Annotated in this window: 46 protein-coding genes, 1 pseudogene and 1 riboswitch (1 of these 48 cut by a window edge); of the genes and pseudogenes, 18 read left to right on the top strand and 29 right to left on the bottom strand. The window is 73.0% G+C overall.

Annotated features, from left to right (window positions below; genetic code table 11):
- Positions 1–90: 90 nt before the first annotated feature.
- The 3 genes from ACIP60_RS34205 to ACIP60_RS34195 all read right to left on the bottom strand — a co-directional run bounded on the left by ACIP60_RS34205 (position 91) and on the right by ACIP60_RS34195 (position 1,919).
- Positions 91–954: a hypothetical protein gene (locus ACIP60_RS34205; protein ID WP_400692293.1), complete on the bottom strand. Its 864-nt coding sequence runs from the start codon at positions 952–954 to the stop codon at positions 91–93.
- Between the two features lie 294 nt (positions 955–1,248).
- A complete protein-coding gene (locus ACIP60_RS34200; protein ID WP_400692290.1) occupies positions 1,249–1,641 on the bottom strand; it encodes a type II toxin-antitoxin system VapC family toxin in 393 nt (130 codons plus the stop codon).
- A complete protein-coding gene (locus tag ACIP60_RS34195) occupies positions 1,638–1,919 on the bottom strand; it encodes a hypothetical protein (RefSeq protein WP_400692287.1) in 282 nt (93 codons plus the stop codon). Before ACIP60_RS34195 ends, ACIP60_RS34200 begins: the two co-directional genes overlap by 4 nt.
- Before the next feature lie 65 nt (positions 1,920–1,984).
- On the opposite strand from ACIP60_RS34195, the pseudogene ACIP60_RS34190 reads away from it, so the two are divergent.
- Positions 1,985–2,221 (top strand): annotated as a pseudogene (locus ACIP60_RS34190) (LLM class flavin-dependent oxidoreductase); the annotation flags it as partial.
- A 68-nt stretch (positions 2,222–2,289) separates the two neighbouring features.
- Here the strand turns inward: ACIP60_RS34190 and ACIP60_RS34185 are convergent.
- Both ACIP60_RS34185 and ACIP60_RS34180 read right to left on the bottom strand, forming a co-directional pair.
- Positions 2,290–2,751, bottom strand: coding sequence for a DUF5615 family PIN-like protein (locus ACIP60_RS34185; protein WP_400692284.1), 462 nt, complete (start codon positions 2,749–2,751; stop codon positions 2,290–2,292).
- Entirely contained in the window at positions 2,748–3,404 is a 657-nt protein-coding gene (locus ACIP60_RS34180; RefSeq protein ID WP_400692281.1) for a DUF433 domain-containing protein, read from the bottom strand. Before ACIP60_RS34180 ends, ACIP60_RS34185 begins: the two co-directional genes overlap by 4 nt.
- Positions 3,405–3,542: 138 nt before the next feature.
- Between ACIP60_RS34180 and ACIP60_RS34175 the strand changes: the two genes are divergently transcribed.
- A complete protein-coding gene (locus ACIP60_RS34175) occupies positions 3,543–4,430 on the top strand; it encodes an LLM class flavin-dependent oxidoreductase (protein WP_400692279.1) in 888 nt (295 codons plus the stop codon).
- A gap of 103 nt (positions 4,431–4,533) precedes the next feature.
- Here ACIP60_RS34175 and ACIP60_RS34170 read toward each other — a convergent pair whose 3' ends face one another.
- A complete protein-coding gene (locus ACIP60_RS34170) occupies positions 4,534–5,559 on the bottom strand; it encodes a hypothetical protein (protein ID WP_400692277.1) in 1,026 nt (341 codons plus the stop codon).
- 839 nt (positions 5,560–6,398) lie between these two features.
- Between ACIP60_RS34170 and ACIP60_RS34165 the strand changes: the two genes are divergently transcribed.
- Together ACIP60_RS34165 and ACIP60_RS34160 are read left to right on the top strand one after the other, a co-directional pair.
- Positions 6,399–7,316 (top strand): hypothetical protein, encoded by a 918-nt coding sequence (locus ACIP60_RS34165; protein WP_400692274.1) that lies wholly within the window; start codon positions 6,399–6,401, stop codon positions 7,314–7,316.
- 118 nt (positions 7,317–7,434) lie between these two features.
- The gene (locus ACIP60_RS34160) at positions 7,435–8,247 is read left to right on the top strand and encodes an HAD-IIB family hydrolase (RefSeq protein WP_400692271.1); all 813 of its coding nucleotides are present in this window, start codon (positions 7,435–7,437) and stop codon (positions 8,245–8,247) included.
- A gap of 30 nt (positions 8,248–8,277) precedes the next feature.
- Here the strand turns inward: ACIP60_RS34160 and ACIP60_RS34155 are convergent, their stop codons facing one another.
- From ACIP60_RS34155 to hisC, 12 genes are all read right to left on the bottom strand, one after another.
- Positions 8,278–9,222, bottom strand: a complete 945-nt coding sequence (locus tag ACIP60_RS34155) for a DUF72 domain-containing protein (RefSeq protein ID WP_400692268.1) — start codon at positions 9,220–9,222, stop codon at positions 8,278–8,280.
- Between the two features lie 85 nt (positions 9,223–9,307).
- The gene (locus tag ACIP60_RS34150; protein ID WP_400692265.1) at positions 9,308–11,098 is read right to left on the bottom strand and encodes a GAF domain-containing sensor histidine kinase; all 1,791 of its coding nucleotides are present in this window, start codon (positions 11,096–11,098) and stop codon (positions 9,308–9,310) included.
- 104 nt (positions 11,099–11,202) lie between these two features.
- The gene (gene cydD, locus ACIP60_RS34145) at positions 11,203–14,745 is read right to left on the bottom strand and encodes a thiol reductant ABC exporter subunit CydD (RefSeq protein ID WP_400692301.1); all 3,543 of its coding nucleotides are present in this window, start codon (positions 14,743–14,745) and stop codon (positions 11,203–11,205) included.
- A 35-nt stretch (positions 14,746–14,780) separates the two neighbouring features.
- A complete protein-coding gene (gene cydB, locus ACIP60_RS34140) occupies positions 14,781–15,788 on the bottom strand; it encodes a cytochrome d ubiquinol oxidase subunit II (RefSeq protein WP_400692262.1) in 1,008 nt (335 codons plus the stop codon).
- A gap of 11 nt (positions 15,789–15,799) precedes the next feature.
- The gene (locus tag ACIP60_RS34135) at positions 15,800–17,341 is read right to left on the bottom strand and encodes a cytochrome ubiquinol oxidase subunit I (RefSeq protein WP_400692259.1); all 1,542 of its coding nucleotides are present in this window, start codon (positions 17,339–17,341) and stop codon (positions 15,800–15,802) included.
- Positions 17,342–17,681: 340 nt separating this feature from the next.
- Positions 17,682–19,145: a sensor histidine kinase gene (locus tag ACIP60_RS34130; protein WP_400692256.1), complete on the bottom strand. Its 1,464-nt coding sequence runs from the start codon at positions 19,143–19,145 to the stop codon at positions 17,682–17,684.
- A 1-nt stretch (position 19,146) separates the two neighbouring features.
- Complete coding sequence (locus ACIP60_RS34125) at positions 19,147–19,908, bottom strand: response regulator transcription factor (RefSeq protein ID WP_282202038.1); 762 nt, start codon at positions 19,906–19,908, stop codon at positions 19,147–19,149.
- A gap of 147 nt (positions 19,909–20,055) precedes the next feature.
- Positions 20,056–20,700 carry a hypothetical protein gene (locus ACIP60_RS34120; RefSeq protein WP_400692254.1) on the bottom strand — a complete coding sequence of 215 codons (645 nt, stop codon included), beginning with the start codon at positions 20,698–20,700 and terminating at the stop codon, positions 20,056–20,058.
- Positions 20,701–20,714: 14 nt separating this feature from the next.
- The gene (locus tag ACIP60_RS34115) at positions 20,715–21,917 is read right to left on the bottom strand and encodes an ABC transporter permease (protein ID WP_400692251.1); all 1,203 of its coding nucleotides are present in this window, start codon (positions 21,915–21,917) and stop codon (positions 20,715–20,717) included.
- Entirely contained in the window at positions 21,914–22,693 is a 780-nt protein-coding gene (locus ACIP60_RS34110; protein ID WP_400692248.1) for an ABC transporter ATP-binding protein, read from the bottom strand. Before ACIP60_RS34110 ends, ACIP60_RS34115 begins: the two co-directional genes overlap by 4 nt.
- The gene (locus ACIP60_RS34105) at positions 22,693–24,084 is read right to left on the bottom strand and encodes an efflux RND transporter periplasmic adaptor subunit (protein WP_400692246.1); all 1,392 of its coding nucleotides are present in this window, start codon (positions 24,082–24,084) and stop codon (positions 22,693–22,695) included. The genes ACIP60_RS34110 and ACIP60_RS34105 overlap by 1 nt, the downstream gene beginning before the upstream one ends.
- Before the next feature lie 505 nt (positions 24,085–24,589).
- On the bottom strand, positions 24,590–25,666 hold the full coding sequence (hisC, locus tag ACIP60_RS34100; RefSeq protein WP_100837162.1) for a histidinol-phosphate transaminase: 1,077 nt from the start codon (positions 25,664–25,666) through the stop codon (positions 24,590–24,592).
- Between the two features lie 287 nt (positions 25,667–25,953).
- On the opposite strand from hisC, the gene ACIP60_RS34095 reads away from it, so the two are divergent.
- The 3 genes from ACIP60_RS34095 to ACIP60_RS34085 all read left to right on the top strand — a co-directional run bounded on the left by ACIP60_RS34095 (position 25,954) and on the right by ACIP60_RS34085 (position 29,465).
- Positions 25,954–27,111, top strand: coding sequence for a LacI family DNA-binding transcriptional regulator (locus ACIP60_RS34095; protein WP_100837163.1), 1,158 nt, complete (start codon positions 25,954–25,956; stop codon positions 27,109–27,111).
- Positions 27,112–27,267: 156 nt separating this feature from the next.
- Entirely contained in the window at positions 27,268–28,416 is a 1,149-nt protein-coding gene (locus ACIP60_RS34090) for a metallophosphoesterase (RefSeq protein ID WP_400692241.1), read from the top strand.
- 185 nt (positions 28,417–28,601) lie between these two features.
- A complete protein-coding gene (locus ACIP60_RS34085) occupies positions 28,602–29,465 on the top strand; it encodes a hypothetical protein (RefSeq protein ID WP_400692239.1) in 864 nt (287 codons plus the stop codon).
- Positions 29,466–29,484: 19 nt separating this feature from the next.
- Here the strand turns inward: ACIP60_RS34085 and ACIP60_RS34080 are convergent, their stop codons facing one another.
- Entirely contained in the window at positions 29,485–29,889 is a 405-nt protein-coding gene (locus ACIP60_RS34080; RefSeq protein WP_282202031.1) for an ATP-binding protein, read from the bottom strand.
- A 279-nt stretch (positions 29,890–30,168) separates the two neighbouring features.
- On the opposite strand from ACIP60_RS34080, the gene ACIP60_RS34075 reads away from it, so the two are divergent.
- The 3 genes from ACIP60_RS34075 to ACIP60_RS34065 all read left to right on the top strand — a co-directional run bounded on the left by ACIP60_RS34075 (position 30,169) and on the right by ACIP60_RS34065 (position 32,008).
- Positions 30,169–31,032, top strand: a complete 864-nt coding sequence (locus ACIP60_RS34075) for a helix-turn-helix domain-containing protein (protein ID WP_400692236.1) — start codon at positions 30,169–30,171, stop codon at positions 31,030–31,032.
- Positions 31,029–31,226 (top strand): DUF397 domain-containing protein, encoded by a 198-nt coding sequence (locus tag ACIP60_RS34070; RefSeq protein ID WP_400692233.1) that lies wholly within the window; start codon positions 31,029–31,031, stop codon positions 31,224–31,226. The genes ACIP60_RS34075 and ACIP60_RS34070 overlap by 4 nt, the downstream gene beginning before the upstream one ends.
- A 494-nt stretch (positions 31,227–31,720) precedes the next feature.
- Positions 31,721–32,008 (top strand): hypothetical protein, encoded by a 288-nt coding sequence (locus tag ACIP60_RS34065; protein ID WP_400692231.1) that lies wholly within the window; start codon positions 31,721–31,723, stop codon positions 32,006–32,008.
- A gap of 46 nt (positions 32,009–32,054) precedes the next feature.
- Here ACIP60_RS34065 and ACIP60_RS34060 read toward each other — a convergent pair whose 3' ends face one another.
- A complete protein-coding gene (locus ACIP60_RS34060) occupies positions 32,055–33,461 on the bottom strand; it encodes an MFS transporter (protein ID WP_400692228.1) in 1,407 nt (468 codons plus the stop codon).
- Between the two features lie 121 nt (positions 33,462–33,582).
- On the opposite strand from ACIP60_RS34060, the gene ACIP60_RS34055 reads away from it, so the two are divergent.
- A complete protein-coding gene (locus tag ACIP60_RS34055; protein WP_400692225.1) occupies positions 33,583–34,578 on the top strand; it encodes an Lrp/AsnC family transcriptional regulator in 996 nt (331 codons plus the stop codon).
- A gap of 22 nt (positions 34,579–34,600) precedes the next feature.
- On the opposite strand, the gene ACIP60_RS34050 is transcribed toward ACIP60_RS34055, so the two are convergent.
- The 3 genes from ACIP60_RS34050 to ACIP60_RS34040 all read right to left on the bottom strand — a co-directional run bounded on the left by ACIP60_RS34050 (position 34,601) and on the right by ACIP60_RS34040 (position 37,374).
- Complete coding sequence (locus ACIP60_RS34050) at positions 34,601–35,815, bottom strand: M20 family metallopeptidase (RefSeq protein WP_400692223.1); 1,215 nt, start codon at positions 35,813–35,815, stop codon at positions 34,601–34,603.
- Positions 35,816–35,900: 85 nt separating this feature from the next.
- Positions 35,901–36,602 (bottom strand): TetR/AcrR family transcriptional regulator, encoded by a 702-nt coding sequence (locus ACIP60_RS34045; RefSeq protein ID WP_400692221.1) that lies wholly within the window; start codon positions 36,600–36,602, stop codon positions 35,901–35,903.
- 277 nt (positions 36,603–36,879) lie between these two features.
- Entirely contained in the window at positions 36,880–37,374 is a 495-nt protein-coding gene (locus ACIP60_RS34040; protein WP_400692218.1) for a hypothetical protein, read from the bottom strand.
- A 384-nt stretch (positions 37,375–37,758) separates the two neighbouring features.
- Here ACIP60_RS34040 and ACIP60_RS34035 point away from each other — a divergent pair, with 384 nt between their 5' ends.
- On the top strand, positions 37,759–38,586 hold the full coding sequence (locus tag ACIP60_RS34035; RefSeq protein ID WP_400692215.1) for a hypothetical protein: 828 nt from the start codon (positions 37,759–37,761) through the stop codon (positions 38,584–38,586).
- On the opposite strand, the gene ACIP60_RS34030 is transcribed toward ACIP60_RS34035, so the two are convergent.
- The 4 genes from ACIP60_RS34030 to ACIP60_RS34015 all read right to left on the bottom strand — a co-directional run bounded on the left by ACIP60_RS34030 (position 38,574) and on the right by ACIP60_RS34015 (position 41,420).
- Entirely contained in the window at positions 38,574–39,371 is a 798-nt protein-coding gene (locus ACIP60_RS34030; protein WP_400692213.1) for an aldo/keto reductase, read from the bottom strand. The two genes, ACIP60_RS34035 and ACIP60_RS34030, sit on opposite strands and share 13 nt — an antisense overlap.
- Positions 39,305–40,498 carry a JmjC domain-containing protein gene (locus ACIP60_RS34025; protein WP_400692210.1) on the bottom strand — a complete coding sequence of 398 codons (1,194 nt, stop codon included), beginning with the start codon at positions 40,496–40,498 and terminating at the stop codon, positions 39,305–39,307. The genes ACIP60_RS34030 and ACIP60_RS34025 overlap by 67 nt, the downstream gene beginning before the upstream one ends.
- A gap of 81 nt (positions 40,499–40,579) precedes the next feature.
- Positions 40,580–40,747 carry a hypothetical protein gene (locus tag ACIP60_RS34020; RefSeq protein ID WP_400692207.1) on the bottom strand — a complete coding sequence of 56 codons (168 nt, stop codon included), beginning with the start codon at positions 40,745–40,747 and terminating at the stop codon, positions 40,580–40,582.
- A gap of 184 nt (positions 40,748–40,931) precedes the next feature.
- Complete coding sequence (locus ACIP60_RS34015) at positions 40,932–41,420, bottom strand: ATP-binding protein (protein ID WP_400692299.1); 489 nt, start codon at positions 41,418–41,420, stop codon at positions 40,932–40,934.
- Between the two features lie 179 nt (positions 41,421–41,599).
- Between ACIP60_RS34015 and ACIP60_RS34010 the strand changes: the two genes are divergently transcribed.
- A complete protein-coding gene (locus ACIP60_RS34010; protein WP_400692204.1) occupies positions 41,600–42,910 on the top strand; it encodes a hypothetical protein in 1,311 nt (436 codons plus the stop codon).
- Here the strand turns inward: ACIP60_RS34010 and ACIP60_RS34005 are convergent, their stop codons facing one another.
- On the bottom strand, positions 42,911–43,444 hold the full coding sequence (locus ACIP60_RS34005) for an NUDIX hydrolase (RefSeq protein WP_400692201.1): 534 nt from the start codon (positions 43,442–43,444) through the stop codon (positions 42,911–42,913). It abuts the gene before it with no gap.
- Between the two features lie 222 nt (positions 43,445–43,666).
- On the opposite strand from ACIP60_RS34005, the gene ACIP60_RS34000 reads away from it, so the two are divergent.
- On the top strand, positions 43,667–44,305 hold the full coding sequence (locus ACIP60_RS34000) for a hypothetical protein (protein WP_400692199.1): 639 nt from the start codon (positions 43,667–43,669) through the stop codon (positions 44,303–44,305).
- A 131-nt stretch (positions 44,306–44,436) separates the two neighbouring features.
- Here ACIP60_RS34000 and thiC read toward each other — a convergent pair whose 3' ends face one another.
- Positions 44,437–46,233 (bottom strand): phosphomethylpyrimidine synthase ThiC, encoded by a 1,797-nt coding sequence (thiC, locus tag ACIP60_RS33995; RefSeq protein ID WP_400692196.1) that lies wholly within the window; start codon positions 46,231–46,233, stop codon positions 44,437–44,439.
- A riboswitch (TPP riboswitch) is annotated at positions 46,229–46,362 on the bottom strand. It overlaps the preceding gene by 5 nt.
- Before the next feature lie 111 nt (positions 46,363–46,473).
- Between thiC and ACIP60_RS33990 the strand changes: the two genes are divergently transcribed.
- From ACIP60_RS33990 to ACIP60_RS33975, 4 genes are all read left to right on the top strand, one after another.
- Positions 46,474–46,674 carry a hypothetical protein gene (locus ACIP60_RS33990; protein ID WP_400692193.1) on the top strand — a complete coding sequence of 67 codons (201 nt, stop codon included), beginning with the start codon at positions 46,474–46,476 and terminating at the stop codon, positions 46,672–46,674.
- A gap of 185 nt (positions 46,675–46,859) precedes the next feature.
- Positions 46,860–48,362 (top strand): SPFH domain-containing protein, encoded by a 1,503-nt coding sequence (locus ACIP60_RS33985; protein ID WP_400692190.1) that lies wholly within the window; start codon positions 46,860–46,862, stop codon positions 48,360–48,362.
- A 194-nt stretch (positions 48,363–48,556) separates the two neighbouring features.
- Positions 48,557–49,564, top strand: coding sequence for a 3-oxoacyl-ACP synthase III family protein (locus ACIP60_RS33980; RefSeq protein ID WP_400692188.1), 1,008 nt, complete (start codon positions 48,557–48,559; stop codon positions 49,562–49,564).
- Positions 49,561–49,990, top strand: the 5' portion of a protein-coding gene (locus ACIP60_RS33975; protein ID WP_400692185.1) for a glycosyltransferase family A protein. It continues 311 nt past the right edge of the window; the window shows 430 of its 741 coding nt (coding positions 1–430); it begins with the start codon at positions 49,561–49,563; the stop codon falls past the right edge of the window. The genes ACIP60_RS33980 and ACIP60_RS33975 overlap by 4 nt, the downstream gene beginning before the upstream one ends.

Genomic DNA, 49,990 nt, shown 5'->3' with positions numbered 1-49,990 from the left:
CGACCCAGCATCGCTGGCCTCCACCATCACAGCAAGGGCATTACCTACCGCCGGAGATCGGGACGAAGGTGATCATTTGTCAGACACGTCCTAGGTGCGTCGCGAGGCAAGGGTAAGGGCGGCCGAGCCCGATTCGACGTGGCAGAGGGCGGCTTGGCGATGCAGAGTCGCGCCTGGGATACCTGCAACGGGAGCGGTCAACGCGGCCGCGACGTCCTCGGGATAGGGGAAGCCACCCCGGCGAAGCTCCCACCGATCTCCGCTTCCGAACAGTCCTCGCTCGTAGGCTTCGCGCTCCTCAAGCCGTCCTGGGCGGCGCAGCGGGTCCGAGAACCATGTTCCGACCGCCCATGCGCCGTTCGGGTCCTTGGTACTGATGCGACACACGAGCCCCGCCAACAGCACTGCCGCGTCGTGACTGACAGAGGGCACGCGGCGTGGTTGATCGCGCTCGACATCGCCCACAGGGGTGTCGAGGGTGAGGAACTCCCGGGGGCGGTTCAACCCGGCCGGCCCGGTGATCTTGCCGTGTCTGTTGCCCGTCACAACCAACTCCGCGCCGGTGGGCACGTGCAGCAGCGTGTAGGTGTCGCAGCTGTGGGTCTCCTTCAGCCTCAGCCCGGGCAGGTAGGTGACGCCAGAGGGCGTTGGAAGGAGGGAGCACACCACGTTGCAGGAAGCATCGGCGATCAGGACCAGCCGCTTGAAGCGTGGGGAGACCGTCAGCGTGTAGGCGGTAAGCGTGTGCAAGCCCCGCCGAATCGGTGAAGTGAGATCAATGCTCCTGTTGAACAGGCCCAGCGCCAGCAGCGTTCGGAGTTTCAACTGTTCGGGGGAACAGTCGTCAAGCCCCGACGACCGCTCGTCTCGTGCGCCGGCTTCGGCTGCTTCCCGGGTCTCGCCCGTGTAGCGAATCCGGACGCGCGCCGCCTTCGTGCGGTTGGTTCCAGGCATGCTGACACCTCGTCGCCGCCCGGTCGGCGCTTCGGTCGCAGACCTCGTGAGACCGCACCAATGGATGGGCGGAGTGGGTGCTCCACACCCGCGCTCAGCCGTCTCGGGCACCGGGCCCGCATGGCATCGCTGTGCATCCGAGTCTCCGCGCATCGGATGCACAAGAGCATGGACCACGCCATCGGCAAGCCAAGTCCGCTCCCCAAGAACGATGTTCGCGCCATGAGGTGATGGCACATCAGGATCGAACGCCGACATCGCACGGTGGAAGCCGAACGACCGGGTGCGAAGACGTCAGATCGGCTCGACCGCGATGCGGCGGTGGCACAGGCGGCGTAGATCATCGACATCGCTGGTCACCACGGTCACGTCGCCGTGTTCCGCGTGCGCGGTGGCTGCGAGCATCGCGTCGATGGCGTACTTGTGGCCGTGCAGCCCCTCAGCTGTCAGCAGCTTGCTCGCCGCCCGCGCGGTCTCCTCCGTGACGGGCCGCACCTTGGCGAGGGAGACCGCATGGTCGAACGCCGACTGCGGCACCTTGGGATCGCGCGCCTCCACCAGAGTGGCTGCGCTCGTCACCACCAGAAGATCCAGTGTGCGGGCGACGTCCAACCACACAGTCATGTCGCGGTGCCGCCGGGACAGCTTGGAGAGAGCCTCGCTGTCGAGAACGAGCGTGCCGCTCACGCGGCGTCCGCCGGGGCGGGGTCTGCGCGATGAGCGGCATGGTGCGCACGGATGCGCTCGGCCCTGGCCGTCACCTCCGCCGGGTCCACCGGTCCGTGATCGGCTTCGGCGGCCTCGATGTACTCGTCGATGGCTTCGCGCTGGAGTTGCCGTTGCACGGCCTCCTCGATGTAGGAGGAGATGCCCTGCTTGCCGGCGCGGGCACGAATGGCTTCCAAGGTCTCGGCGCGCAGGGAGACGCTGGTGACTCGTGTCTTGCCGGAGCGCGGTGCAGTCATGGGAAAACTGTAGTACATGGTGTGTGAGGATGTCGGCGGTCACCCTTGCACGTAGGGTCGCCGGTATGCGACTGACCACGGCGATCCTCCCCATCCACCGGTGGAGCGAGGGGCAGCAGGTGTGGCGGCGGGCCGAGGAACCGGGCTTCCACGCGGCGTACACGTACGACCACCTGAGCTGGCGGAGCTTCCGGGAGGAGCCGTGGTTCGGGTCGGTACCGACGCTGACGGCGGCGGCCACGGTGACCGAGCGGATCCGGCTGGGGACGCTGGCGACCTCGGTCAAGCCCCGTTCACCTATCGCATGCTGACCTGCGAAGACCTGCAGTTGCGCCCGTCCGACGCGTAGCTCGTTCTCACGGCTCCCGCCTCATGCACTCCCGGCGGTAGGCCAGTGCTTCGGAGGAGTCGCGGCGGGATTCACGATTCGCAGCCGGCTCTGATGCGACGGGTCGATCGAAGTGAGGGACAGCAGGAGTTGGCCTGTTGCGCATTCGAGCTCGGTTAAGGCGTGTGGCAGACCGGCGCAGACAGTGGCGACAGCCGCGCCCAGGCCGACGAGGCCCCCGTGCTTGTGATTGTGGCGGTACTCAATCCTGTGCAGGCCCGATTCGGCGATCGCCACAACCTCCAGCGGGCGAGCCATCTGCTTGGTGTCGTTAGTGAGCACGACCTGGAAGCCTGCTGAGGCTGCCCGCGCGTAGAGCTCAACGTCTTTGGTGCCTGCCCAGCCGACGATCTCTGCCACGTGTTGAAGTTCGTGCTGTTTCAGCAGCAACTGGGCCATTCGCGCCAAAGGCAGGGGGACGTTCTCGTCGAGCAGGATTTTCAAGAGGCAGCCTGCCGGAATCCTTCATCCGAGTAACTGTCCACGTAGGCGGTGAAGTCAGCAGCGTCGCGGGCAGCTTCCGCCGTGACACCGGGATAGAAGTCCCTGACCGACTCCGGCGGGACGCCGTCCTTGAGTAGGGCAGCGACTTCAGCAGCAGGGACACGCGTCCCCTCGATCACAGGTTCGCCGCCACGTACCAGCGGGTCCACGGACAGATGCTCTCTGGGTTGCAGGAGACTCGGGATCTGGCGGCCGTTGCGGTAGAACGGGGCGAGTACGTCGACCATCTCGTGGATGACCAGGTTGCCGCGCTTCTGCACCAGGTCCACAGCGTGATCCGGCGCAGCCAGGTAGATGGTGTCGGTGCTGGCCACCAATCGGTAGCTCGAAAGGTGTTCGTGCTCGTTGAGATCGTCGCGCAGGGTGTCCAGCGCGCGCCGGATCTTCTGGAGCGAAGTGTCCTGACGCAGATGGACGCATGCGCGAAGGGCCACGACATCCCGGAAGGAGTAGAGGATCGGCCGAGAGGCTGAGAGCTCCGGGACCAATACGGCTCCGCGTGCAGCTGTGGCCCTGCGCCAGTGCGACAACTGGCGCAGAGTGGCACCGGACAGCGCGGCGGCAAGCTTGGGCTCGTACGACAACTGCGGCACCTCCCTGGCCTCGTTCGGCAGTCGACCGAACCGTACTTCATGGTCCCGTAGTGCCGGCCTGACTGCCACGATTTCACCCGACTCAGCGACTTTCTGCAGATCGGATCGCCGACGCGACGAACGCGTAGGGTCGGGGCCATGCGACTGAGTACGGTGATCCTCCCCATCCACCGGTGGAGCGAGGGGCAGCAGGTGTGGCGGCGGGCCGAGGAACTGGGCTTCCACGCGGCGTACACGTACGACCACCTGAGCTGGCGGAGCTTCCGGGAGGAGCCGTGGTTCGGGTCGGTGCCGACGCTGACGGCGGCGGCCACGGCGACGGAGCGGATCCGGCTGGGGACGCTGGTGACCTCGCCGAACTTCCGGCATCCGGTGACGTTGGCGAAGGAGCTGATCACGCTGGACGACGTGTCCGGTGGGCGGTTGACGTTGGGGATCGGGGCGGGCGGGGTCGGGTTCGACGCGACGGCGTTGGGGCAGGAGGCGTGGTCGGCGCGGGAGCGGGCGGACCGGTTCGGGGAGTTCGTGGGGCTGTTGGACGAGTTGCTGCGCGATGACGCGGTGACCCGGGAGGGGGTGTACTACTCGGCGGTGGAGGCGCGGAACATCCCGGGGTGCGTGCAGGTGCCGCGGGTGCCGTTCTACGTGGCGGCGACCGGGCCGCGCGGGCTGCGGCTGGCGGCCGAGTACGGGCAGGGCTGGGTGACGTACGGGGACCCGAAGGGGCCGGCGGAGGTGCCGGTGGAGCAGGCGCCCGGAGTGATCGCGCGGCAGGTGGAGAAGCTGGCGGCGGCGTGCGAGGCGGCCGGGCGGGACGTCGGGGAGCTGGAGAAGGTGCTGCTCCAGGGTTCGACGGCGGAGAAGCCGCTGGAGTCGGTGGACGCGTTCGTCGACTGGGCCGGGACGTACCGGGAGGTGGGGATCACCGAGCTGGTGGTGCACTGGCCGGTGCCGGACTCGATCTTCGCGGGCGACCTCGCGGTCTTCGAGCGGATCGCCACCGAGGGCCTGGCGCAGCTGGGTTGAGCGGCGGGCGCGTCGGGAGTCGACGTGCCCGGTGGGGAGGGCGGTTGACGGCACCGACCCGGTGCCGGAGGGCATCGGGGCGGTGAGCGGGGGTGGGGGCGGCTCAGCGGCCGGCGGTGGTGCGGCGGCGGACGGCGGCCACGGTGCCGAGGCCGAGCAGCACCAGCGCGGTGCCACCGAGGAGCATCGGGGTGGAGGACGAACCGCCGCCGGTGGACGCCAGGTTGGCGGCGGCGGGCACGCCGGTGGCGCCCGTGGTCGGGCTCGGGGCCGGGGTGGTCGCGGCGGGGCTGATCGCGGCGGCCGGGACGACGGCCGGCGGGGTGGAGCCCTTGGCGGGGGCGGAGGCGGGGGCGGAGGTGCTCGGCGCGGCGGTCGGGGCCGTGGTGCCGGCCGGCGGGTTCGGGTCGGTGGGGGCGGCGTGCCGGATCGGCAGCACCAGGTGGGCGTCGGCCCCGGGGGCGAGCGCGGCGTTCAGCACGCCGCCGTAGACGTCGACCTGGGTCTGGTCGGGGTTGGAGTGGCCGGTGACGGCGAGCCGGAAGGTGAAGGTGGCGCTGCCGCCGGCCGGGACGGTGCTCTTCAGCGAGGCGTAGTCGTCGGAGCGCAGCACCGGGTCGCAGCCGGGGCGCAGCGACAGGGTCCGCCATCCGTCGGAGGTCTTCACCTGGAGGGCGAGGTCCTCCTTGGTCAGGATGCTGCCGGGCCGGTCCGCCGCCTCCGCCTCGTCGAAGAAGGCGACGAACGGGGCGATGCCCTCCGCCGGAACCGTCCCCGAGTTGGCGATCCGGACCTGGAACTCGACCGGGTCGCCGCCTGCCTCCAGCGACTTCTGCTGCGCGGTGATCTCCACCCGCAGCTTGTCGACCGGGACCTGTGCCGGGGCGTCCGACGGGGCGTCCGACGGAGCCGCGGCGGCCACGGTCGCGGCCGGGGCGGCGGCGGCCACGGTCGCGGCCGGGGCGGCGGCGGCCACCGTCGCCGCGGCGTCCTCCGGCACGTCGCCGCAGGCCCAGGCGGCGGAGGCGCCCCCGAGGACGGGGACGGTGGCGCCGAGGACGACGACGGCGGCGAAGGAGGCGAGACGGGTGCGGCGGGTGCGGCGGGTGCGGCGGGTGCGGACGGACATCGGAGGTTCCCCCAGGGACGGACGGTGGTGAGCGGCGGGCGCGGCGCCCGCTCCCGTTCCCCCCTGAGGCTCCGGGCGAGCGTCGCAGGAGAAGTCTGTCGAGCGGATGTCCGGCGCGGATCGTTGATCCGTCACCGAACGGCAACAGCCGGTCGTGTGCCCACCGTCCGGTGCCGACGGGCGCTCTGACGTACCGTCCGCCGCCTCGCGGCACCGGGTGTTCGATACGGGGTGGGGGTATGCTGAGCGGGATGGATCGGACGGAACGGACCACGGACCGGGCCGGGTGGACGGCCGCCCGGTGGGCGGTGCTGTGCGCCCTGCTGCTGGGGCTGTTCCTGATGCACGGCAGCCCCGCGAGCGCCGCCGGCTGCCACCCCGGGCGGACGGAACGGTCCGGGCCGGGGCAGGACGCGTCCGTGCCGTCCGGAGGGGTCGCCGCGGTGCCGGTGCACCCGGCCAGCGTGCGGCACCGGCCCGCCGCCCGGCCGCCGCACGCGCGGCCCGGGAGCGACCGTCCGGCCGTCGGCATGCCGGTGCGGGACGGGGGCCCGGGTGCCGTCTGCGTCTCCACCCAGGCGCGGGACCGTCCTCCGGTCCCCGCTCCGGGGGCGGCCCTGCCGTGGTGCCCGGCGCGGCCGGTGGTCGCCGTGGCGTGCCGGGAGGGCGCGGAGCGGGGCGGGCGGGCGCCGCCGGACGGCGGGCGGGGGTTGCTCATTCGGGTCTGCGTCGCCCGCAGGTGAGGGCGCCACCCGGACCGGTCCGCGCAGGCGGCCGGCCGGGCGCCGCGTCCTGTCCGCGACCGCGCATCCGCGCGCGCACCCTGGAGCGAACCCCCGATGACCCGTACCACCACCACCCGCCGCACCCTGTCGGCCGCCGCCGCGGCCGCCGTCCTCGTGCTGGGCCCGACCGCCTGCGGCGGCGACGGCACGCCCGGCACCGACCGCGCCGCCTCCCCCTCGGCCGGCCACGGCGACCACGCCGGGCACGACATGGCCGGGACGAGCCACGGCCCGGACGGCGGGGACGGCACGCCCGGCAGCAGCACCGCCGACAACGGACCGGTCGCCGAACAGGGCGGCTACCGGCTGGACGGCGCGCTGTCCGGCGACGCGTACCGGTTCACCGTGACCGGGCCGGACGGCGGGGTGCTGACCGCGTACCGGCCGGAGCAGACCGAGGAGATGCACTTCTACGCGATCCGCGCCGACCTGTCCGGCTTCCGGCACCTGCACCCGGTGATGTCCCCGGACGGCACCTGGACCGCCCCGGTGGCCGCGCTGGAGCCCGGCGACTGGCGGGTGTACGCCTCGTTCGTCCCCGACGCGGGCAGCGGGGCGGGCACCGGCCTGGTGCTCAGCCGCAGCGCGACGGTGCCCGGGCGGAGCACGCCGGTGCCGCTGCCGGCCGCCGCCGCGAGCACCGGCGTGGACGGCTACACGGTGACCGTGTCGGGCGTGCCGAGGGCCGGGGCGGCCGGGGAGCTGACCGTCACCGTCGGCAAGGACGGGCAGCCGGTCACCGACCTCCAGCCGTACCTGGGGACGTACGCGCACCTGACCGCCTTCCACGCCGGTGACCTGGCGTTCGCCCACCTGCACCCGGAGGCGGAGGCCGCCGGGGGCACGGGCGGCGGGCCGGCCCTGGCGTTCCACGCCGAACTGCCGGAGCCCGGCGACTGGCGGCTGTTCCTGCAGTTCCGCACCGGCGGCACGCTGCACACCGCGGCGCTCACCCTGGACGTCGCGGCCTGACCGACCCAACCGGACCCGCCCGACCCGGCCGGACCCGCCCGACCCGGCGGGTCCGGCCCCGGGCGGGTCGCGTTCCCGGGCGGGTCCGGTTGCCGGGCGAGTGCGCGAAGATGGACGGATGACCGCCTTCCCGCGCCCCCGCCTGATCGCCACCGACCTCGACGGCACCCTGCTGTGCTCCGGCGGCACGGTGACCACCCGGACGGCCGCCGCGCTGGCCGCCGCCGAGGCCGCCGGGGTGCAGGTGGTGTTCGTCACCGGGCGGCCGCCGCGCTGGATGCAGCACCTGGGCGCGCACATCGGCGGCCACGGCGTGGCGATCTGTTCCAACGGCGGCGCGGTGGTCGACGTCCGGCGCGGGGAACTGTTGGAGACCTACCCGTTCGACCCGGCCCGGACGCTGTCCGTGACGGACCTGATCCGGGACGAACTGCCCGGCACCGCCTTCGCGTTCGAGTTCCCGGGCGGTTTCGCCCGGGAGCCCGGGTACAACGTGGTGATGTGGGAGTCCGACAAGGAGCACCCGGTCGGCACCGCCGCGGAGCTGCTCGCCGCCGGGCAGGTCGACGGTCTGTTCAAGGTGCTCGGCAAGCACCCCGACCTGGCCCCGGACGAGTTCCTGGACCGGGCCCGGGCCGCGGTCGGTCCGCTCGCCGAGGTCACCCGTTCCAGCCCGATCCCGCTGGTCGAGATCAGCGCCCCGGGCGTCACCAAGGCCAGCAGCCTGGCCCGCTGGTGCGCCCAGCAGGGCATCGAGGCCGCCGAGGTGGTCGCCTTCGGCGACATGCCCAACGACCTGGAGATGCTCGCCTGGGCCGGCCAGTCGTACGCCGTCGCCAACGCCCACCCGCTGGTGCTGGCCGCGGTCGCCCGGCACACCGTCAGCAACGAGCACGACGGCGTCGCGGCGGTCATCGAGACACTGATCTGACCCGTTCCGGAGCGGTCGCGCCGACAGCGGTCACCCGTCCAGGTCCAGTCCCAGGTCCAGGGTCAGCTCCTCCGCCCGGCCCTCCGCCCGGCCCTCCGCACGGTCCGGGTCCGGTCCCGGATCCAGGCCCAGCAGGCCCGCCATCGTCCCGGCGGCCCGGACGGCGGCGTCGGCGCAGCAGTTGTTGAACAGGACGTGCACCTCCCGGGTCCGCTCGGCCATCGCGTGCACGCGCTCCACCCAGGGGGCCAACTCGTCGGGCGTGTAGTCGTGGCGGAAGCGGTCCTCCTTCGAGCCGGTGCCCCAGGCCCGGCTGCGGCCGTGGAGGCGGACCACCGCGAGGTCCGGGGAGGTGACCGGGGCGACCGGCGGGACGGAGGTGGGCAGGCCCTGCGCGGTGTCGACGGCCACGGCGGGCGTGCCCAGCTCGGTCAGCAGGTCGGAGGTGGCGGCGGCCAGCTCCGGCCGCCACCAGTCGGGGTGGCGGAACTCCACCGCCACCGGCCACCCCGCGGTGCGCTCCCGGCAGGCCCGCAGCAGCGCCCGGGACTGCGCGTCCGGGGCCAGCCACGGCGGGAACTGGAAGAGCAGGGTGCCGAGGCGGTCGGCCCGGCGCAGCGGTTCGAGGGCGCCGGCGAACCGGGCCCACACCTCGTCCAGCAGCTCCGGGTCGTCCTTCCGGGCCAGGGCCGGCCGCAGGTCGGCGGGCATCGCGGCCGACCGGGTGGGGTGGCCGGTGAGCAGCGAGAACGCCTTCACGTCGAAGCGGAAGCCGGCGGGCGTGCGCTCGACCCACAGCTCGCTGTTGCGGGTGCTGGGCAGCGCGTAGTACGTGGCGTCCACCTCGACCAGCGGGAACCGGGACGCGTAGTGGCGCAGCCTGCCCTCCGCGTCGCGCCGGCCCTTCGGGTACCAGCCGCTGGCCAGCAGCTCCTTGTCTGTCCAGGAACAGGCGCCGACCCGGATCTCTCCCATGGACCGCGCCTTCCCCGTCCGGGCCTGGCCTAACAACCCGGTCCGGACGGGTCGGCCCGCACCGGCCCGCACCGGCCCGGACGGGTCAGAGGCGGGCCGTCCAGCGGACCCGGGTGCCCTTGCCGTGCGGGCCGGGCTCGTGCCAGGCGTCGCCGCCGAGGGCCTCGGCGCGGCGGGTGAGGTTGCGCAGGCCGGAGCGGCGGCCGCCGTCGGGGATGCCGACGCCGTCGTCGGTGACGGTGAGCAGGACGCCGGGCGGGCCGGTGCGGGCGGGGGCGGCGGAGAGCGGGCGGCCGTCCTCGCCGAGGTGGACGGTGGCGTCCAGTTCGACGGCGACCCGGGAGGCGCGGGCGTGCCGGGCCGTGTTGGAGAGCATCTCGCGCAGGGCGGCCAGGAGTTGGCGGGAGGTCTTCTCGCCGACCAGGCTCTCCACCGGGCCGGTGAAGGTGATGGTGGGCTTGAAGCCGAGCGCCGCCGCGGCCTGGCTGCCCTCGCGCAGCACCCGGGTGCGCAGGGTGTCCGGCCGGTCGTCGGTGTCGCCGTGCTGGAGGGCGTAGATGGTGGTGCGGACCTCCTGGATGGTGGCGTCCAGCTCGTCCACGGCCTGCCCGATCCGCTCCCGCACCTCGGGGACGGCGGCCCGGCGGGCGGCCGACTCCAGCATCATGCCGGTGGCGAAGAGCCGCTGGATGACCAGGTCGTGCAGGTCGCGGGCGATCCGGTCGCGGTCCTGGAAGACCGCCAGCCGCTGCTGGTTGCGCTGGTACTCGGCCAGCCGCAGGGCCAGCGCCGCCTGCGAGGCGAAGGTCTGGGAGAGCTGCCGCTCGGTGTCGGTGAACGGCGGGGTGCCGGCCGCGCGCCACACGCACAGCGCGCCCAGCACCCGGCCCGCGGACACCATCGGCACCGCCATCGACGGACCGAACTCCCTTGCCAGCCGGTCGAACTGGGTGTCGGAGGCGGTCTGCGGCGAGGCCGCCAGGTCGTCCAGGTAGACCGCCTCGCCGGCCAGCAGCAGGGGCGCGAAGCCGTGCTCGGGCAGCAGTTCGCCGGTCAGGTGGTCGGCCCGTTCGCCGGAGGCGTGCGCCACCCGCATCCGGTCCTCGCCGGCCGGCAGCAGGATCATCCCGAGCGCGCCCTCGGCGAGTTCGCGGACCTGCTCGGCGGCCACCGTCAGCGCGATCTGCGCCTCGTCGGTGGACAGCAGCGAGGTGGTCACCGCCGCCGCGCCGGTGATCCAGCGCTCCCGGCGGCGGCCCTGCTCGTACAGCCGGGAGTTCTCGATCGCCACGCCCGCCGCCGCGCCGAGCGCCAGCACCACCTGCTCGTCCTCGGGGGTGAACGAGCCGCCGCCCTTCTTCCCGGTCAGGTACAGGTTGCCGAACACCTCGCCGCGGACCCGGATCGGCACCCCCAGGAAGGACACCATCGGCGGGTGGTGGTCGGGGAAGCCGACCGAGCGCGGGTCGGTGGACAGGTCGGTCAGCCGCAGCGGACGCGGGTCGTCGATCAGCGCGCCGAGGATGCCCCGGCCGGTCGGCAGATGGCCGATCTCGGCCGCCGTCCCCTCGTCGACGCCGATGTGGATGAAGTCGGACAGGCCGCTGCCGTGCGGGTTCACCACCCCCATCGCCGCGTACTCCGCGTCCACCAGCTCGGCCGCGCCGGCCGCGATCCGCTGGAGCGTGGCGTGCGGGTCGAGGCCCGCGCCGACCGACACCACCGCCTCCAGCAGCCGCTGCATCCGGTCGGTCACCGCGGCGGCCGACTGGAGCCGCTCCGAGACCTCGGTGACCAGGGTGTCCAGCCCGAGCGAGGAGATCTCGGGGATGCGCGGCCGGCCGCCCGTGGCGGTCGGCTCCTCCGGCGTCTGCATGGGACCAGTGTGCCCGTCTGTCATGGTTCGCCCCTTTTTTCAGCCCGGCGACACCCGGCGCGGGCCGCCACCGACCGCCACCGCCGCGGACCCGCCGCCCGGTCTCAGGCCGCCACCCGCGCCCCCGGCCGCTCCCCCGCCCGCTCCCGCTCCACCATCGCGGCCAGCCGCCCGTCCGGCCGGTCCGCCAGCTCCGACCAGCGGCCGCGCTCGACCACCCGGCCGGCGTCCAGCACCAGCACCTCGTCCACGCTGCCGTCGTCCAGGCCGGCCAGCCGGTGGGTGATCAGCAGGGTGGTGCGGCCCGCGGTGGCCGCCAGCAGGTCGGCCGTCAGCGCGTCCGCGGTGGCCACGTCCAGGTGTTCGGCGGGCTCGTCCAGCACCAGCACCGGGAAGTCCGCGAGCAGCGCCCGGGCCAGGGCCAGGCGCTGGCGCTGGCCGCCGGACAGCCGCGCGCCGTGCTCGCCGACCATGGTGTCCAGGCCCTCCGGCAGGCCGTCCACCCACGCCAGCAGCCGGGCCTGCGCCAGGGCCGCCCGCAGCGCGGCCTCGTCGGCGTCCGGCCGGGCCAGGCGCAGGTTCTCCCGGACCGAGCTGTCGAAGACGTGCGCGTCCTGCGCGCACAGCCCGACCACCCGGCGGACGTCCTCGCCCGCCAGCTCCCGGGTGTCGGTGCGGCCCGCCAGCAGCACCGCCCCGGCCGACGGCTCGACGAACCGCAGCAGCGCCTGCGCCAGCGTGGTCTTGCCCGACCCGGACGCCCCGACCACCGCGATCCGGCGCCCGGCGGCCAGCTCCAGGTCGACGCCGTGCAGCGCGTCGCGCTCCGCGCCGGGCCAGCGCACCGCCAGACCGCTGACCACGACGGGCAGCGGGACGTCCGGCAGCGGCCGCGGCGCGTCCGGCTCGCGGACCGGGAGGGGCGCGGCCAGCACCTCCGCCAGCCGCTCCCGGGAGGCCCGGGCCCGCTCCCGGAACCGGACCGCCGTCGGCATCCCCGCCACCGCCTCGAACGCGGCCAGCGGCGTCAGCACCACCACCGCCAGGCACACCCCCGGCAGCGCCCCCGACGCCACCGCGCGCACCCCGACCGCCGACGCCGCCACCACCGTCAGCCCCGACACCAGCGCCACCAGGCCCGCCGAGAGGCCGCTCGCGGCGGCCGAGCGGGCCGCCAGCCGGGTCAGCGCCCGGTCCGCGTCCCGGGCCGCGCCCAGGCGGCGCGGCAGCGCGCCCGCGACGGTCAGCTCGGCGGTGCCGGTCAGGGTGTCCAGCACGGCGGTCGCCAGCTCGCCGCGGGCGGGCGCGTGCCGGCGCTCGGTCCGGCCGGAGATCCGGCGCTCCAGCGCCGGGACGGCCGCGCCCGCCAGCAGCAGCCCGAGCGCCAGCACCAGGCCCGCCGCCGGCAGGAACGCGGCCAGGGCCGCCGAGGCGCCGAGCGAGACCACGGCGGCGACGGCGGCCGGCAGCCGCCAGCGCAGGTGGAAGTCCTGCACCGCGTCCACGTCCGCGACCAGCCGGGAGAGCAGGTCGCCGCGCCGGAACTGCGGCAGCCCGGCCGGGGCCAGCCGCTCCAGCCGGCGGTAGACGGCCGTCCGCACCCCGCCGAGCGCCTTCAGCACCGCGTCGTGCGCGACCAGCCGCTCGGCGTACCGGAACACGCTCCGCCCGATCCCGAACGCCCGCACCGAGGTCACCGCGACCATCAGGTACAGCACCGGCGGCAGCTGCGAGGCCCGCGAGATCAGCCAGCCGGACGTCCCCATCAGCGCGACGGCGCAGCCCAGCGCGAGCGCGCCCAGCAGGACGGCGAGCCGGAGCCGGGGGACGCGGTCGGCGGCGGTCAGGGACGCGGGGAGCCGCCCGGGGCGGGAGGCGACGGCGGTCGGACCGGGCTCGGGCGCGGCCTGCGCCCCGTGGTCCGCGCCCTGCCGGGCGGCCGCCCCTTCGAGCGGCAGGTCACTCCGGTGCCGGGTCCGAAGGGCTTCGCCTCCCGCTCCGGGCGGCTCCGCGCGCCCCTGGTCCCGCGCCGGCGGAACGGCGTCCGGGCCCGGGAGGTGGACGTGGTGGTCGGCGAGGGCGATCAGGGCGGGGCGGTGGGTGACGAGCAGGACGGTGCGGTCGAGGGCGCGGAGGGTGTCGAGGAGGGCCGCCTCGGTGACCGGGTCGAGGTGGGCGGTGGGTTCGTCGAGGATCAGGACGGGCCGGTCGGCGAGCAGGGCGCGGGCCAGGGCGAGGCGCTGGCGCTGGCCGGCGGAGAGGCCGTGGCCGTTCTCGGCGAGCCGGGTGCCGGGGGCGGCGAAGTCGACGTGCGCGGCGGCGAGGGCGGCGGCGAGCCGGTCGTCGGTGGCGTCGGGGCGGGCGAGGCGGACGTTCTCGGCGACCGTCCCGGCGAACAGCTGCGGGTGCTGCGGCACCCAGGCGACCTGGGCGTGCCAGCTCGCGGGGTCGGTCTCGGCGAGGTCCTGGCCGCCGACCAGGACCCGTCCGGCGTCGGGGCGGACGAAGCCGAGCAGGGCGTGCACCAGGGTGGTCTTGCCGGCGCCGCTCGGGCCGGTGAGGACGGTGGTGCGCCCGGCCGGGACGGTCAGCGAGAGGTCGGTGAGGGTGTCGCCGCCGCGGCCGGGGTGGCGCACCGTCAGGTGCTCGACCCGCAGGTCGGCGGCGGCCGGGGCGGGGTGGGTGCCGTCGGCCGGCCGCGGGGTCTCCAGCACCTCGAAGATCCTCCCGGCGGCGGCCAGGCCCTCCGCGCTGGAGTGGTAGAGGGCGCCGACCTGGCGGATCGGCAGGTAGACCTCGGGGGCGAGGACCAGCACCAGCAGGCCGGTCTCCAGGTCGAGGGTGCCGTCGACCAGCCGGAAGCCGATCGAGACGGCGACCAGGGCGACCGAGAGGGTGGAGAGCAGTTCCAGCGCGAAGGAGGAGACGAAGGCCAGCCGCAGGGTGCGCAGGGTGGCCCGCCGGTAGTCCTCGGTGATCCGGCCGATCGCCCGGGCCTGGGCGCGGGCCCGGCCGAAGACCTTCAGGGTGGGCAGTCCGGCGACCACGTCGAGGAAGTGGTGGGAGAGCCGGGCGAGTCCGGCGAACTGACGGTCGGTGCGGGCCTGGGTGGCGTGGCCGATCAGGATCATGAAGAGCGGGATCAGCGGCAGCGTGACGCAGACGATCGCCGCGGACTCCCAGTCGGCGCCGAGGATGCGGGCCAGCACGACCAGCGGGACGACCACGGCGAGCGCCAACTGCGGGAGGTAGCGGGCGAAGTAGTCGTCGAGGGCGTCGACGCCGCGGGTGGCGAGGGTGGCCAGGTCGCCGGTGCGGCGGCCGGCGAGGTAGCCGGGGCCGAGCGCGGTGGCGTGGTCGAGCAGCTGGCGGCGCAGGGTGGACTTGACGGCGGCCACCGAGCGGTGGGCGGTCAGTTCGGTGAGCCAGGCGACCAGCGCCCGGCCGAGCGAGACCGCCGCCAGGCCGAGCAGCGGTCCCCACAGCGGGGCGCGGCCGTGCTGGAAGGACCCGACCACCAGGGTGGCGATCAGCCCGGCCTGGGCCACCAGCAGGGCCGCGCCCGCCCCGCCGAGCAGGACGGACCCGGCGAGGAAGGCGCGGGTGGTGCGGGCGTGCGCCAGCAGCCGGGGGTCGATCGGGCGCATCCGCTGCTGGCGGTCCATCGGTTCGGCTCCTGCGGTCAGTGGTGCGCGGCGGCGGGGATGTGCTGGACGCCGATCCGGCGGCGGAACACCCAGTACGTCCAGCCCTGGTAGAGCAGCACGAGCGGGGTGAAGACCACGGCGACGACCGTCATCACCTTGAGCGTGTAGGGCGAGGAGGCGGCGTTGGTGACGGTCAGCGACCAGGCGCCGTCCAGGGTGGAGGGCATCACGTCGGGGAACAGCGCCAGGAAGAGCATCCCGACGGCGGCCACGACGGTCAGGCCGCTGAGCGTGAACGCCCAGCCCTCGCGGGCCAGCCGGTTGGCGCCGAGCGCGCCGAGCAGGGCGAGCACGGCGACCACCAGCGCGGCCAGGCTCCAGCCGTTGCCGGAGTGCTGCTGCGTCCAGACCAGGAAGACCGCGGCGAGCACGGCGGTGACCAGGCCGAGGCCGGTGGCCTGGGCGCGGGCCCGGACCCGGATGTCGCCGCTGGTCTTGAGCGAGGCGAACACCGCGCCGTGGAAGGTGAACAGCACCAGGGTGGTGAGGCCGCCGAGCAGGGCGTACGGGTTGAGCAGGTCCCAGAGCGTGCCGACGTAGTTCTTGTCCCGGTCGATGTCGACGCCGTGCACGATGTTGGCGAAGGCGACGCCCCACAGGAAGGCGGGCAGCAGCGAGGTCCAGAAGACGGCCAGTTCCCAGTTGCGCTGCCAGCGGGCGCCGTCGCGCTTGGCCCGGTACTCGAAGGCGACGCCGCGGACGATCAGGCAGACCAGGATCAGCAGCAGCGGGATGAAGAAGCCGCTGAACAGGGTGGCGTACCAGTCGGGGAAGGCCGCGAAGGTGGCGCCGCCCGCGGTCAGCAGCCACACCTCGTTGCCGTCCCAGACCGGGCCGATGGTGTTGATCAGGACCCGGCGCTCGGTGGTGTCCCGGGCCAGCAGCCTGGTCAGGACGCCGATCCCGAAGTCGAAGCCCTCGAGGAAGAAGTAGCCGATCCACAGGACGGCGATCAGGATGAACCAGAGGTCGTGCAGGTGCATGTGATCCGTCCTCAGTACGCGAAGGCGAGGGGCTGGTCGGCGTCCTCGTCGTCGGAGGGGCCGCGCAGCGTCGGGTCCTTGGCGGGCGGCTGCTCGGCCGTGTTCGGCCCGGCGGCGGCGTACTTGGCGAGCAGCCTGACCTCGATGACGGCGAGCACCGCGTACAGCGCGGTGAGGGTGGTCAGGCCGACCAGCTGGGTGCCGACGGTGACGTTGGGGGAGACCGCGTCGCGGGTGCGCATCAGGCCGAACACCACCCAGGGCTGGCGCCCCATCTCGGTGAAGATCCAGCCGAAGCTGTTGGCGAGCAGCGGGAAGCCCATGGTGAGGATGCCGATCCGCCAGCTCCACCGGGTGAAGAAGACGCTCATCTCGCGGTTCCTGGTGAGCATCAGCTTGGGCGGCTCGTCCTCGCCGGTGCGGTGCTCGGGGGCGAGCCAGAACGTCCGGCGAGTGGTCCACAGGCCGATCAGCGCGGCGGCGAAGGACGTCATGCCGAAGCCGATCATCAGCCGGAAGCCCCAGTAGGTGACGAAGATGTTGGGGATGTAGTCGTCCGGCTGCCCGCCGTACCGGGCGGCCTCGGCGGCGGCGGTGTCGTTGATGCCGGGCACCGAGGAGGAGAAGTCGTTGTGGGCGAGGAAGGACAGTATCCCGGGGATCTCCAGCTCGACCGAGTTGTGCCCCTTCGAGACGTCGCCGACCGCGAACACCGAGAACGGGGCGGGCGCCCGGGTGTCCCACAGGGCTTCGGCGGCGGCCATCTTCATCGGCTGCTGCTCGAACATCACCTTGCCGAGGGTGTCGCCGCTGATCGCGGTGCCCAGGCCGGCGACCACGGCGATGGCCAGGCCGACCCGCAGCGAGGTGCGCATCGCGGCGGTCTTGCGGCCGTCGGGCTGCTTGCCGCGCTTGGCCCGCCACAGGTGGTAGCTGGCGATGCCGACCACGAAGGCGGCGCCGGTGAGGAAGGCGGCGGTGAGGGTGTGGAAGACCTGTACCACGGTGGTGTTCTGGGTCAGCACCCGGACGATGTCGGTGAGCTGGGCCTTGCCGGTGGCCGGGTCGATCCGGTAGCCGACCGGGTGCTGCATCCAGGAGTTGGCGGCCAGGATGAAGTAGGCGGACAGCGCGGTGCCGATCGCCACCAGCCAGATGCAGGCCAGGTGGATCTTCTTCGGGAGCCGGTCCCAGCCGAAGATCCACAGGCCGATGAAGGTGGACTCGAAGAAGAAGGCGATCAGCGCCTCCATCGCCAGCGGGGCGCCGAACACGTCGCCGACGAAGCGGGAGTAGTCGGACCAGTTCATGCCGAACTGGAACTCCTGGACGATGCCGGTGACCACGCCCATGGCGATGTTGATCAGGAAGAGCTTGCCCCAGAACTTGGTGGCGTGGAAGTACTTCTCCTTGCCGGTGCGGACCCAGGCGGTCTGCAGACCGGCCACGATCGAGGCCAGGCTGATAGTGAGCGGCACGAAGAGGAAGTGGTAGACGGTGGTGATGCCGAACTGCCATCGCGAGATGGTCTCGTGAGCGACTGCTAGGTCCACTGCGCCTTCTCTCGGGGTGTGCACATAACGGACGGAAGGGATATTTGCACCCGGGCGCACCATACCCACCCAAGCTTGTCCGCTTGTGAACGTGAACACGTTCACAAGGGAAGTATCCATGATGCTTATCGGTGCGGAAGCACGGGGGTGGGGTGTTCTCGGACACGCCGATGATCCGGGGTCCGGCCGGCCCCCCACAAGCAGCGTCCGGGCAGCCCCGGTGTACCGAACGGCGCTTGACACCGCCCGCCCTGACCGGGCGTCAGCCCGCCGCCCGGCCCCGGCGGTACGGGCCCCGGCGGCACGGACCCCGGCGGTACGGGCCTCAGTGGCCCGCGCCTCAGCGTTGCAGCGGCAGCGAGAGCCGGAAGACCGCGCCCTCGCCCGGCGCGGTGCGCAGGGCCAGCTCGCCGCCGTGCGCCGACACCAGGGCGCTGGCGATCGCCAGGCCCAGGCCCGATCCCCCGGCCTCGCCGGCCCGGCGGGTGCGCGCCGCGTCCGCCCGGTAGAAGCGCTCGAAGACCAGGGCGGCCTGCTCCTCGGTCAGGCCCGGGCCCTGGTCGGCGACCTCCAGCAGGCAGGCGCCCTCGGCCCGGCCCACCCCGATCCGCACCGCGGTGCCGGACGGGGTGTGCTTGGCCGCGTTGCCCACCAGGTTGGTCACCACCTGGCGCAGCCGGGCCTCGTCGCCCAGCACCGGCGCGGGCTGCGGTGCGCCCTGTCCGTCCGGGCCGGTCAGCGCGACCGGGCGGCCCGGGTCCAGCGCGGTCAGGTCGTGCAGGGCGTCGGCGGCCAGCGTGCGCAGGTCCATCGGGGCCAGGTTGAGCGGGCGCTCCTCGTCCAGGCGGGCCAGCATCAGCAGGTCCTCGACCAGCGCGCCCAGCCGCACCGCCTCCGACTCGATCCGGTCCATCGCCCGGTCCACGTCCTGCAGCGCGCCCATCCGGTGCAGTTCGGCGAAGCCGCGGATGCCGGCCAGCGGGGTGCGCAGCTCGTGCGAGGCGTCCGCGACGAAGCGGCGCATCCGCTGCTCCGAGGCGGCCCGGGCGGCGAACGCCGTCTCGATGTGGGTGAGCATCCCGTTCAGCGCGGCGGACAGCCGGCCCGCCTCGGTGCGCACCGGCAGGTCCGGCATCCGGTACGACAGGTCGCCGTCGGCGATCCGCTGGGCGCCCGCCTCCAGTTGGCGCAGCGGGCGCAGCCCGGCCCGGACCGCGAGCGCGCCGAGCCCGGCCAGGCCGGCCAGCACCGCGGCACCGATGGTCAGGAAGGTGGTGCGCAGGTGCGAGATGGTGGACTGGACGTCCGCCAGCGGCACCGCGACCTGCACGTACTTGGGGGCGGCCAGGTCGGTGCCGGAGGCGCGTTGCAGCGGCAGCACCATCGAGCGCCACTCGCCGGCCTTCGGCCCGGAGGCGGTGAACGGCTCGTCCAGCCGGTCGGTCAGCCCCTTGCGGTCCAGCGCGGGCAGCTGCGGGGCCGGGTCGGAGTCGCTCAGCGGCTGCCGGATCACCGACAGCACCGAGCCGTCCTCGGCCAGGTAGCGCACCACGTACTCGCTGGGCAGGCTCTGCCCGGAGCGGCGGCCGGCGGTCTGCGTGCTGCTGAACACCGAGGCGGTGGTCTGCCGGCTCGGCGGGCGGCGGGAGAGCGGTTCGGCGAACCGGTCGAGCTGCTCGTCGGCCCGGTCCACCAGCTGCCCGCGGACGGTGCCCAGCACCAGGGTGTCGCTCACCACCAGGCCGGTGGTGACCAGGAGCAGCGCGAGCACCAGCAGGCGCACGCGCAGCGAGAAGCGGGCCACCTCAGCTGTTCGGCGGGCGGCGCAGCGCGTAGCCGATGCCGCGCACCGTGTGGATCAGCTTGGGGCCGTGCACCGGGCCGGAGTCGAGCTTGCGGCGCAGGTAGGAGATGTACGACTCGACGATGGACAGGTCGCCGCCGAAGTCGTAGGCCCACACGTGGTCGAGGATCTGCGCCTTGGAGACCACCCGACCGACGTTGGCCATCAGGTAGTGCAGCAGCTTGAACTCGGTGGGCGAGAGCGAGACCGGGACGCCGCCGCGGGTCACCTCGTGCGCGGTCGGGTCCAGGGTGAGGTCGGCCACCACCAGGCGGCCGTCGTCGGCCGGGCCGCCGGCCCGGCGCAGGATCGCCCGGATCCGGGCGATCAGCTCCTCCAGGCTGAACGGCTTGGTGACGTAGTCGTCGGCGCCGACCGCCAGGCCCTGCACCTTGTCGCCGGTGCCGTCCTTGGCGGTCAGGAACAGCACCGGGACGTGCTCGGGGCTCTGCGGCCACTGGGTCTGGTCGCGCAGCCGCTGCACCACGGTGAAGCCGTCCAGGTCGGGCAGCATCACGTCCAGGACGACCAGGTCGGGGCGCTCGGCGGCGACCGCGTCCAGGGCCTCCTGGCCGGTGGCGGCGGAGGCCACCCGGAAGCCGGAGAACCGCAGGCTGGCCGAGAGCAGCTCGCGGATGTTCGGCTCGTCGTCGACCACCAGCAGGAACGGCTCGCCGCCGACCTGGGTCGCCGCGGCCGGGTTCGACTGCACTGCGCCTGACACGATTGCTCCGCCTCCCGGCCGGACGAATGGGCCACCCCGGACACCACGGGGCCTGTCCGCGGTGCCCGCCGGGGTTCGACCGAACGGACACCGTCGGACAGACCCTAGCCCGGCCAGGCTACGCAAAGTGAATGAAGATTGGATTAGTCATCCGCTCGTGCCCGAACCGGTACCGGATCCTCCGCCGTTGCCACCGCCGGTGGCCGTGCCGTTACCGCCGCCCCGGGCGCCGCCGAAGCCGCCCACCGCGCTGCCCTCGGTGAGCTGGGTGGCGTTGTAGGAGCCGTCGTCGGCCTTGCTGCCGGTCACGGTGACGGTCTGGCCGGGCTGGAGGTCGCCGACCTTGCCCTCCTTGGTGGTGGTGACCTTGGTGGAGTCCTGGGTGGTGACCTTGACGGTGGTGCCGTTGGCCTCGGTCAGGTAGACGGTGGTGCCGTCCACCGACTTCACGGTGCCGCGGGTGAAGCCGGCCGCCGCGCCGCCGGGGAACTGGCCGGTGCCGCCGGCCTGGCCGTTCTGGCCGCCGCCGTACCCGCCGCCGTAGCCGCCGCGGCCGGTGCCGCCGCCGGGGAAGCGCTCGTTCGAGGCGCCCGCCCGGTTGGCGGCGGTGCCGCCGCCGGTGCCGTTGTCCTTCTGGTACCAGACGCCGCCCGCGAAGGAGAGCACCGCGATGACGCAGCCGGCCAGCGCCAGGGTCGGCCAGGGGAGCTTGCGGCGCGGTGGCGCGGCCAGCTCGGCGGTGATGTCGCGGGCGTCCGGCGCGGTGGCCAGCAGCTCCTGGTCGTCAGACATGGGGGAGTCTCCTTCTACTCGTGCCGGAGGGCGTCGATCGGGCGCAGCGAGGCGGCCCGGTTGGCGGGGTAGCTGCCGAAGAACAGTCCGATGGCGACGGCGATGCCGAACGCGCCGAACACCGACTCGGGGATCACCACCGGCTTGATGCCGACCACCGAGAAGTGCGAGCCGACGATCCCGGCCAGCACGCCGAGCCCGGCGCCGATCACCGACAGCAGGGTCGACTCGGCGAGGAACTGGCCGAGGATGACCGCGCGGGGCGCGCCGAGCGCCTTGCGGATGCCGATCTCCTTGGTCCGCTCGGTGACCGTCACCAGCATGATGTTGGTGATGCCGATGCCGCCGACCAGCAGCGAGATCGCGGCGACCGCGCCGAGCAGGACGGTGAAGGTCTTGCCGGTGGACTCGCGGGCGCTCAGCAGCGAGGTCTGGTTGCTGATCCGGAAGTCGGCCTTGGTGGCGTCCTTGATGGCGTGGGTGCCCATCAGGATGCGGGTGATGTCGGACTGCGCCTCGGTGGTGGCCTCGGCGGAGCTGGCCTGCACCAGGATCTGGTTGACCGAGCCGAAGCCGGTGAACGCGTTCTGCACGGTCGGCAGCGGGGCGACCACCACGTCGTCGGGGTCGTTGAAGCCGCTGGAGCCCTTGGTGGCGAGCACGCCGACCACGGTGAACGGGGTGCCGCCGATGGTGATCTTCTTGCCGACCGGGTCCTCGTTCGCGAACAGCTCCTTGGCGGTGGTCGAGCCGAGCACCGCGACCTTGCGGGAGTTCAGCACGTCGTCGGCGGAGAAGTAGTCGCCCTTGTCGACCTTCAGGTTGGAGGTCTCGAAGTAGGCGGGGTAGGTGCCGACGATCTGGCCGGGCTGGTACGAGACGTTCCCGTACAGCGCGGTGCCGCTGGTGGTGACCACCGGGGCGACCGACTTGATGGACGGGGCGTCGGTGGCCGAGGCGAGCGCCTTGGCGTCGTCCACGGTGAGCTTCTTGGCGGCGGTCGCCGCGCCGCGCGAGGCGGCGGAGGAGACGGTCAGCGAGTTGGTGCCGAGCGAGGTGATCGAGTCCTTGACCGCCGCCGAGGAGCCGTTGCCGACCGCGAGCAGCAGGATCACCGAGGCCACGCCGATCAGCACGCCGAGCATGGTCAGCGCGGAGCGGACCTTGTTGGCGGCCAGGCCGGCCACCGCGAAGCGGAGCATCTGCCAGGCGATCACGCGACCACCCCCGCGGCGGCGGCCAGCGCGGGCGGCGGCCCGTCGACCGGGGCCTGCCGGACGTCGGAGACGATCGCCCCGTCGACCAGCCGGACCACCCGCTTGGCGTGCAGCGCGACCTCGTCCTCGTGGGTGATCACCACCACGGTGCGGCCGAGCGCGTTGAGCCCGTCGATGATGCCCAGCACCTCCTCGGTGGAGCGGCTGTCGAGGTTGCCGGTGGGCTCGTCGGCCAGCAGCATCGCGGGCGCGGTGACCAGCGCCCGGGCCACCGCGACGCGCTGCTGCTGGCCGCCGGAGAGCTGGTTGGGCTTGTGCCCGGCCCGCTCGGCCAAGCCGACCAGGCTGAGCGCGGCCATCGCCCGGCGGCGCCGCTCGGCGGCCCGGACGCCCGCGTAGGCCAGCGGCAGCTCGACCTGGGCCAGCGCGGTGGTGCGGGGCACCAGGTTGAACGACTGGAACACGAAGCCGATCTTGCGGTTGCGGACCAGCGAGAGCTGGCCCTCGTCGAGGTGGCCGACGTCGGTGCCGTCCAGCAGGTAGCGGCCGGAGCTGGGCACGTCCAGGCAGCCGAGGATGTTCATCAGGGTCGACTTGCCGGAGCCGGAGGAGCCCATCACCGCGACGTAGTCGCCCTCCGCGATGTCCAGGTCGACGCCGAGCGGCTCGCCGCCGCCGGTCATCGGCCCGCGCAGGGCGTGCACGACGGCGTCGCCGTGGCCGTACGACTTGGTGACCCGGCGGATCTGGATCACCGGGGGCTTGGCGGTGCGCATCAGCGGGTGCCTCCGGCGCCGCCGCCGCTGCGGGTGCCGCCGGTGCCGCCGAAGCCGCCCGCCGTGCCGCCGAAGCCGCCGGCCGCGCCGCTGCCCAGGCCGGGGAACTGGCCGGACGGGAAGCCGTTGCCGGTGCCCGCGGTGGTGGAGGTCAGCTCGACCTTCTCGCCCTCGGTCAGGCCCTCGGTGACCTGCACGGTGCTGTCACCCTCGATGCCGACGGCGACCTGCACCCGCTCGGTGCTGCCGTCGTCGTGCACCACGGTCGCGGTGCGGCTGCTGCCGGTGCCCTGGAGGGCCGCGGTGGGCACCGACAGGGCGTCCTCGGCGGAGCCGGTGGTCACCGAGATGGTGGCGCTCAGGCCGGTGCGCAGGGTCGAGGTGTCGCCGCCGATCTGGAGCGTCGCGCCGTACTGCACGGCGCCGTTGGTGGAGCTGGAGGGCAGCGAGCTGACCGACAGGACGGTGGCGTCCAGCTTGGTGTCGGACTGCGCGTTCAGGGTGACGGTCGCCGCCTGGCCCTTCTTCAGCTTGAGCGAGTCCAGCTCGGAGAAGTTCGCGGTGACCTCCATCCCGGTCGGGTTGGTCAGCACGATGAAGCCGGACGGGGTGGTGCCCGAAGTGCCGCTGCCGGTGGTGGTCTTGGCGCCGGACGAGGAGCCGGAGGAGGAGCCGCCCGAGGAGCTCGACGCGCCCGAGGAGCCGGTGCCGGAGACGGTGTCGCCGACCTTGCCGGAGATCGAGGCGACGGTGCCGTCGGTGGTCGCGGTGAGCGTGGTGCCGGCCAGCGCGTCCTTGGCGTTGGTGAGCGTCGCCTCGGCGTTGTCGACCTGCTGCTGGGCGGAGGCCACCTGCGCCTGGTCGACCTTGACGGTGGTCGTGGTGGTCGGCTGCGGGGCGCTCTGGGCGCCCGCGCCGGAACCGCCGGAGGCGGCGGAGCCGCCCGAGCCGGTGCTGCGGCCGGAGTTCGAGGAGCCGGCCACCGTGGTGGTGACCGTCTCGCCCGCCTCGGCCTTGGTCAGGTTGGCCTCGGCCGTGTTGAGCGCGGCCTGCGCCTGGTCGACCTGCTGCTGGGCGGCGGCGGTGTCGACGGTGGCGAGCACCTGGCCCTTCTTCACCGCGTCGCCGACCGCGACCTTCACCGCGGTGAGCTTGCCGCCGGTGGTGAAGTCCTGCCCGGCGTCGGAGGGCGAGAACAGCGTGCCCGATCCGGACACGGTGGCCTGGACCGTTCCCTTGCTGACCGTGGCGGTCCTGACCCTGGAACTGGTGGCGGCCTTGCTGGTGCCGCTGTCCAGGTTGACGTACGCCAGGGCGACCCCGCCGAGCAGGGCCACGCCGAGCGCGGAATTGACGAGGACGGCCCCACGCCGTCGCGGAAGCACCTTCATGGCGCAGAAGCATCGTCGGGTGCTCTTGCGCCGCCCTGGGCGAATCCTGGGAGCGGGCTGTGCGCGGTGATCCGGACAAACGCCCGCACACCTCCCGCCCGGGGCCCGGTGCCCTACCCGTCGACCCCCAGCTCTTGACCGGACTCCCGGCGACCTCCCAGCAAAGTCCCGTCAGTGCTTCACGCGGGCGCCCGGTACGGCGGGACCGGGCCACCGGACGGGACGGAACCGGGCTCGGCCGGTGAGCCTGCCCGCGAAGCGGTCGGGGTACGCCTGCCGGTCGAAGTGCACGTGCCCGGGGAGCGCGCGCACGACCGCCCCCGACCCGCCGGACTCCCGGTGGGCCGGCGCCTCGACCGCCCCGGCCGGATGTCGCACCGGGCGGTGGCGGCCGGGCCGGCCCACCCGGGCCCTCCCCGCGGTGCGTGGTGCGCGGGCCGCGGGGAGTCCTTCCATCCGGCCGGGGCGGGCGACAGCGCTGCCCGCCGGGCAGCCTGACGACCGCTCAGAGTTCCTTGCGGAACGCCTCCGCGGCGGCCAGGAAGAGGTCGTTGCCCCTGACCTCGCCGATCGAGACCCGCACGCCCTCGCCCGCGAACGGGCGGACCACCACACCGGCCTCGGCGCAGGCGGCGGCGAAGTCGAGGGTGCGGTCGCCCAGGCGCAGCCAGACGAAGTTGGCCTCGGAGTCGACGACCGTCCAGCCCTGGGCGCGCAGCGCGGCGGTGACCCGGGTGCGCTCGGCGACCAGGTCCTCGACCCGCTCCAGCAGGGCGTCCTCGGCGCGCAGCGAGGCGACCGCGGCGTCCTGGGCGAGCTGGCTGACGCCGAACGGGACGGCGGTCTTGCGCAGCGCGTCGGCGACCGGCTCGTGGGCGATGGCGAAGCCGACCCGCAGGCCGGCCAGGCCGTACGCCTTGGAGAAGGTGCGCAGCACGCAGACGTTGGGGCGGTCGCGGTAGAGCTCGATGCCGTCGGGGACGTCGGCGTCGCGGATGAACTCGCGGTACGCCTCGTCCAGCACCACCAGGACGTGCGCCGGGACGGCGTCCAGGAAGCGGACCAGCTCCTCGCGGTGCAGGGCCGCGCCGGTCGGGTTGTTGGGGTTGCAGACGAAGACCAGCCGGGTGCGGTCGGTGATCGCGGCGAGCATCGCGTCGAGGTCGTGGGCCTCGTCGGCGGTCAGCGGGACGGGCACGGGGGTGGCGCCGGCGACCTGGGTGATGATCGGGTACGCCTCGAACGAGCGCCAGGCGAAGACGACCTCCTCGCCGGGGCCGGCCGTGGAGAGCACCAGGGACTGGGCGACGCCGACCGAGCCGGTGCCGGTGGCGACGTGCTCGGCGGGGACGCCGAAGCGCTCGGCGAGTTCGGCGACCAGGCCGCTGACCGCCATGTCGGGGTAGCGGTTGAAGTCGCCCGCGGCGGCGATCGCGGCTTCCAGCACGCCGGGCAGCGGCGGGTAGGGGTTCTCGTTGGAGGAGAGCTTGAAGGCGTCGGCTCCGGCGGGCTTGCCCGGCTTGTAGCTGGGGATGCCGTCCAGGCTGGACCGCAGGCGGGGGCCGTGTTCGCGCTGAACCACGGGGTTCTCCGTTTCTTGTTCCTCGGCGGTGGCGACGTTCCGCCCCCGGTCGGGTGCCGTGAACGATACCGACCGCCCTCACCCGTGCGGGTGAGATGCTCGTCCGGGTTACGGGTGCAGTTCAGCCATTCTGCCGGGTTCCTTTGGCACATGTCAGAGGTATCCGGGCCGGAAAACGGCGGTGATCGAAGGGCGTTCACCGGAGCCGTTCATGGAGAAACGTATCTCCAACGTCCGGTAGCGAAGCGGTCACGGAACGCCGTCATGCGCCATACGATCGGTCCGCCATGACAGCAGCAGCCAACCAGAACGGTCGACGGGCCACCGCGTCCCGGCGCCTGGAGCGGGCCGGCATCCGGGACGTCGCGGCGGCCGCCGGCGTGTCCATCACCACCGTCTCGGACGCCCTGAACGGCAAGGGCCGACTCCCCGACGAGACCCGCAGCCGGGTCCGCGAGGTCGCCGAGCGGCTCGGCTACCGGCCGTCCGCGGCCGCCCGCACCCTGCGCACCGGGCGGTCCGGCCTGATCGGCCTGACCGTCACCACGTACGGCGAAGAGCCGTTCACCTTCACCGAGTTCGCCTACTTCGCCGAGATGGCCCGGGCCGCCACCAGCGCCGCGCTGGGCCGCGGCTACGCCCTGGTCGTGCTGCCCGCCTCCTCCCGGCACGACGTCTGGAGCAACATCGCGCTCGACGGCACGGTGGTGATCGACCCGCCCGACCAGGACCCGCTGGTCACCGAGCTGTACCGGTCCGGCGTCCCGGTGGTCTCCGACGGCAAGCCGGGCAACTGCCCGGTCACCGCCTGGGTCGACAACGACCACGAGGCCGCCGTGCTGGGCATCCTGGAGCACCTGAGCGAGGCCGGCGCCCGCCGGATCGGCCTGCTCACCGGCACCTCCACCGACACCTACACCCGGCTCTCCACCGAGGCGTACCTCGCCTGGTGCGACCGGGTCGGCCAGGAGCCGGTGTACGAGGCGTACCCGGCCCACGACCCGGCCGCCGGGGCGGTGGCCGCCGACCGGCTGCTGGCCCGCCCGGACCGCCCGGACGCGGTGTACGGCCTGTTCGACCCGAACGGCACCGACCTGCTGGCCGCCGCCCGGCGCTACGGGCTGCGCGTCCCGGACGACCTGCTGCTGGTGTGCTGCAGCGAGTCCGACGTGTACGCCAACACCGAACCGCCCATCACCACGCTGTCGCTGAAACCCCGTCGGATCGGCACCACCGTGGTCAACCTGCTGATCGACGCGATCGAGGGGGTCGACGCCGGCACCGGCACCGCCCCCGGCCGGCTCTTCCCGCCCCGCTACCGCACCGCCGGCACCGGCCCGCCGCCCGGCACCCTGATGCCCACCGAACTGATCGTCCGGGCCTCCTCGCAGCGCCGCACCCCGCGCACCACCGTCAGTCCGCCCCGGCCGCCGGGCGAGGTGTAGGCGCCGGACCGCCCTCCCGCACCGGTCGATACCCACCCCGAACGGGACGTACCGGACCGGCCGGACGGCCGCCGCGGGGCGGGGCGGGCGGGTCCACGGAAATCGGATACCGACCAGGTGAGGACGGCAGGAGAGTGCGCTTCCTATGATGGGCGAATGACACCCGAGGACCTCTTCCGCGAACCCGAGCACCCGCACTCGGGCCCCCGCCCCCGCCAGGACCTCGACGTGCTCCCGCAGGGCTCCTACTTCGAACCGGCCGAACCCGCCGGCTACCCGTACGAGGAGACGTACAGCACCTTCGGCGGCGCCCGCTACCTGGAACAGCACTGGGCCCCCGCAAGCCAGTTCGGCGCCGACGCACCCCCCGTCCCCGGGCACTACGCGCCCACCGGGCAGGCCCCGCACGAGGACCCGCCGACCATCGAGCTCGGCCCGCCGATCGACACCCAGCCGGTCGAGGTGCACTTCCCGTACCCGCAGCCCGAGCCCGGCGAGGGCCCCGGCCCGCTGTTCGTCATCGGCGACGTGCACGGCTACCTCGACGAACTGCTCGCCGCCCTCCACCAGCAGGGCCTGATCGACACCGAGGGCCACTGGTCGGCCGGCCGCTCCCGGGTCTGGTTCCTCGGCGACTTCACCGACCGCGGCCCCGACGGCATCGGCGTGATCGACCTGGTCATGCAGCTCGCCGCCGAGGCCGCCGCGGCCGGCGGCTACTGCCGCGCCCTGATGGGCAACCACGAACTGCTCTTCCTCGGCGCCTCCCGCTACGGCGACGAGGCCGTCCAGTCCACCGCCGGCACCGCCTCCTTCCTCGCCGCCTGGCGGCTCAACGGCGGCCAGCAGCACGACCTGGAGCGCCTGCAGCCGCACCACGTCAGCTGGCTGTCCCGGCTGCCCGCGATGGCCCTGGAGGACGGCCACCTGCTGCTGCACTCCGACACCACCGCGTACCTGGAGTACGGCGAGACCATCGCCGACGTCAACGACGCCGTGCACGCCCTGCTCGCCGACGAGGGCATCGACGAGTGGTGGGACGCCTTCCGCAAGTTCACCAAACGCTTCGCCTTCCGCGGCCAGGCCGGCACCATGGCCGCCCAGGAACTGCTCGCCGTCTACGGCGGCTACCGGGTCGTCCACGGCCACAGCCCGATCCCGTACCTCACCGGCGACCAGCCCGAGGACGGCACCCCGCCGCACGTCCCCGGCCCCTACATCTACGCCGACGAGCTGGCCATCGCGATGGACGGCGGCGTGACCATGGACGGACGGCTGCTGGTCGCCCGGCTGCCGCTGAACTGACCCCGGGTCGGACCGGCGCACTGCCGACCGGCCGAGCCGCTGAACAGCCGAACGTCAACCGGGCGTTCCGACAAGGGGGCTGAAGGAACGGAAGTTCCGGAAAGAGGCTGTCGGCCCGCTCCCGCGCACCCCTACCATCGAGGCCACTGACCTCAGTCGACCTCGCGGAACGGGGTACCCCTCCCATGAGCAACCCCCCGCGCCTGCTCGCCGAGGACCGCGCCGACTTCGCGCGCCTGCTCGGCGAAGTGCTGCGCGACACCGGCGTACGCCGGGCCCTCGCCGAACCAGGCGTCCACCTCACCGCCGAACAGCTCCACACCAAGGCGCTCGCCGACGCCGACCGCGTCGCCGCACCCGCCGCACCCGAGTACGCCCACTACCTGGCGCTGCGCACCGCGCTCGCCGAGCACCCGGGCACCGCGCCGCCCGCCGGGGCCGGGCTGTTCCCCGTCCTGACCGTGCTCACGCCCGTGCTGGCCGGCGCCGCCGGACTCGTCCTGCTGCTGCTCGGCTGGCTGCTGCGGGCCGCCGCACCCGACCTGGTGCTCGGCCGCTCCACCGTCACCGCCGGCGTCCTGGCCCTCGCCGTCGCGGCCGGCGCCCTGCTCATCGGCGGCGCCGGACTCGTCCTCACCGCCCTGCGCAACTCCTCCGCCGCCCCCGGCAACGCCGACCCCCAGCAGCACGCCGACCTCGCCGAGGCCCGCGAGACCTGGCGCACCGCGCTGCGCGAACGCGCCCTGCTGCCCTGGCTGCACGCCAACCTGACCGCCGCCCCCGCGTCCGCCCCGCTCCCGTCCGCCCGCACCGCCCCGCCCGACCTGCACAGCCCCGGCTACAGCAGCGCCGCGTACTCCAGCCCCGGCTTCAGCAGCCCCGGCGCCGAAGGGCTGACCGACGACCGGGGCCGCCCGCGCGCGGCCGAGTTCACCGGACCCGGCTACTCCTCCCCCGACTTCACCAGCCCCGGCCCCGAGGGCCTCACCGACGACCGGGGCCGCCCGCGCTCCGACGGCCCCGGCTTCACCGGCCCCAACGAGGTCTGACCCCGCCGACGGGCCCGGGTCAGGCCGCCACCTCGGCCCAGACCGCCTTCCCGTACCGCCCCATCGGCTCGACGCCCCAGTCGACCGCCAGGTCCGCCACCAGCCCGAGCCCCCGCCCGCCCTCGCCCTCCTCCGGCCCGGGGTCGCGTCGGCGGGGCAGCACGGCGGAGGGGTCGGACACCGTGATCAGGAGCCGGCCCGCCCGCAGCTCGATGAGCACCGTCGGCGCACCCCCGTGGCGAACCGCGTTGGTCAGCAGTTCGGACAGGACCAGGCAGGCCGCCCAGTCGTCACGGCCGAGCGCCCGCAGGGCGTCCCGCAGCAGCCGCCTGGTGATCCCGATCCCGGCCGGAGCCGGCGGCGGGTGCAGGTCGAACCGGAAGTGCGCGTCGTCCGGCGGCAGTGGTACGGGTGTTTCGAGCATGGCAGGCTCCAGTCCCCTGGTGTCCGTGAGCTCACCGACTGCGGTCCGTGGCCTGCCTTCCGGCCGACGCGCGGGCGTGGCCGAGGTGCGCTTCGAACCGCGCTGACAGGAGGTCAGTGGGTGACGCAGGGACACCGTAGGGCAGCGGGGGCAAATCTTGCTACCTACCCGATATTCGATTCACTCTTACGGGGGGTAGCCGCTCCACCGCCTTTTATCGAGGTGGACCCGCTCCGAGGCGGTGCGGCACACTGGCACCACCCGCCAGGAGAGGGACGCATGCCACCCCGAATGTCACCTACCGTGCGCCAGCAGCGGCTGGGCATCGAACTCCGCAAGATGCGCACGCAGGCGGACATGACCCCGCAGGCCATGGCGGCGGCGCTGGGCACCGACCCGCCCAAGATCTCCCAGATGGAGTCGGGCAAGGCGGGCATCAGCGCCGAGCGGCTCCGCTCCTGGGCGGCCGCCAGCAAGTGCGACAACTCCCGGCTGGTCGACGCCCTGGTCACCATGGCGCAGGACCGCGGAAGGCACTGGTGGGACGAGTACCGGGGCAAGCTGTCGGCGGGGTTCCTCGACACCGCCGAGATGGAGTGGCACTCCGGCGGTTCCGTGTCCTGGGCGATCACGTACGTCCCGGGGCTCCTGCAGACCGTCGCGTACGCCGGTGCCATCTTCGCCCGGGCCAGGCCGTCGCTCCCCCGCCACGAGATCGACCTCCGCACGGCGTTCCGGATCCAGCGGCAGAGCATGAGCGTGGGCGGGGAGAAGCCCTGCACGGCCTTCATCCACGAAGCCGCGCTGCGGATGCGGTTCGGCGGCCCCGCAGTGCTCCGGGCGCAGCTCGACAGCCTGCTGGAGGACTCCGAACGCCCCAACATCACGGTCCGGGTGGTCCCGTTCGACGTGGACACCTTCCCGGGACAGGCGGAGGACCTGCGCCTGATCACCGGCGTCGTCCCCGAACTGGACACGGTGCAGGTCGACCTCACCCACAGGACCCTGTTCATCCATGCCGAGGCCGATCTGAACGCCTACCGCAAGATGATCGCCGAGGTGGCGGAGGTCGCGCTCTCCCCGCAGGAGTCCCGGGACTTCATCCACCGCATCGCAAAGGAACTGAAAGGCAAGGCACGATGAACAACTGGCAGAAGTCCACCTTCAGCGGGAACTCCCACGAGTGCGTCGAGGTCCGCACCGTGGACGGGGTGGTCGAGGTGCGCGAGTCCGACACCGGCGACGTCGTGATCCGTACGACCCCGCGGAAGTTCGCCGCCTTCCTCAAGGGAGCCCGGGCCGGCGAGTTCGACCACCACGGCGACTTCTCCGCGTAGCGCCCGGCCCGCTCCGCCGCCAGCCCCCGCCCGCCCGGCGGGGGCTTGTCCCATTTATGGAGCACTCTTGCTACTCAACGGAGAGTAGGTCTACGGTTACGGCCATCGCAGCCAGCCGGGCCGCCGATGAGTCGGAGCGCAGCCATGTCTTCGATGGGCCCCACCTCCGGCCCGTCCCGGAACGGGACGCGGTCTCCTGCTCCGCCAGGTCCGAACACCGTGACACGCCAAGGGAGTTCCGCCGGTCTCCGGGTCCAGTGGATCGCCGACGCCCTGCACGGGTTGAGCGGGCGTCCCGCCGCCTCGGTGCGGTTGAGGGGCGGGGTCGTCCGGGTGACCCTCCGGATCGAATCGTCCGCCGCGTCAGCCGAACTGACGGCGGCGCTGCTCCGGGTCCTCTCCCGGGGCGACCGGTTCGGACACAGCACCGGGGCCGGCTGGGAAAGGATCTGGGCCGAGGTCGACCGGGCCTCCGAGGACAAGGTGCCAACGGATTGAAACTCGTCGACCACTACTCGGCCGATCACCCCACCCTGCTGTGGTACGCCGTCGGTGAGGACCCGCAGGGCCTGCTGCTGGCCCAGTCCAGCGACGGCGTCTTCCTGACGCTGGCCGCCGACCGCCGGCGCCGCCTGCTCGTCCTCCCGCCCGACGAGTGGGCCGACCTGTGCGACGCCGTCAAGTCCGGCCGGCTGGACGGGGTGCTGGGCGGGCGCGTCCTGTGCGCGGACCCGAACCGGCCGCTGAACCCCGTACCGGCCGCGCACCGGTCGACCGCCTGATCCGGGTCACCGGCCGCGCGGCCCGGTCACCGGCCGCGCGGCCCGGTCACCGGCCGCGCGGCGCCCGCAGGGCCAGCGCCACCGGCACGCCCAGCGCGCACAGCACGGCGCAGCCCGTCCAGACCAGGGTGTACGCGCCCTCCGCGGGCACCTCGGCGCGCAGCACCAGGTGGTCCAGCACCGCCGCCGCGACCACGCCCGCCGCCGCGCCCGCCAGCGACTTCAGGGTGTTGTACACGCCCGTCCCGATGCCGGTCTGGTCGGCCGGCAGGCGCCGCATCAGCAGGGCCGGCAGCAGGCTCAGCCCCAGCCCGGCCCCGTACCCGGCCAGCGCGCCGCCCAGCACGAACTGCCAGGCCGCCGCGTGCCCGAGCGCGATCGTCCCGTAGCCCGCGGCGCACAGCGCGAAACCGGAGCCGAGCACGGCGGGGGCGTCGTGGCGGCGGACCAGCCGGTGGGCCGTCACCGCGCCCAGGGTCGCCGCCACCGTCTGCGGCAGCACCAGCAGGCCGAGCACCAGCGGCACCGCGCCCAGCCCGTAGCCGGTCTCCGCGGGCTCCGCCGCCTGGAACGCCAGCGTCGGCCCCTGCGCCCCGTACAGCGCGCAGCCCAGCAGGAAGCTCAGCCCGAACACCGGCGCGGTGGCCCGCCGGGCCAGCAGCCGGACGTCCACCATCGGCTCGGCGGCGCGCAGTTCCTGCCGGACGAACAGCGCCAGCAGCAGCGCCCCCGCCGCCAGCAGCGGCAGCACCACCGCGCCCGGCAGCACCCCGCTCGCGCCCAGGCCCGCCAGCAGCAGGGTCAGGCCCAGCGAGAGCAGGCCCGCGCCCGCCCAGTCGATCCGGCCCGCCGCCCGGGTCTCCGACTCCGGGACCAGCCGCCACACCACCGGCAGGGCCAGCAGCGGCAGCGCCGCCAGCGCCCACAGCAGCGGCCGGGTGGCCGCCGGGTCGGCGCCCAGGCCGCCGACCGCGAGCGCGCCCAGCGTCGAGCCGACCGTCAGCGCGCCCACCAGCGGCCCGACCGCCCGGCCGCCGCGCTCCTCGCCGAGGCGGTCGCGCAGGACGGCGAACTCCAGCGGCAGCCAGCAGGCCAGGAAGCCGGACAGCGCCCGGCCCGCCAGCAGCACCGGCAGGTCCGGTGCGAGCGCGGTGACCGTGAAGCCCAGCAGGGTCAGCAGGACGGTGGCGCGCAGCAGTCGGCGGTGCCCGTACAGGTCGCCCAGCCGGGAGGTCAGCGGCACCGCGACGCCCGACACCAGGAACTCCGCGCCCAGCGCCAGGCTCAGGTCCGAGGCGCGCAGGTCGAGGTGCTCGCCGAGCCGGGGCAGCAGGATCGGGAACCCGCCCTGGAGCACCCCGCTGGCGAACTCCACCAGGGCCAGCAGCGGCACGGCGGACGGCGCGGCGGAGGACGGCGCGGGACGGGACGGGCGGGCGGCGGTGGCGGTCATCGGCGGTTCCGTGGGGGTGCGGAGGGTGGTGGGGGTGGCGGCAAGGATGGCTAACCTGGAGGCCACCGCCCCGTCCGCGCACGAATCCGTTCCTGCGGCCGACCCCGCGCAAGGATCAGCCATGATCGACGAACTCGACCTGGCGCTCGTCGACGCCCTCCGGGTCGACCCGCGCGCCCCCTGGTCCCGGCTGGCCGCCCCGCTCGGCGTCGACCCCGCCACCCTGTCGCGCCGCTGGGCCCGGCTGACCGCGAACGGCGACGCCTGGGTCACCTGCTACCCCTCCGCCGACCGGATCGGTCGCGGCCTGACCGCCCTGGTCCGGGTCGACTGCCCCGCCGACCGGGTCACCGAGGTCGCCGCGGCCCTCGCCCGGCACCCGCAGACCGCCAGCATCGAACTCGTCACCGGTGACGCCGACCTGCTGCTCACCGTCGCCGCGTACGACCACGCCGCCCTCACCGGCTACCTGCTGGAGCGGCTCGGCAGCGTCCCCGGCGTGCTGCGCACCCGCACCACCCTGGTCGAGCGCACCCTGGTCGAGGGCAGCCGCTTCTCCAACGGCGCGCTCGACGCCGAACAGCGCCGCGCCATCGCCGCCCCGCCGCCCGGCGCGGCCCGCCCGGTCGCCGACCGGCGGGTCGAGGAGGACCTCGCGCTCATCCGGGCGCTCGGCGCGGACGGCCGGATGCCCTACGCCGAACTCTCCGCCCGCACCGGTCTGCCCGCCACCACCGTCCGCCGCCGCCTGGCCGAACTGCGGGCCGGCGGCCGCGCGGTGCTGCGCTGCGACGCCTCGCCCCGGGTCACCGGCCACCCGGTCGGCGCGATGCTCTGGCTGGACGTCCCGCCCGCCGACCTGCCCGACGCCGCCCGGCGCCTCACCACCCTCCCGCAGACCCGGATGTGCGCCGTCACCGTCGGCCCCGCGAACCTCGCCCTCTACCTGATCGCGCCCCAACTCCCCGACCTACGCCGGATCGAACAGGACCTCGCCCACCACCACCCGGCGATCCGGGTCCGCGACCGCCACGTCACCCTGCGCACCCTCAAGCTGGTCGGCCACCTCCTCACCCCGGACGGCCGCCGGACGGACTACGTCCCGATCGAGCCCTGACCGGTCGGCACCGCCGGCGGTCTCACCGCGTCCTGCCGAGCGCCAGTGCCGCCAGCAGGGCCGCCGCGTCGCCCAGGACGCCGTCGTCGAAGCGGGCCTCGGCGGAGTGGTTGTAGGGGGCGGTCAACGGGTCGGCGTCCGCGGGGCAGGCGCCGACCATGACGTACGCGGCGGGGACGTGCTCGGCCAGGACACCGAAGTCCTCGGAACCGGCCAGCGGGCGCGGCATCTCGAAGTAGCTCTGTTCGCCCAGCAGTTGACGGACGGTCCGCTCCGCGTACGCGGCTTCCGCCGGGTCGTTGGCCGTCACCGGGTAGCCGTGCTCGACCACCGCGTCGACCCGGCAGCCGTGCGCCTCGCCGATGCCGCGGACCACCCGGACGGCCTCGGCGAGCACCAGCTCGCGGGCCGCGGTGGAGAAGGAGCGGACGGTGGCGCCGAAGGCGGCCTCGTCGGGGATGACGTTCTCCGCGGTGCCCGCGTGGAAGGTGCCGACGGTCAGCACGACCGGGTCGAAGGCGTCGAAACGGCGGGTGACCATGGTCTGCAGGGCCAGGACGGCCTCGCACGCGGCGGGCACCGGGTCGGTGGCCAGGTGCGGGCTGGAGCCGTGGCCACCGCGACCGCGGACCACCACCCGCAGGGTGTCGGAGGCGGCCATGATCGGGCCGGGCCGCCCGGCCACGTAGCCGGCCGGCAGCAGCGCGGCGCCGACGTGCAGGGCGTACGCGGCGACGACCCGCTCACCGGCCGCGTCCAGGACGCCGTCCTCGACCATCAGGGCCGCGCCGCCACCGCCCTCCTCGCCGGGCTGGAACATGAACACCACGCTGCCGGACAGCTGTTCGCGGCGGGCGGCGAGCAGTCTCGCCGCGCCGATCAGCGCGGCGGTGTGCAGGTCGTGGCCGCAGGCGTGCATCGCGCCGGGGTTCTCCGAGGCGTACGGCAGGCCGGTGTTCTCCTGCACCGGCAGGCCGTCGAGGTCGGCGCGCAGCAGCACGGCGGGGCCGGGGCGGGCGCCGCGCAGGACGGCGGTGACGGAGGAGAGCCGCTCGCCGAGGGTGATCTCCAGCGGGAGGCCGTCGAGGGCGGCGAGGATCCGGGCCCGGGTGCGGGGCAGGTGGAGTCCGATCTCGGGGTCGCGGTGCAGGGCGCGCCGCAGGTCGACGAGTTCGGGGTGGAGCGCGGCGGCGGCGCGGCGCAGCTCGTCGAGCGGGGGGTGAACGTCGGCCGGCATGGGGACGCCTCCTGGGTGGACGGGGAGCGGACGGTTCTCCCGCATCCTCGCCCCGGCGGGCCTCCGACCGGCCAGGACGCACGGATCACCCGCGAGCGGCGGGTGCCGCGCACGGATCTTCCAGCCCGGCGGCGGTCGGTGCGGCGGCGGCGGTCGGTGCGGCGGCGGTCGGTGCGGCGGCGGTCGGTGCGGCGGTGGTCGGTGCGGCGGTGGTGGATGCGGCACCGCCGGACGTGGCGGCGGCGGCCAGCAGGGCGGCGGCGATCGCCCGGGCCTCGGCGGCGGGGGCTGGGGTGCCCTCGCGCAGGGCGGTGACGATCGCGCCGTCCATCAGCAGGACCAGCCGCCGGGCCAGGCCGACGGCCCCGTCCGGCCGGTACCCCTCGTCGCCGAGCAGCCCGGCGACGTACCCGATGACCCGCTCCTTGTGCGCGACGGCGACCCGGTGGGCGGAGCTGCCCGGATCGGCGCTCTCGACGATGGCGTTGATGAAGGCGCACCCGCGGAAGTCGGCCCTGGCGAAACGCTCCGCCAGGGCGTCGAACACGTCGAGCGGCCGACCCCCGAGCTCGGCGACCCGGGCCGCCAGCCACGCGCGCCAGTCACGGTCGCGGCGGGTGAGGACGGCGACCACCAGCTCGTCCTTCCCCGTGAAGTGCCGGTAGAAGGAGGCCCGGCCGACGCCGGACTCGGCGAGGATCCGCTCCACCCCGACCGCCCGGACGCCCTCGGCGTAGAACAGCGCCTCGGCGGTGTCGAGCAGACGGGCGCGCGCACGGGTGGCCATGTCGCCCAGGCTAGTGGGTGGTCGGCGCACGGCGGCACCGATCGGTACCGTCCGGAGGCACGACCGGCACGACGGCCGCCGCCACCTCGACCGCTCCCGGCCCGCGACAGCCACTTCGCACCGAACACCCTTGCCGTACAAGCCGATTCGTCCCGCACGCACGACCCGGCTGCCACAACCAGCCCCATGAAGCGTCCGCACCACACCGCCGGCTCCGCCGCCGTCCTGCGCGTCGGCTTCGAGCGGTGGCCGGAGCGGAGTGCGACCTTCCCGGCGCCTACAGGCAGATCCAGCAGTAGAGCTGCTCACCGGCTGCGCGGGCGCGCCGGGCGAGTCGGATCAACTCCTCGGCCAGCGGCTGCATGTCGTCGACGTCGGCCGGGTGGAGCTCCTCCGCCCGCACCCACCTGGCGACGATCGCCGGCACGTCCGCGTCACTCACCCCGGCCAGGGTGTCCCGGACCGCGGTGTCGAGTTCCACCACCCACGGGCCCGTGGCCCAGGGGTCGTCCTCGCCCTGCGGGCCACCCGGTCCGGGCACCGGGGTGGTCGGCCAGACCGGCCGATCGGCCACCAGGCCGGCCGTCCAGGGGACTCGGCGGACGGCGGCGATCAGCTCCCCCAGCACGAGGTCCGGGTCCAGGCGCTTGGCCTCGACCCCGTCGAAGTGCGGGTCCCCGCCGCCGACGAGCAGGCGATCGTCGGCGCACTCCAGCGCTCGCACGACCGAAGCCGCATCGGCCGCGCGGAAGTAGTCGGTCAGCACACCCACGGGTCTCCTCCCCCACACGCTCGTCCGTCAGCCGGAAGTAGACCAGCCACGACCGACACCGACACCGACACCGACCGGAGCACCGCGCCGGTCAAGGGCGGTCCGGTCAAGGGCGGACCGCCAGAGGCGGGCCGCGCGCCGCCGCGTTGCCGCCCGCCGCTCCTGTCTCGCGCCCCGCTATGGACGGCCCCGCTGGCGGCGCGAGGAACGAACAAGCGGCATACCAGGGCCGGTAGGACCTCAGACAGACGCCAGGCCGAAGCGCACAGGTCAAGGCCGATGGCTGACCGCCGTACGTCCAGGCTCCCCGCTGCCCGGTTCTCCGGGGCGAACGGAACCCGTCAAGCGACTCCCAACTCTGCTGAGAATCGGTACCGTCGCCCCATGACGGATCTGCGCCGGGTATCGGTGGATGAGGTGCTGGAGCGTGTTGAAGCAGCGTTGGCGGCACGGCTCGACCGGGCCACGGTAGTCCGCAAGCGCAGGTCCGTGGGGGCAGGCACAGATCGTGGCACGTGGATTCGCATCGAGCGGCGGGGGCTGGACCGGATCGGTGTCCAGGGCGGGGACGGCACCCCGTCGGCCGAGGCGTTGAGCGGGATTGCGAAGCCCGCGTGGTTGGCCGGCGTCGCCTGGCGGGACGAGGTCGAGCCGGTGATGTGGCGGGCCGATGAGACCGAGTGGCTGCCGTCCACTCCGGTGGGGTCCGCTGTTATGGCCGAGGCACCCGAACTTTCCCCCGCCTGGTGGGCGGGGCTCAACGCCTCACTCGATGCCCTCGCCGGCCAGCACACGAACCGGATCGCGACACCGGACACCGAGACGATCACTCAGGACCTGGTGGACCAGACGATTCGTCAGGTCTTCCCGGATATCGACACCCGGGTGAGCGAGTGGCGTCCGGCGCACGCTGATCTGAACTGGGCGAACGTGACGGCACCGGAGTTCTGCGTCTTCGACTGGGAGGACTGGGGGATGGCTCCCCGGGGCTTGGACGCGTCAACACTGTGGGCCGCCTCGCTCGCGGTCCCGGTACTGGCCGACCGCGTCCGTGCCGAGCGAAGCGACGACTTCGCCAGCCGGGACGGCAAGCTGATGACGTTGTTCGTCACGGCGAAGATCCTCGGGCCGTACTCGCATCCCGAGGACCCGCGCCGTGAGGGTGCCCGCACGGTGGCGGAGCACATGGTGAGGGAGCTTCAGGCGGCCTGACGCAGAAGGCGTCGGTACTCCCGGACAACGTCAGTGTTGATCTCGTAGGTGGTGGCGCCGACCAGCTCTCGCAGGTGCTCGGCGTCGTCGGTACCAACAGCCACCGCCGCCACCTTCGGGAGGGCGAAGGCGACTCGGAGCGCCGCCTGAATCGGTGTGGCGTCCGGTGCCCGCAGGAACACCCTCGGGTCGATCTTCTCCCACATGTGTGCAGTGGTACTGCCGCCGAAGGGGCTCATGCCCCACACGGCTGTCGGCCGCCAACCGGTCACCAGAGCCTCGGCCGCGTCGAGGACGCCGCTGCTGACCAGGAGACCGGAGCGGATCATGAGGACGTCCGGCCGGGGCAGGTCGAGACCCACCAGCGGTCGCGGGTCCCAGGTGGAGAGCCCCCAGGCCCCGCACCGCCCATCGGCTGCCGCCTCGGCCAGGACCGAGCAAGCATGCATCAGTGTCTCGGTGTTCGGGGCGGAGTGCTCGGGGTTGTGAAGGAGGACCGTGTCCGGCTCGCGGCCCAGCTCCGTCACAGCCCGCTCGACAGCGCCCCGCAACCGCACCGGGTCGAGGCTGTGCCCGTCCTCGAAACAACCGACCTTGGTGGAGATCGAGAACTTCGGAAGCAGGTCACCGGCGACCGTCGCGAGGGCGTGGTGGGAGCGGTGGCTGAGGTAGTTCGAGGCGGTGTCGAGTGCGGTGATGCCGAGATCCAGGGCACCGGTCAGAAGATCGCGTCGGTGACGAGACCGGTGTAGCCCGAGGACAGTTCGTCGGTCAGCGGGGCGCACAGCTCCTCCTTGATCAGGATCTCGGCAACCTCGTGGATCTCGTCCCCGGCAGTCGCCGCGGCCTGTGCGAGCGGGACCGGTCGGCCGCTGAGCAGCAACCGCAGGGCGGGCAGAGCCTTGGCAGCGAAGGTGAGCCTCTTCCCGGCCGCCGTGACCTGCACGGCGTTCCCGCGTTCCGTGATCCCGGGCGGGAAGTGGGCGGTGCACACGACGGTGTCGAGCGGGCCGAAGATCCCGAGGAAGGGCACGTGGCGCCCGGGAGTGGTCCGCTGCTCGTAGGCGGTGAGGAAGTCTTCCGGGCCGCGCCGGCCGACGAGGCGGGTGGCGGCTTCCACCAGCGCACCGCTACCGGAGCCCGCGCGGTCGAGGTCGTGTCGGAAGATCTCCTGCTCGCGGCACCAGTCAGCCAGCCAGGCCATCCAGGAGGCACCGGTGCGCTTGGTGATGCCGAACGTGGCGTGGAGGCTGTGGCCGGTGCCGCTTCCGGTGCGGGTGGCCTGGTGCCAGTGGCCGCGCGGGATGTGCATGACGTCGCCGGCCCGGAGCGTGCCGTTGAAGATCACGATGTCGCTCGGGGTGTTGTTGGGATCGGCGTCCCGGTACATCGGCGCGGTGCGGGAGGTGTCGCGGACCTCCCAGTCCTTCTCGCCCGAGAGTTGGACGATGATCACGTCATGGTCGTCCCAGTGCAGCGGGAACCCGGATGAGTCGTTGGTGGTGAGGTAAGCGTTCACCTGCACACGCTCGTGAGCCCACCACTGCAAGGCACGGCAGGTGGCCTCCATGGTGGGGTCGAAGACGTTGACCTGGTCCATGATGAGCGTCGCGCCGTCGCGGAGCAGGTCGCCGAGGCGGTGCATGTTGGTCATCGGGACGGACTGGCCGCGCGGGCTGACGGTGTCGGTGAAGTACACGGCCGGGTGGACTTCCTCGCCCTTCTGGAAGGCCCGGAACTGCGGCCGGTTGAGGCTGCGTCGCATGGCGATGTCGAGCAGCTTGTTAGGGGTGAGGATGCGCGACAGGAGCGAGTCGTCCTCGATCCGGCCGAGCGCGAAGCCGGTGCCGATCGGCTCGGAGCTGTTCCAGCTCAGCGCCGTCTCGATGGCGGTGACCAGGCGGTGTTCCACTGCTACCTCCGTAGGAGTGTGCTCGATGAGAGGGCGGGAGCCCGCACGGTGCAGGGCCCCAGCCCCGGGAGTGACCGGGTCCTACTCGACGTCGGTCAGGTTGCCGTCACCGCCGGGCCACGGCGCGTCGCCGGAGGATCCGGCGTTGTCGGAGCGGAGACTGTCGTAGCGGTCCTGGACAGCGGTCAACCCCTCGACCGCGACCAGCAGCCCGCTCCTCTCCGGCAGCGCCTTCCTGCTGTCCTCCATGTGGTACTCCTTCCTTCTCGGGCTCCCACCCGGGTCCGGGTGGAAGATCTGAGGTGAACCACCCGTTTGCCTTGGGCACTTGGGGTTGGAGCCGTGGACGGCACCGGCCGCAGGAGGATGACTCGGCCGACGCCGCCGGTCCACCCGACCGGGCTCAGCACATTCAGGTGGAGGCTGATGGCACTCAGACGGTCCGCTCGACCAAGTCCGTTCGAACCTGCGCGGCGTGGACGAGCACTCTGAGTCGCACGTGTCCCGTCACCAGTTGGTCAGCCGCGCACTCGAACCACACGACCTTGCCGGAGCCCTCGGGGTACCAGCCCCACGAATGCGCGAGCCCCTCGACCAGGGCCAGACCCCGTCCGCGCGTGGTCCTGTCAGTGGCGGCGTCGGGGTCGGGCGGACGGAGGCTGCTGTCCGCGACCTCTACGCGCAGGCGCTCGCCGGTCCAGCGGACGGTGACGCGGAAGCGGGTCCTGGTGTGCTCGACAGCATTGGTAAGCACCTCGCTGGCGCACAGTTCAACATCCTGTAGCGCGTCAGCGGACAGCGGCACTCGCCACTTTTCCGCAATACCCTTGATCAGTCGGCGCGTTGACGGGACAGCGGCCAACTCGGGCTCGACCTCCCACGTCTGCGGCGTCGGCAGCGCGGCAGTGATGACCGGGCTCATCAGCACGGACCGCCCTCCGTCTCGTTCTGTTCCCGGGCTTGCCCCGGAGGACCCCCAGGATTGCCGGGCCGGCAGTTTCGAAATAAGGGCAGGGTGATTACCCATCATGGGTAAACTCGCGGTCAGTTATGCCAAGTGACACCGAGTGATCATCTTCGCGGGTGCCGGGGGTACCGGACATGACTGAATCCAGGCTGTCATCCGGGCTGCCGAGCCGTCTGCTTGCCGATCCTGAGATGGTTACGGCGTGCGCGGCACGCGACTTCACCACGATCTTCCGGTTAGCCAAGGCCAAAGGTGGCTACCACGCGTCCCGGATCGCGCGGGCCTGCGAGTTGACGCCCAGTCGTGTCAGTGAGGTCATGGCGGGCCGCCGGGAGATCACCAATATGACCGTCATCGAGAGGATCGCTGACGGCCTCCGCATCCCGGGCCACATGGTCGGCCTTGCTCCGCAAGCTTGGGAGCACGCGAAGGCCGAGGTCCGTCCGGTGGCAGCCCTGTCCGGTCGACCGGCGGCTCCGTTCACGGACACCGTGCTACCGGGCCCCGAACTGGACGACATCCTCGCCATAGCTGCCAGTACCAGGGTCACGCCGACGGTGCTCCGCTCCCTACAGGCATCCATCGAGGACTACTGGCGACGTGACGACGAGCACGGTGGCGAAGCCCTACGCCCCGCCGTCATGGGCCAACTTCGATACGTCCTAGGGGTCCTGCGCGATACGGCCGATCCCCACTACCGGCGCAGCCTGCACGGCATCGCGGCCGAACTCGCACGCCTCACCGGCTGGACCTACTTCGACGCTCGGCAGTACAGCACCGCTCGGAGCTACTTCGCCGAAGCCCTGCGTCTGGCACGAGTGATCGAAGACCGCCCGTTCATCGCCAACGTGCTCTCCTGCCTCAGTCTCCAAGCCACCTACGAGGACAAGGCGAGCGAAGCGATCACCCTGGCCAGAGCCGCACAGGACAGCGCGCGGATCGACGGCGGTGTCCCAAGGCTGATGGCGATGCTGGCCATGCGGGAAGCCTTCGGCCACGCCAGCGCGCATGACCAGGAGGCCACCCACCGAGCGATCGATGACGCACGCTGGCACTTCGACCGCATCGACCAGGCCGACGACGACCCCGCATGGGTCCAGTACTTCGACCGGACGAAGCTCACCGTCGACGCCGGCATCGCGCTGGGCCAACTCGGCGACGCGGCAGCAGCCGAACCCCTCATCGAGGAAGCTCTACGGAGCGAGCCATCCGCCAACCTGCGCGGCCGAGCCTTTCACTCCTTCTGGCTGGCACGCACCCAACTCCAGCGCAACCAGGTCGAATCAGCGTGCACCACAGCCGGGGAGGCCCTTACCCTCGCGTTCGAGGTGGCATCCCCGCGAGTGCTCGCCCACCTACAGGAGTTCCGCCAGTCGTTGACGCCCTACCGCTCCGCGCGTCCGGCGGCCGAGTTGTCGGCCCGCATCCGGGAGCTGACTGCCTGACTACAGTCCGGCCTCGTCAAGGAGCAGGTACAGCACGCCGACCAGCGAGCCGCTGCTGACGATCTCGTGCCGGTCGATCATGCCGCGCAGCTCGGACAGCGGAATCCACTCGATCCGGTCCGACTCGTTGCGCTCACTCGGCGGCCCGGCGTACTCGATCGCGTCGGCTCGGAACACGAAGTGCTCCGAGTCGGTGATGCCGTTGGCCGGCTGGGCGTAGATCAGCGGTTTGACCTCGCCAACCGTCCAGCCGGTCTCCTCCAGCACCTCGCGCGCCGCAGCTTCCTCCGGAGTCTCGTCCGGTTCGATCAGCCCCATGGGCAGTTCCCAGGCCCACGAGTCGGTGATGAACCGGTGCCGCCACATCATCAGCACCTGCTTCTGGTCGTTCACCACCGCGGCGACCGCCAGGTGCCGCAGCTTGAGTACGTGGTGCTCCCAGCGGTTCCCGTCCGGCTGCTCAACGTCGACCAACCACACGTTCACCCAAGGGTTCTCGTAGATCGGACGTTCCCCGTGGATCTTCCACTGCATCGCTGCGGCCCCTCTCGACGGACCATCAGCATCTCAGACCCAGGTCACCGGGCCGACGGGTTCGATCAAATTCGCGTCACCCTGACGAATACCCGCTCCGGTGCCGGTGTCCTGCGCAGCGCCGACCCGGGCGTGAATCGTGCTCCCAGGCGTTGCTTTTCCGTAGCAGCTCGACTGTGAAATCGGGTGCACCGTTCGGGGAGCCCGAGCCGACTCGCACACATGGACGCATCCGACGAGATGATGAGCTTTGTGGATCCGCCTGCATGGCCTCACGCAGAGGCTGACCTCCTGCGTGAGGAGCCCGACTGGGAGGCGGTTGCCTGTCTCGACTTCCCCCGGGACCGCTGGCTTGGCTATCTTCGCGGCTACGCGAACGCCGCTGAGGTCATTGCAGACCAGGTCGTGTCCAGCGGGCGGAACCAGGACACGCTGATCTACCCGTTCGTGATGTGTTGGCGTCACTACGTCGAGCTTCATCTCAAAGCGTTGATCGAGCTGGCGAGCGTCTACCTCGATGAGCCGCACGAGCTGATGCGGAGTCACAGCATCGAGGCCTTGTGGCGCCGGGCACGGCCACTTTTGGAGCGTTCGTTCCCTGGCGACGACCAAGCGGAGCTGGTCAACACGGAGCGTGTGCTCCTCCAGTTGCACGGCATGGACCCGAGTTCCGAGCACTTCCGCTATCCGGTCCGCAACAGCGGTTATCCCACACTTGATGGCATCGCCCGCATCCACATTCGCCACTTCCACAACGTGATGGTGGGTATCGCCAGGCTGCTCGACGCAGCCGACACGGGCATCCGCGAGATGACGGACAGGAAGCACGAGACGGCTGGTTACAACCTCTTCGGCGGTTGAGGTCCTTGGATCAGTCATGGCGAGCCGGCCCGTCCCGGGAAGCCCTCTCCACGTCTCGGAGCGGGTGACGCAGCTCGGTGGGGCCAGGAGCTGAACGGTGCTCCTGGCCCCACCGAGTGCAGTGCGTACGGTCAGTCCGCCATCGGTAGGTAGACCTTGTTGCCCTGGGCCTTGAACTCCTCGGACATGGCCTTCATGCCTTCGACAGCGGTCTCGTCGTACTCGGGCGAGGCGGCGCCGTTGCCGAACTTCTCATTGATGGATTTGCTGATCTTCATCGAGCAGAACTTGGGGCCGCACATGGAGCAGAAGTGCGCGGTCTTGGCGGGTTCGGCGGGGAGGGTCTCGTCGTGGAAGGCGCGGGCGGTCTCCGGGTCGAGGGCCAGGTTGAACTGGTCCTCCCAGCGGAACTCGAAGCGGGCGTCGGAGAGGGCGTCGTCCCAGAGCTGGGCGCCGGGGTGGCCCTTGGCGAGGTCGGCGGCGTGGGCGGCGATCTTGTAGGTGATGACGCCGGTCTTGACGTCGTCGCGGTCGGGGAGGCCGAGGTGTTCCTTGGGGGTGACGTAGCAGAGCATCGCGGTGCCCCACCAGGCGATCATCGCGGCGCCGATGCCGGAGGTGATGTGGTCGTAGCCGGGGGCGACGTCGGTGGTCAGCGGGCCGAGGGTGTAGAACGGGGCCTCGTCGCAGATCTCCTTCTGGAGGTCCATGTTCTCGCGGATCTTGTGCATCGGGACGTGCCCGGGGCCCTCGATCATCACCTGGACGTCCTTGGCCCGGGCGATCCGGCCGAGTTCGCCGAGGGTGGTGAGTTCGGCGAACTGGGCCTCGTCGTTGGCGTCGGCGATCGAGCCGGGGCGCAGGCCGTCGCCGAGCGAGAAGGTGACGTCGTAGGCGCGCAGCAGGTCGCAGAGTTCCTCGAAGTGGGTGTGGAGGAAGTTCTCCCGGTGGTGCGCGAGGCACCAGGCGGCCATGATCGAGCCGCCGCGCGAGACGATGCCGGTCTTGCGGCGGGCGGTGAGCGGGACGTACCGCAGCAGCACGCCGGCGTGCACGGTCATGTAGTCGACGCCCTGTTCGCACTGCTCCAGCACGGTGTCGCGGTAGACCTCCCAGCTGAGGTCCTCGGCCCGGCCGTCGACCTTCTCCAGCGCCTGGTAGAGCGGGACGGTGCCGATCGGGACGGGAGAGTTGCGCAGGATCCACTCGCGGGTGGTGTGGATGTTGCGGCCGGTGGAGAGGTCCATGACGGTGTCGGCGCCCCAGCGGGTGGCCCAGGTCATCTTCTCGACCTCCTCCTCGATGGAGGAGGTGACCGCCGAGTTGCCGATGTTGGCGTTGATCTTCACCAGGAAGTCGGTGCCGATGATCGCCGGTTCGACCTCGGGGTGGTTCACGTTGACCGGGATGACGGCCCGTCCGCCGGCCACCCGCTCGCGGACGTACTCCGGTTCCAGGCCCTCCCGGATCGCCACGAACTCCATCTCGGGGGTGATCAACCCGCGCTTGGCGTACGCGAGTTGGGTGACGGCGACGCCGTCGCGGGCGCGCAGCGGGCGGCGCGGGCGGCCGGGGAAGACGGCGTCCAGGTTGCGCAGGTCGCCGCCGCGCGGGGCGGTGTGCCTGATCCCGTCGTCCTCGGGCCGGGCCTCGCGGCCCTCGTACTCCTCGACGTCGCCGCGCTGGCGGATCCAGGCGTCGCGCAGCGCGGGCAGCCCGCGCCGGACGTCGGCGGGGTGGGACGGGTCGGTGTACGGCCCGGAGGTGTCGTACAGCGGGACGGTGCGCCCGTCGGTGAGGTGGACCTCGCGGTAGGGGACCCGCAGGTCGGGGCGGCTGCCCTGGTGGTACGCCTTGCGCCAGGCCGGGGTCGGGTACCCGGTGGCGGCCGGCTGCTGGACGGACGTGTGCTCGCTCAAGGTGGTCATGCGACCTTCCACTCCCTACGCCGGCATTACCCGGTCAGGTTCCTGCGGTCGGCGCAGCAGGTGGTACGCGGGCCCGCGTACCGTCAGCGCCCTCTCAGCCCGGTGCTCCGAGCTCCCGTTCCGCGCAGGCGTTCGCCGCCCGCGTTCGCTGCTCACCGTAGGGCACCGGACGCGGAGGGTCCAGGGCGCCTCCGGTCACCGGCCTGTCCGGGCCGCTCGCGGGGTGGAAGAATCGCCGGGGTGATCGGACTGGTGGGGCGGGTGACGGGACGGATCGGCGCGGGCCTGGTCGGCGAGGTGATGGTGCGCGTTCCCGAACGCCAGGGCAGCGAGGCGTTCCTGGCGTACCGGGCGGTGCCGGGCGAGTCGCTGGAGCCGGGCACCATGGTGGTCGTGGTCGATTACCAGCCACCGCGCACGGTGTACGTCGAGCCCTACTGACGGCCCCTCACCAAGGCCGGGCAAACACCGCGCAACGGTTTCGAGACAGTGGGCGCTCCCGCTGGCGCGGCCCCTTCCCCCGCGATCACGGCAGGCGGAGAATGCGGCTGCCACCGGGTTCCGCGCCCACAACTGCACCACCCAGCGCAGCCACGGACCGGTGTGCCACGAAGGGGGAGATCGCGATGCTGATCGGCATCGTCGGAGCCGTTGTCGCAGGGCTGCTGGTCCTGGTCGTGCTCTTCAAAATGATGTGGCGGGTCGCCGAGCCGAACGAGGCCCTGGTCATCTCGGGTTCCAAGCACGGCGAGGGCCTCGGCTTCCGCGTGGTCACCGGACGGGGCACCTTCGTGCTGCCCGGCGTCCAGGTGGTCCGGCGGCTGTCGCTGGACCTCAACGAGGCCGCGCTGGACGTCGAGTGCGTGACCTCGCAGGGCATTCCGGTGCACGTCAAGGGTGTGGTCATCTTCAAGGTCGGCGACGACCCGGTGTCCATCGCCAACGCCGCCCGCCGCTTCCTGGACCAGCAGAAGATGATGGGCCAGCGGGTGCACAACGTGTTCGCCGGCCACCTGCGCTCCATCGTCGGCGGCCTGACCGTCGAGGACATGATCCGGGACCGCGAGCGGCTCACCGGGGAGACCCGCTCCGCGTCGGGCATCGAGATGGAGAAGCTCGGCCTGATCATCGACTCGCTGCAGATCCAGGAGATCCTGGACCCGACCGGCTACATCACCAACCTGGCCGCCCCGCACGCCGCCGCCGTCCAGCGCGACGCCCGGATCGCGGCCGCCGAGGCCGACCGCCGGGCCACCGAGGCCGAGCAGGAGGCGTTCGCCCGCAAGGCCGAGGCGACGCGCAACTCCGGTATCCAGCAGGCCGGTTACCAGGCCGAGATGGACACCGCCGCGGCCCGCGCGCTCCAGGCCGGGCCGCTCGCCCAGGCCGCCGCCCGGCAGGAGGTCGTGGTCCAGGAGACCAAGGTCGCCGAGCTGGAGGCGCACCGCAAGGAGCAGCAGCTCCAGGCCGACGTCCGCAAGCCCGCCGACGCCCGCGCGTACGAGACCCGCACCAAGGCCGAGGCCGACCGCGACGCCCGGATCTCGGCCGCCGAGGCGCTCTCCCGGGAGACCGACCTGAAGACCGCGGCCGAGGCCAACCGGGTCAAGGTCGCCGCCGCCGCCGAGGCGGAGGCCACCCGGGCCCGCGGCCTGGCCGCCGCCGAGGCCACCCGCGCCACCGGTGAGGCCCAGGCCGCCGCCGAGGCCGCGAAGGGCCTGGCCGAGGCGGAGGCCGCCCGGGCCAAGGGCCTCGCCGAGGCGGAGGCCACCCGGGCCCAGGGCCTGGCCGAGGCCGAGGGCATCAAGGCCCGCGCCGCGGCGCTCGCCGAGAACCAGGAGGCGGTCGTCGCCCAGCAGCTCGCCGAGAACTGGCCCGCCATCGTCCGGGCCGGTGCGGACGCCTTCGGCAACGTCGAGCACATGGTGCTGCTGAACGGCGCCGAGGGCATGTCCGAGATGTTCGCCAAGGCGCTCACCATGGGCGGCACCGGCCTCGGCCTGGCCCGCCAGCTGCTCACCACGATGACCCCGGCGGCCCCCGCAGAGACCCCGGCGAACCCGGCGGCCCCGGCGGACCGCGCCCCGGCCACCCAGGTCATCCCGGTCCAGTCCGGCAGCGGCGACTGACCCGCAGCGCCGGCACACCACCAGCGCACCACCGGCACGACGACGCACCACGGCGCACCACGGCGCACCCGCGCCACCACCCGGCCCGTACGGCGGCACCACCGCCGTACGGGCCGCATCGTCTCCGCAATCCCGGGCAGCAGCTGAGTACCCGTACTCACGCCCCGGCCACCGCGCCGCGCCAGCATCGGAGCATGGACCTGCTGCCCCGCGTCGGAATCACCGCCGTCGGCTCCCACCTCCCGCAACGGACCGTGACCTCACGGCAGTTGCAGGACGAGGTGGCGACCGGCGCCCGCCTCCCGCTGCCCGACGGCATGTTCGAGAAGGCCACCGGCATCCGCACCCGCCGCTTCGCCGGGCCCGACGAGCACCCCTCCACGCTCGCCCTCGGCGCGGCCCGCCGGGCACTGGCCGCCCGCGGCCTGGAACCCGCCGACCTCGACCTGCTGCTGTTCGCCTCCGCCTCCCGGGACGTCTGCGAACCCGCCACCGCCCACCTCGTCCAGGCCGAACTCGGCTCCCGCGCCCACGCGCTGGACGTCTCCAACGCCTGCAACAGCTTCCTCAACGGCATCGACACCGCCCGGGCGATGATCCTGGCCGGCCGCGCCCGGCGCGCCCTGGTGGTCACCGGCGAGACCCCGAGCCGGGCGATGCGTCGCGACCCCTCCGGCCTCGCCGAGTTCCGCGACGGCTTCGCCGGGTACACCTTCGGCGACGGCGGCGCCGCCGTCCTGGTGGAGCGCGTCGAGCGCGGCGGCATCCTCGACGTGGAGACCCAGACCGCCTCCGAGCACTGGCAGGTCGGCGGCATCCCCGGCGGCGGCTCGCGCCACCCGCGCGGCGACGAGTGGAGCTACTTCCGCGGCGGCGGCAAGGAGCTGCGCGGCGTCTTCGAGCGGATCGGCGCCGACATCCTCACCCGGGTCGCCGCCCGCACCGGCCTCGGCTGGGACGCCTACGCCCGGGTCCTGGTCCACCAGGTCACCCTGCCCTACCTGGAGCGCTTCGTGGAGCTCACCGGCGTGCCCGCCGACCGGCTGGTCGTCACCGTCCCCGAGCTCGGCAACCTGGCCTCCGCCACGATAGGCGTCCAACTCGACCGCATCATGCCCGAGTTGGAGACCGGCGACCGGGTGCTGATGGTCGGCCTGGGCGGCGGCGTCAGCCTGATGACGATGGTCTGGGAGAAGTCGTGACCGAGCTGTGGGTGATCGTCCCCGCCTACCAGGAGGCCGCCCGGATCGGCGGCGCCCTGCGCGCCCTCGCCGCCCAGCACGACCGCGACTTCACCCTGCTGGTCGTCGACAACGGCTCCACCGACACCACCGGCGAACAGGTGCGGGCCTTCGCCCGCACCGCGCCCTTCCCCGTCCACCTGCTCGTCGAACCGGAGAAGGGCGTCGGCTGCGCCGTCGACACCGGCTTCCGCCACGCCATCGACCACGGCGCGACCCTGCTCGCCCGCACCGACGCCGACTGCCTGCCCGAACCCGGCTGGGCCGGCGCCGCCCGCGCCGGGATGCGGGCCTCCGGCGGGCTGGTCTGCGGACGCGTCACCGCCCGCCGCGACGAACACGGCCCGCTCGGACGGGCCGTCTTCCGCGCCCTGGTCGCCCTCGGCG

It is taken from the genome of Kitasatospora sp. NPDC088783 (assembly GCF_044750705.1).
Classification (GTDB): domain Bacteria; phylum Actinomycetota; class Actinomycetes; order Streptomycetales; family Streptomycetaceae; genus Kitasatospora; species Kitasatospora fiedleri.
The sequence above is the reverse complement of the archived record's forward strand: the minus strand, read 5'-3'. Positions and strand labels throughout refer to the sequence as shown.

Excerpts from the sequence above, each read along its gene's own strand:
- ACIP60_RS34050 (WP_400692223.1), bottom strand. The coding sequence starts at position 35,815 with ATGCCGGCCGACGTTCACCCCCCGCTCGACGAGCTGCGCCGCGCCGCC.
- ACIP60_RS34105 (WP_400692246.1), bottom strand. The coding sequence starts at position 24,084 with ATGAAGGTGCTTCCGCGACGGCGTGGGGCCGTCCTCGTCAATTCCGCG.
- ACIP60_RS34170 (WP_400692277.1), bottom strand. The coding sequence starts at position 5,559 with ATGTCCGTCCGCACCCGCCGCACCCGCCGCACCCGCCGCACCCGTCTC.
- ACIP60_RS34005 (WP_400692201.1), bottom strand. The coding sequence starts at position 43,444 with ATGCAGTGGAAGATCCACGGGGAACGTCCGATCTACGAGAACCCTTGG.
- ACIP60_RS34015 (WP_400692299.1), bottom strand. The coding sequence starts at position 41,420 with ATGAGCCCGGTCATCACTGCCGCGCTGCCGACGCCGCAGACGTGGGAG.
- ACIP60_RS34095 (WP_100837163.1), top strand. The coding sequence starts at position 25,954 with ATGACAGCAGCAGCCAACCAGAACGGTCGACGGGCCACCGCGTCCCGG.
- ACIP60_RS33985 (WP_400692190.1), top strand. The coding sequence starts at position 46,860 with ATGCTGATCGGCATCGTCGGAGCCGTTGTCGCAGGGCTGCTGGTCCTG.
- cydD (WP_400692301.1), bottom strand. The coding sequence starts at position 14,745 with ATGCGCCCGATCGACCCCCGGCTGCTGGCGCACGCCCGCACCACCCGC.
- ACIP60_RS34085 (WP_400692239.1), top strand. The coding sequence starts at position 28,602 with ATGAGCAACCCCCCGCGCCTGCTCGCCGAGGACCGCGCCGACTTCGCG.
- ACIP60_RS34070 (WP_400692233.1), top strand. The coding sequence starts at position 31,029 with ATGAACAACTGGCAGAAGTCCACCTTCAGCGGGAACTCCCACGAGTGC.
- cydB (WP_400692262.1), bottom strand. The coding sequence starts at position 15,788 with ATGCACCTGCACGACCTCTGGTTCATCCTGATCGCCGTCCTGTGGATC.
- ACIP60_RS34035 (WP_400692215.1), top strand. The coding sequence starts at position 37,759 with ATGACGGATCTGCGCCGGGTATCGGTGGATGAGGTGCTGGAGCGTGTT.
- ACIP60_RS34175 (WP_400692279.1), top strand. The coding sequence starts at position 3,543 with ATGCGACTGAGTACGGTGATCCTCCCCATCCACCGGTGGAGCGAGGGG.
- ACIP60_RS34010 (WP_400692204.1), top strand. The coding sequence starts at position 41,600 with ATGACTGAATCCAGGCTGTCATCCGGGCTGCCGAGCCGTCTGCTTGCC.
- ACIP60_RS34120 (WP_400692254.1), bottom strand. The coding sequence starts at position 20,700 with ATGTCTGACGACCAGGAGCTGCTGGCCACCGCGCCGGACGCCCGCGAC.
- ACIP60_RS34155 (WP_400692268.1), bottom strand. The coding sequence starts at position 9,222 with ATGGGAGAGATCCGGGTCGGCGCCTGTTCCTGGACAGACAAGGAGCTG.
- ACIP60_RS34075 (WP_400692236.1), top strand. The coding sequence starts at position 30,169 with ATGCCACCCCGAATGTCACCTACCGTGCGCCAGCAGCGGCTGGGCATC.
- thiC (WP_400692196.1), bottom strand. The coding sequence starts at position 46,233 with ATGACCACCTTGAGCGAGCACACGTCCGTCCAGCAGCCGGCCGCCACC.
- ACIP60_RS34110 (WP_400692248.1), bottom strand. The coding sequence starts at position 22,693 with ATGCGCACCGCCAAGCCCCCGGTGATCCAGATCCGCCGGGTCACCAAG.
- ACIP60_RS34160 (WP_400692271.1), top strand. The coding sequence starts at position 7,435 with ATGACCGCCTTCCCGCGCCCCCGCCTGATCGCCACCGACCTCGACGGC.
- ACIP60_RS34090 (WP_400692241.1), top strand. The coding sequence starts at position 27,268 with ATGACACCCGAGGACCTCTTCCGCGAACCCGAGCACCCGCACTCGGGC.
- ACIP60_RS34205 (WP_400692293.1), bottom strand. The coding sequence starts at position 954 with ATGCCTGGAACCAACCGCACGAAGGCGGCGCGCGTCCGGATTCGCTAC.
- ACIP60_RS34165 (WP_400692274.1), top strand. The coding sequence starts at position 6,399 with ATGACCCGTACCACCACCACCCGCCGCACCCTGTCGGCCGCCGCCGCG.
- ACIP60_RS33980 (WP_400692188.1), top strand. The coding sequence starts at position 48,557 with ATGGACCTGCTGCCCCGCGTCGGAATCACCGCCGTCGGCTCCCACCTC.
- ACIP60_RS34055 (WP_400692225.1), top strand. The coding sequence starts at position 33,583 with ATGATCGACGAACTCGACCTGGCGCTCGTCGACGCCCTCCGGGTCGAC.
- ACIP60_RS34080 (WP_282202031.1), bottom strand. The coding sequence starts at position 29,889 with ATGCTCGAAACACCCGTACCACTGCCGCCGGACGACGCGCACTTCCGG.
- ACIP60_RS34020 (WP_400692207.1), bottom strand. The coding sequence starts at position 40,747 with ATGGAGGACAGCAGGAAGGCGCTGCCGGAGAGGAGCGGGCTGCTGGTC.
- ACIP60_RS34150 (WP_400692265.1), bottom strand. The coding sequence starts at position 11,098 with ATGCAGACGCCGGAGGAGCCGACCGCCACGGGCGGCCGGCCGCGCATC.
- ACIP60_RS34195 (WP_400692287.1), bottom strand. The coding sequence starts at position 1,919 with ATGACTGCACCGCGCTCCGGCAAGACACGAGTCACCAGCGTCTCCCTG.
- ACIP60_RS34060 (WP_400692228.1), bottom strand. The coding sequence starts at position 33,461 with ATGACCGCCACCGCCGCCCGCCCGTCCCGTCCCGCGCCGTCCTCCGCC.
- ACIP60_RS34045 (WP_400692221.1), bottom strand. The coding sequence starts at position 36,602 with ATGGCCACCCGTGCGCGCGCCCGTCTGCTCGACACCGCCGAGGCGCTG.
- ACIP60_RS34000 (WP_400692199.1), top strand. The coding sequence starts at position 43,667 with ATGGACGCATCCGACGAGATGATGAGCTTTGTGGATCCGCCTGCATGG.